The organism is Elusimicrobiota bacterium (assembly GCA_041658405.1).
In the GTDB taxonomy this organism is placed as follows: Bacteria; Elusimicrobiota; UBA5214; order JBBAAG01; family JBBAAG01; genus JBBAAG01.
This window is the reverse complement of the sequence record JBBAAG010000008.1, coordinates 1-57,671: the sequence shown is the minus strand read 5'-3', so window position 1 is coordinate 57,671 and position 57,671 is coordinate 1. Positions and strand designations below refer to the sequence as shown.

General features: G+C 40.8%; 68 protein-coding genes (1 of these 68 running past the window's edge). 4 read left to right on the top strand and 64 right to left on the bottom strand.

Annotated features, from left to right (window positions below; genetic code table 11):
- The 8 genes from WC955_02995 to WC955_02960 form a co-directional block, all read right to left on the bottom strand.
- On the bottom strand, window positions 1-1,118 hold the beginning of the coding sequence (locus tag WC955_02995; protein ID MFA5858014.1) for a heparinase II/III family protein. It extends 1,135 nt beyond the left edge of the window; the window shows 1,118 of its 2,253 coding nt (coding positions 1-1,118); the start codon lies at window positions 1,116-1,118; its stop codon lies beyond the left edge, outside the window.
- 50 nt (window positions 1,119-1,168) lie between these two features.
- Window positions 1,169-2,404, bottom strand: a complete 1,236-nt coding sequence (locus WC955_02990; protein ID MFA5858013.1) for a HAMP domain-containing sensor histidine kinase — start codon at window positions 2,402-2,404, stop codon at window positions 1,169-1,171.
- A gap of 13 nt (window positions 2,405-2,417) precedes the next feature.
- A complete protein-coding gene (locus tag WC955_02985) occupies window positions 2,418-3,710 on the bottom strand; it encodes a homoserine dehydrogenase (protein ID MFA5858012.1) in 1,293 nt (430 codons plus the stop codon).
- A gap of 16 nt (window positions 3,711-3,726) precedes the next feature.
- Complete coding sequence (locus tag WC955_02980; GenBank protein MFA5858011.1) at window positions 3,727-4,515, bottom strand: AAA family ATPase; 789 nt, start codon at window positions 4,513-4,515, stop codon at window positions 3,727-3,729.
- Window positions 4,516-4,788: 273 nt separating this feature from the next.
- Window positions 4,789-5,019 (bottom strand): DUF2188 domain-containing protein, encoded by a 231-nt coding sequence (locus tag WC955_02975; GenBank protein ID MFA5858010.1) that lies wholly within the window; start codon window positions 5,017-5,019, stop codon window positions 4,789-4,791.
- A 330-nt stretch (window positions 5,020-5,349) separates the two neighbouring features.
- Window positions 5,350-6,171 carry a hypothetical protein gene (locus WC955_02970; protein ID MFA5858009.1) on the bottom strand — a complete coding sequence of 274 codons (822 nt, stop codon included), beginning with the start codon at window positions 6,169-6,171 and terminating at the stop codon, window positions 5,350-5,352.
- A gap of 14 nt (window positions 6,172-6,185) precedes the next feature.
- On the bottom strand, window positions 6,186-6,332 hold the full coding sequence (locus tag WC955_02965; protein ID MFA5858008.1) for a DUF5679 domain-containing protein: 147 nt from the start codon (window positions 6,330-6,332) through the stop codon (window positions 6,186-6,188).
- Between the two features lie 42 nt (window positions 6,333-6,374).
- Window positions 6,375-7,307: a hypothetical protein gene (locus WC955_02960; protein ID MFA5858007.1), complete on the bottom strand. Its 933-nt coding sequence runs from the start codon at window positions 7,305-7,307 to the stop codon at window positions 6,375-6,377.
- A gap of 234 nt (window positions 7,308-7,541) precedes the next feature.
- Between WC955_02960 and WC955_02955 the strand changes: the two genes are divergently transcribed.
- Complete coding sequence (locus tag WC955_02955; GenBank protein ID MFA5858006.1) at window positions 7,542-8,225, top strand: TIGR02391 family protein; 684 nt, start codon at window positions 7,542-7,544, stop codon at window positions 8,223-8,225.
- A 206-nt stretch (window positions 8,226-8,431) separates the two neighbouring features.
- On the opposite strand, the gene WC955_02950 is transcribed toward WC955_02955, so the two are convergent.
- From WC955_02950 to WC955_02930, 5 genes are all read right to left on the bottom strand, one after another.
- On the bottom strand, window positions 8,432-9,331 hold the full coding sequence (locus tag WC955_02950; protein MFA5858005.1) for a hypothetical protein: 900 nt from the start codon (window positions 9,329-9,331) through the stop codon (window positions 8,432-8,434).
- A 135-nt stretch (window positions 9,332-9,466) separates the two neighbouring features.
- Entirely contained in the window at window positions 9,467-9,571 is a 105-nt protein-coding gene (locus WC955_02945) for a DUF5679 domain-containing protein (GenBank protein MFA5858004.1), read from the bottom strand.
- Window positions 9,572-9,592: 21 nt separating this feature from the next.
- Complete coding sequence (locus tag WC955_02940; GenBank protein MFA5858003.1) at window positions 9,593-9,913, bottom strand: hypothetical protein; 321 nt, start codon at window positions 9,911-9,913, stop codon at window positions 9,593-9,595.
- Window positions 9,914-10,100: 187 nt separating this feature from the next.
- Window positions 10,101-10,541 carry a hypothetical protein gene (locus WC955_02935; GenBank protein MFA5858002.1) on the bottom strand — a complete coding sequence of 147 codons (441 nt, stop codon included), beginning with the start codon at window positions 10,539-10,541 and terminating at the stop codon, window positions 10,101-10,103.
- A gap of 136 nt (window positions 10,542-10,677) precedes the next feature.
- Entirely contained in the window at window positions 10,678-11,028 is a 351-nt protein-coding gene (locus WC955_02930) for an ORF6N domain-containing protein (protein MFA5858001.1), read from the bottom strand.
- A 266-nt stretch (window positions 11,029-11,294) separates the two neighbouring features.
- Here WC955_02930 and WC955_02925 point away from each other — a divergent pair, with 266 nt between their 5' ends.
- Window positions 11,295-12,116: an MBL fold metallo-hydrolase gene (locus WC955_02925; protein ID MFA5858000.1), complete on the top strand. Its 822-nt coding sequence runs from the start codon at window positions 11,295-11,297 to the stop codon at window positions 12,114-12,116.
- An 11-nt stretch (window positions 12,117-12,127) separates the two neighbouring features.
- Here WC955_02925 and WC955_02920 read toward each other — a convergent pair whose 3' ends face one another.
- The 16 genes from WC955_02920 to rodA all read right to left on the bottom strand — a co-directional run bounded on the left by WC955_02920 (window position 12,128) and on the right by rodA (window position 34,225).
- A complete protein-coding gene (locus WC955_02920) occupies window positions 12,128-13,120 on the bottom strand; it encodes a glycosyltransferase family 2 protein (GenBank protein ID MFA5857999.1) in 993 nt (330 codons plus the stop codon).
- Window positions 13,121-13,126: 6 nt separating this feature from the next.
- Entirely contained in the window at window positions 13,127-14,410 is a 1,284-nt protein-coding gene (locus WC955_02915) for a putative glycoside hydrolase (GenBank protein ID MFA5857998.1), read from the bottom strand.
- Between the two features lie 59 nt (window positions 14,411-14,469).
- Window positions 14,470-15,432 carry a serine hydrolase gene (locus tag WC955_02910; GenBank protein ID MFA5857997.1) on the bottom strand — a complete coding sequence of 321 codons (963 nt, stop codon included), beginning with the start codon at window positions 15,430-15,432 and terminating at the stop codon, window positions 14,470-14,472.
- Window positions 15,429-16,220 (bottom strand): sugar phosphate isomerase/epimerase, encoded by a 792-nt coding sequence (locus tag WC955_02905; GenBank protein MFA5857996.1) that lies wholly within the window; start codon window positions 16,218-16,220, stop codon window positions 15,429-15,431. Before WC955_02905 ends, WC955_02910 begins: the two co-directional genes overlap by 4 nt.
- A 44-nt stretch (window positions 16,221-16,264) precedes the next feature.
- Window positions 16,265-17,434, bottom strand: coding sequence for a DUF362 domain-containing protein (locus WC955_02900; GenBank protein ID MFA5857995.1), 1,170 nt, complete (start codon window positions 17,432-17,434; stop codon window positions 16,265-16,267).
- A gap of 29 nt (window positions 17,435-17,463) precedes the next feature.
- On the bottom strand, window positions 17,464-18,411 hold the full coding sequence (locus WC955_02895) for an aldo/keto reductase (protein ID MFA5857994.1): 948 nt from the start codon (window positions 18,409-18,411) through the stop codon (window positions 17,464-17,466).
- Between the two features lie 30 nt (window positions 18,412-18,441).
- Entirely contained in the window at window positions 18,442-19,239 is a 798-nt protein-coding gene (locus WC955_02890; protein MFA5857993.1) for a sugar phosphate isomerase/epimerase family protein, read from the bottom strand.
- A gap of 6 nt (window positions 19,240-19,245) precedes the next feature.
- A complete protein-coding gene (locus WC955_02885; protein ID MFA5857992.1) occupies window positions 19,246-20,394 on the bottom strand; it encodes a sensor domain-containing diguanylate cyclase in 1,149 nt (382 codons plus the stop codon).
- Window positions 20,391-20,774: a response regulator gene (locus tag WC955_02880; protein ID MFA5857991.1), complete on the bottom strand. Its 384-nt coding sequence runs from the start codon at window positions 20,772-20,774 to the stop codon at window positions 20,391-20,393. Before WC955_02880 ends, WC955_02885 begins: the two co-directional genes overlap by 4 nt.
- A gap of 63 nt (window positions 20,775-20,837) precedes the next feature.
- Window positions 20,838-23,558 carry a DEAD/DEAH box helicase family protein gene (locus WC955_02875; protein ID MFA5857990.1) on the bottom strand — a complete coding sequence of 907 codons (2,721 nt, stop codon included), beginning with the start codon at window positions 23,556-23,558 and terminating at the stop codon, window positions 20,838-20,840.
- 143 nt (window positions 23,559-23,701) lie between these two features.
- Window positions 23,702-25,366, bottom strand: coding sequence for an RNA-binding domain-containing protein (locus tag WC955_02870; GenBank protein MFA5857989.1), 1,665 nt, complete (start codon window positions 25,364-25,366; stop codon window positions 23,702-23,704).
- A gap of 3 nt (window positions 25,367-25,369) precedes the next feature.
- Entirely contained in the window at window positions 25,370-27,859 is a 2,490-nt protein-coding gene (locus WC955_02865) for a site-specific DNA-methyltransferase (protein ID MFA5857988.1), read from the bottom strand.
- On the bottom strand, window positions 27,856-28,371 hold the full coding sequence (locus WC955_02860; GenBank protein ID MFA5857987.1) for a DUF4760 domain-containing protein: 516 nt from the start codon (window positions 28,369-28,371) through the stop codon (window positions 27,856-27,858). The genes WC955_02865 and WC955_02860 overlap by 4 nt, the downstream gene beginning before the upstream one ends.
- A 164-nt stretch (window positions 28,372-28,535) precedes the next feature.
- Entirely contained in the window at window positions 28,536-30,398 is a 1,863-nt protein-coding gene (locus WC955_02855) for a sensor histidine kinase (protein ID MFA5857986.1), read from the bottom strand.
- Window positions 30,399-30,411: 13 nt separating this feature from the next.
- Window positions 30,412-32,892, bottom strand: a complete 2,481-nt coding sequence (locus WC955_02850) for a TIGR03960 family B12-binding radical SAM protein (protein MFA5857985.1) — start codon at window positions 32,890-32,892, stop codon at window positions 30,412-30,414.
- Window positions 32,882-34,225: a rod shape-determining protein RodA gene (gene rodA / locus WC955_02845; GenBank protein ID MFA5857984.1), complete on the bottom strand. Its 1,344-nt coding sequence runs from the start codon at window positions 34,223-34,225 to the stop codon at window positions 32,882-32,884. The genes WC955_02850 and rodA overlap by 11 nt, the downstream gene beginning before the upstream one ends.
- 154 nt (window positions 34,226-34,379) lie before the next feature.
- Between rodA and WC955_02840 the strand changes: the two genes are divergently transcribed.
- Together WC955_02840 and WC955_02835 are read left to right on the top strand one after the other, a co-directional pair.
- Complete coding sequence (locus WC955_02840) at window positions 34,380-35,879, top strand: right-handed parallel beta-helix repeat-containing protein (GenBank protein MFA5857983.1); 1,500 nt, start codon at window positions 34,380-34,382, stop codon at window positions 35,877-35,879.
- Window positions 35,880-35,930: 51 nt separating this feature from the next.
- Window positions 35,931-37,601 carry a DUF2723 domain-containing protein gene (locus WC955_02835; GenBank protein MFA5857982.1) on the top strand — a complete coding sequence of 557 codons (1,671 nt, stop codon included), beginning with the start codon at window positions 35,931-35,933 and terminating at the stop codon, window positions 37,599-37,601.
- Here WC955_02835 and mrdA read toward each other — a convergent pair.
- From mrdA to WC955_02660, 35 genes are all read right to left on the bottom strand, one after another.
- Entirely contained in the window at window positions 37,598-39,367 is a 1,770-nt protein-coding gene (mrdA, locus tag WC955_02830) for a penicillin-binding protein 2 (GenBank protein MFA5857981.1), read from the bottom strand. The genes WC955_02835 and mrdA overlap by 4 nt on opposite strands.
- Before the next feature lie 19 nt (window positions 39,368-39,386).
- Window positions 39,387-39,863 (bottom strand): rod shape-determining protein MreD, encoded by a 477-nt coding sequence (gene mreD / locus WC955_02825; protein ID MFA5857980.1) that lies wholly within the window; start codon window positions 39,861-39,863, stop codon window positions 39,387-39,389.
- A 7-nt stretch (window positions 39,864-39,870) separates the two neighbouring features.
- Window positions 39,871-40,722: a rod shape-determining protein MreC gene (gene mreC, locus WC955_02820; protein ID MFA5857979.1), complete on the bottom strand. Its 852-nt coding sequence runs from the start codon at window positions 40,720-40,722 to the stop codon at window positions 39,871-39,873.
- A gap of 44 nt (window positions 40,723-40,766) precedes the next feature.
- Window positions 40,767-41,795 carry a rod shape-determining protein gene (locus WC955_02815; GenBank protein ID MFA5857978.1) on the bottom strand — a complete coding sequence of 343 codons (1,029 nt, stop codon included), beginning with the start codon at window positions 41,793-41,795 and terminating at the stop codon, window positions 40,767-40,769.
- Window positions 41,796-41,857: 62 nt separating this feature from the next.
- Entirely contained in the window at window positions 41,858-42,211 is a 354-nt protein-coding gene (gene rplQ / locus WC955_02810) for a 50S ribosomal protein L17 (protein MFA5857977.1), read from the bottom strand.
- Window positions 42,212-42,268: 57 nt separating this feature from the next.
- Complete coding sequence (locus WC955_02805; protein MFA5857976.1) at window positions 42,269-43,231, bottom strand: DNA-directed RNA polymerase subunit alpha; 963 nt, start codon at window positions 43,229-43,231, stop codon at window positions 42,269-42,271.
- A 14-nt stretch (window positions 43,232-43,245) separates the two neighbouring features.
- A complete protein-coding gene (gene rpsD / locus WC955_02800) occupies window positions 43,246-43,881 on the bottom strand; it encodes a 30S ribosomal protein S4 (GenBank protein MFA5857975.1) in 636 nt (211 codons plus the stop codon).
- 54 nt (window positions 43,882-43,935) lie between these two features.
- Window positions 43,936-44,421 carry a 30S ribosomal protein S11 gene (gene rpsK / locus WC955_02795; protein MFA5857974.1) on the bottom strand — a complete coding sequence of 162 codons (486 nt, stop codon included), beginning with the start codon at window positions 44,419-44,421 and terminating at the stop codon, window positions 43,936-43,938.
- 49 nt (window positions 44,422-44,470) lie between these two features.
- On the bottom strand, window positions 44,471-44,869 hold the full coding sequence (gene rpsM / locus WC955_02790; GenBank protein MFA5857973.1) for a 30S ribosomal protein S13: 399 nt from the start codon (window positions 44,867-44,869) through the stop codon (window positions 44,471-44,473).
- A 59-nt stretch (window positions 44,870-44,928) separates the two neighbouring features.
- Window positions 44,929-45,042 (bottom strand): 50S ribosomal protein L36, encoded by a 114-nt coding sequence (gene rpmJ / locus WC955_02785; GenBank protein ID MFA5857972.1) that lies wholly within the window; start codon window positions 45,040-45,042, stop codon window positions 44,929-44,931.
- A 15-nt stretch (window positions 45,043-45,057) separates the two neighbouring features.
- Complete coding sequence (infA, locus tag WC955_02780; GenBank protein MFA5857971.1) at window positions 45,058-45,279, bottom strand: translation initiation factor IF-1; 222 nt, start codon at window positions 45,277-45,279, stop codon at window positions 45,058-45,060.
- 33 nt (window positions 45,280-45,312) lie between these two features.
- On the bottom strand, window positions 45,313-46,098 hold the full coding sequence (gene map / locus WC955_02775; GenBank protein ID MFA5857970.1) for a type I methionyl aminopeptidase: 786 nt from the start codon (window positions 46,096-46,098) through the stop codon (window positions 45,313-45,315).
- On the bottom strand, window positions 46,099-46,752 hold the full coding sequence (locus tag WC955_02770; GenBank protein MFA5857969.1) for an adenylate kinase: 654 nt from the start codon (window positions 46,750-46,752) through the stop codon (window positions 46,099-46,101).
- 12 nt (window positions 46,753-46,764) lie between these two features.
- Entirely contained in the window at window positions 46,765-48,093 is a 1,329-nt protein-coding gene (gene secY, locus WC955_02765; GenBank protein MFA5857968.1) for a preprotein translocase subunit SecY, read from the bottom strand.
- 31 nt (window positions 48,094-48,124) lie between these two features.
- Entirely contained in the window at window positions 48,125-48,574 is a 450-nt protein-coding gene (rplO, locus tag WC955_02760; GenBank protein ID MFA5857967.1) for a 50S ribosomal protein L15, read from the bottom strand.
- 5 nt (window positions 48,575-48,579) lie between these two features.
- Window positions 48,580-49,092, bottom strand: coding sequence for a 30S ribosomal protein S5 (gene rpsE / locus WC955_02755; GenBank protein ID MFA5857966.1), 513 nt, complete (start codon window positions 49,090-49,092; stop codon window positions 48,580-48,582).
- A gap of 48 nt (window positions 49,093-49,140) precedes the next feature.
- On the bottom strand, window positions 49,141-49,509 hold the full coding sequence (rplR, locus tag WC955_02750; GenBank protein MFA5857965.1) for a 50S ribosomal protein L18: 369 nt from the start codon (window positions 49,507-49,509) through the stop codon (window positions 49,141-49,143).
- The gene (gene rplF / locus WC955_02745) at window positions 49,509-50,105 is read right to left on the bottom strand and encodes a 50S ribosomal protein L6 (protein ID MFA5857964.1); all 597 of its coding nucleotides are present in this window, start codon (window positions 50,103-50,105) and stop codon (window positions 49,509-49,511) included. Before rplF ends, rplR begins: the two co-directional genes overlap by 1 nt.
- A gap of 6 nt (window positions 50,106-50,111) precedes the next feature.
- On the bottom strand, window positions 50,112-50,513 hold the full coding sequence (rpsH, locus tag WC955_02740) for a 30S ribosomal protein S8 (protein ID MFA5857963.1): 402 nt from the start codon (window positions 50,511-50,513) through the stop codon (window positions 50,112-50,114).
- Window positions 50,514-50,576: 63 nt separating this feature from the next.
- Window positions 50,577-50,762, bottom strand: coding sequence for a type Z 30S ribosomal protein S14 (locus WC955_02735; protein ID MFA5857962.1), 186 nt, complete (start codon window positions 50,760-50,762; stop codon window positions 50,577-50,579).
- A 31-nt stretch (window positions 50,763-50,793) separates the two neighbouring features.
- Window positions 50,794-51,369: a 50S ribosomal protein L5 gene (gene rplE, locus WC955_02730; protein MFA5857961.1), complete on the bottom strand. Its 576-nt coding sequence runs from the start codon at window positions 51,367-51,369 to the stop codon at window positions 50,794-50,796.
- A gap of 45 nt (window positions 51,370-51,414) precedes the next feature.
- Window positions 51,415-51,726: a 50S ribosomal protein L24 gene (gene rplX, locus WC955_02725; protein MFA5857960.1), complete on the bottom strand. Its 312-nt coding sequence runs from the start codon at window positions 51,724-51,726 to the stop codon at window positions 51,415-51,417.
- A gap of 4 nt (window positions 51,727-51,730) precedes the next feature.
- Window positions 51,731-52,099 carry a 50S ribosomal protein L14 gene (gene rplN, locus WC955_02720; GenBank protein ID MFA5857959.1) on the bottom strand — a complete coding sequence of 123 codons (369 nt, stop codon included), beginning with the start codon at window positions 52,097-52,099 and terminating at the stop codon, window positions 51,731-51,733.
- A 53-nt stretch (window positions 52,100-52,152) separates the two neighbouring features.
- A complete protein-coding gene (gene rpsQ, locus WC955_02715) occupies window positions 52,153-52,503 on the bottom strand; it encodes a 30S ribosomal protein S17 (GenBank protein ID MFA5857958.1) in 351 nt (116 codons plus the stop codon).
- On the bottom strand, window positions 52,500-52,712 hold the full coding sequence (gene rpmC / locus WC955_02710) for a 50S ribosomal protein L29 (GenBank protein MFA5857957.1): 213 nt from the start codon (window positions 52,710-52,712) through the stop codon (window positions 52,500-52,502). Before rpmC ends, rpsQ begins: the two co-directional genes overlap by 4 nt.
- Window positions 52,713-52,744: 32 nt before the next feature.
- Window positions 52,745-53,158 (bottom strand): 50S ribosomal protein L16, encoded by a 414-nt coding sequence (rplP, locus tag WC955_02705; GenBank protein ID MFA5857956.1) that lies wholly within the window; start codon window positions 53,156-53,158, stop codon window positions 52,745-52,747.
- 4 nt (window positions 53,159-53,162) lie between these two features.
- On the bottom strand, window positions 53,163-53,909 hold the full coding sequence (gene rpsC / locus WC955_02700) for a 30S ribosomal protein S3 (protein MFA5857955.1): 747 nt from the start codon (window positions 53,907-53,909) through the stop codon (window positions 53,163-53,165).
- Between the two features lie 43 nt (window positions 53,910-53,952).
- Window positions 53,953-54,276, bottom strand: coding sequence for a 50S ribosomal protein L22 (rplV, locus tag WC955_02695; protein ID MFA5857954.1), 324 nt, complete (start codon window positions 54,274-54,276; stop codon window positions 53,953-53,955).
- Window positions 54,277-54,339: 63 nt separating this feature from the next.
- Window positions 54,340-54,627: a 30S ribosomal protein S19 gene (rpsS, locus tag WC955_02690; GenBank protein ID MFA5857953.1), complete on the bottom strand. Its 288-nt coding sequence runs from the start codon at window positions 54,625-54,627 to the stop codon at window positions 54,340-54,342.
- Between the two features lie 36 nt (window positions 54,628-54,663).
- Complete coding sequence (gene rplB / locus WC955_02685; protein MFA5857952.1) at window positions 54,664-55,506, bottom strand: 50S ribosomal protein L2; 843 nt, start codon at window positions 55,504-55,506, stop codon at window positions 54,664-54,666.
- A 6-nt stretch (window positions 55,507-55,512) separates the two neighbouring features.
- Entirely contained in the window at window positions 55,513-55,806 is a 294-nt protein-coding gene (gene rplW / locus WC955_02680; protein MFA5857951.1) for a 50S ribosomal protein L23, read from the bottom strand.
- The gene (gene rplD, locus WC955_02675) at window positions 55,803-56,447 is read right to left on the bottom strand and encodes a 50S ribosomal protein L4 (protein ID MFA5857950.1); all 645 of its coding nucleotides are present in this window, start codon (window positions 56,445-56,447) and stop codon (window positions 55,803-55,805) included. The genes rplW and rplD overlap by 4 nt, the downstream gene beginning before the upstream one ends.
- 17 nt (window positions 56,448-56,464) lie before the next feature.
- Window positions 56,465-57,157: a 50S ribosomal protein L3 gene (gene rplC / locus WC955_02670; protein MFA5857949.1), complete on the bottom strand. Its 693-nt coding sequence runs from the start codon at window positions 57,155-57,157 to the stop codon at window positions 56,465-56,467.
- A gap of 43 nt (window positions 57,158-57,200) precedes the next feature.
- Window positions 57,201-57,515: a 30S ribosomal protein S10 gene (gene rpsJ / locus WC955_02665; protein MFA5857948.1), complete on the bottom strand. Its 315-nt coding sequence runs from the start codon at window positions 57,513-57,515 to the stop codon at window positions 57,201-57,203.
- A 34-nt stretch (window positions 57,516-57,549) separates the two neighbouring features.
- Window positions 57,550-57,671: hypothetical protein (locus tag WC955_02660; GenBank protein ID MFA5857947.1), on the bottom strand; the 122-nt coding region annotated here is incomplete at its 5' end.

Here is a 57,671-nt window from a genome sequence, read left to right as displayed (position 1 = left end):
CAGTCCGACTTCATTGACACCCACCCGATGTTATTAAACTTCCTTGCTAACGATAAATTACCTTCCGGTGTAGTAACCAAACGGTTGGAATGATAAAACTTATCCGGCACACCGCGTGATGCATTGATGTACACATCCTTTTTATCCAGCCCGGTTTTTTTGAGGTACCATCCAGCATACCCGTTGTTGTTAAGGTACTGGTAAATAATTTTCATGGTAATCCCAAAATACACATTATCCCGGGCAGCATCCCCGAAGTTAGACATTGATTTTCCATCCGGGCTTAGGAAGTATAACGGCAATACGGGCAGGATTTCAGATACGTACTTATGTTGAAATAACGTATCGTCATTCACAACATTTTTCAATGCTGCTGCTAAATGTAACAGGTTCTGTATCACGTAGTCAGTATAGGTCAACCCTTCAAAGTTAGATGAAGACATACACTGATCAAGGAACCACAACGCATACTCTTTCGCCATTGCGATATACTTCACCGCATTTGGATCCTCACCCACAAGCGCAAGCCCGCCGATACCTAACGCTACATACTGGAATGCAGTGATGTTATGATACACCTTCTGTAATCCGCGGGTATACAAAGGTTCACAGCCAAGCTTTGCTATTGCCGTGCGGATACGCACGCGTTCATCTTCAGCAAGATAGGCATACAGAATATCATATGCGAACGTTGATGCCATAATAAAATGGCAGTTGGACAAACTCGGAACCCCGGCATACTCGTTCCATGACGACCATGAACATAACGCCAATAACTGTTCTTTAGTTTTATCCGCAAACTTTGTATCACCAGTTAGGTAGTAACTGAATGCCAGGTTTTGAATATTAGACAATATTTCACCCGACATTGCGGTCCAGTAAGGATACTGCCCGGCATAACCCTCAAAAGGCGGTGTGGATATCCTTATTTCGGTAGGGACAAACGGGAATACTTCTTTCCGCGACATAAACGTTATCTGGAACGATGTTTTAGTGAGAAGCTCTTCTGCTAAAACAAACGATGACTGTTGAAACCTGCTGACATCATTCTTGCTAAAATACAATCTTGGATACACATTTTCCGCCAATACGTTAGTTAGTGAAGTAAAAACAAACATCCCTAAGATACCGCCTAAGAATACGGCGCGAATACTATTTTGTCTCAATACTAACCCCCCACAGAGGGTAATGTCAATATAACCTCCACACCCGTACCATCCCCCGCGTTTTTTATAGTTATACTCCCGCCATTATTCTTCATTATTCTATAACATATTGCAAGCCCGAGGCCGGTACCCTCACCCCTCTTTTTTGTTGTGAAGAACGGTTCAAATAACCTCTCCATACTTTCTTGAGGTATTACAGGGCCGGTATTATAAAACTTAACACTCACCCGGTGCCCATGTTGTGTAGTGGAAACAACAATTTTTTTGCCAGTACCGGCGGTATCAAAATTTTTAACTGCATGCCTTGCGTTATTGATAAGGTTCATCATCACCTGTTGTATCTGCCCGGTATCCACTACAATTTTTACGGGGGGAACAGTATAAACTTTTTCTACTTCAATATGTTCAAGTTTCAACTGATCCGCTGCCATATTAAACGCGGAATCAATGATTTCATCTATAGTAACTTCCTTTAGTTCCGGCCGTCCCTGATACATAAACTTTGAGATTGACAGTATCACAGCCTTAGCCTGTGCAGCGTCACGGGTAAGTTTCGAGAGGATAAACTCTTTTTCTTTAATATCCTTTGCGGAGGATAGTACGTCGGTAAATCCCACAATCCGTGTCAACGGCGTATTAAGTTCATGCATAATCCCGGCGACCATCTCGCCGACTAATGACATTTTATCGAGTTTTTCCATTTTCTCAACAATTTTCTCGCGTTCACGCTGTGCGTAAAACAAAAAGGATAGGGATACCACAAAAATGAATGGCACACGTATAAGTACACCCGGTGAGGAGATTAACTCAACATTCCCACGGCTTAACAACAATACGCCGTATACTACCGCCGCAATTAACGCCATAGGTATTGCGTACTTAACATCCTGCCCGCTGCCCGCCATAAAGATTATTATGAAATATATTAAGTAAAGATCAGTTGCGAACCCGTGTGTTAAATATATACTCAACGATACAAGAATAACGTCAACCACAAATATTGCGGTAGTAATAACCTTGCGGTTAACCATTTTCTCGTCTATCATCATCAACCCAAGGTTTGTAGCGATATATACAGATAACAACAAAATTAATGGAAGAATATTGGATTTATTCTTGATAACCGGTGAATAAAACATCATCACCGCAATAACCGCTATGATAAGCCAGCGTAGTATTACCAGCACTTTCCGTGATGCAGCACCTGCGGATAAGTGGGAATTCAACAAGTTTGGCATCGGTAATTAAACATCAATCTTCAATACGGTACACTACAGTTTTTGACCGTACAATAGGAAGGTTGTCAATACACGCCATGGCTTTACGGATATTACCCTCTTTAGTTTTATGCGTGGTAACAAATATCGGTACCGTAGAACCAATCGCGCGCTGGAAACATGACGCTATTGACACATTATTCTCACCTAACGCACCTGATATTTTTGCAAGTACACCCGGCCGGTCAACAGTGGTAAACCTAAGAAAATATTCGCCTTCACTATCTTCAATCGGCAAGAAATTAAGTTTTCGTTCGTTATACATCACATACGGCATTTTTTCAGCGGTTTCATGCACAACATTCCGTGCGAGGTATATTATATCGGACAACACACCGCTGGCTGCGGCATCACCGCCTGCGCCACGGCCGTAAAACATTACATCCCCCGCAGCATCGCCTTTTATGAGTATACCGTTATACTCATTCTCAATCCGTGACATCATATGAGTTTCCTGTATAAAAGTCGGGCGGACCCATGATTCAAGTTTACCATTCGCGAATTTTGTCACCCCGAGAAGTTTTAAGGTTAACCCGAACTCTTCCTTCGCGAATTTAAGGTCAATAACATCAATACCGGTAATACCTTCGCAATAAATCTTATCCGGCGGTACCCAGTTATCATAAGCAAGTGAGGATAGGATTGACAGTTTTTGTTTAGTATCATGCCCTTCAATATCCAGTGTGGGATCAGCTTCTGCAAACCCGGCCTTCTGAGCTTCTTTCAACGCGGAAGCAAAACTTTTTCCGTCCCGCGACATCGCGGAAAGAATATAATTCGTTGTACCATTAAGTATCCCGGTGATTGACTCTATACGGTTAGCTGCGAGCCCTTCATTCAACGCCTGGATCACAGGTACACCCGCTGCAACGCTTGCTTCAAAATAAATCAATGCTTTATACTTTTTTGCGGTAGAAAATATTTCATTCCAGTACGTTGCAATCAACGCTTTATTCGCGGTTGCCACCTGTTTCCCCGCACGCAGGGATTCCATAACAACATCTTTTGCAATGGTATACCCCCCAACAAGTTCTACTACCAAACTTATCTCCGGGTCAGACACTATTTTTTTATAATCATCCGTAAGTATCGCATCCTTCGCGTACTTCTTAATATCTTCCAACTCGTTCACGCGTTTATCACACACAGTTTTTACTACAATCTTATCCCCAACCCGATCCTCAATCAACCCAGGGTTGGTATGCAATATTTTTAGGACAGACATTCCAACAGTCCCGCATCCAACCAACCCAATTTTTACTGGCATAAAAAAATTTATCCTTTCACAAACCTAACGACAACTGTTCTTCTTCCATAGGCACACCCAAAACTTCCCGGGTTAAGTTCTCATACGCCTTACCCCCGCGGGAAGACGGGTCATACTCAAGAATAGTTTTCCCGTAACTCGGCGCTTCCGCCAACCTTACGTTTCTCGGTATTATTGTGGTATATACTTTCGCTTCAAAATACTTTTTCACTTCTTCCCGTACCTGGTTATAGAGATTTGACCTCCCGTCGTACATCGTTAATGCCACACCCTCAACCTCAAGTTTTGGGTTAAGATGCCCTTTTATCAGTTCAATTGTCTGTAACAACTGCGCTAGCCCTTCCAACGCATAAAATTCGCATTGTATGGGTATCAAAATACTATCCGCTGCGGTAAGCGCGTTCAATGTCAATAATCCTAATGACGGCGGGCAGTCGATAATAACGTAATCGTACAATTTTGTTACTGCCTCAATTTTTTTTCGTAACCTTGTCTCCCGGGCAATAACGTTCACCAGTTCAATCTCCGCACCGGTAAGGTCAATATTCGCGGGAAGAACGTCTAACCAATCATGCGCAGTAGGCTTCACCGCATCTTTTATCTCCGTACTTTCGAGGAGTACATCATAAACACTTGCCTTAAGATTAACTTTATCCATACCAACCCCGGAACTAGCATTCCCCTGCGGGTCAATATCTATCAATAACACTTGTCTCCCGAAGTATGACATATACGCTGCTATATTAACAGCAGTTGTGGTTTTCCCCACCCCGCCTTTTTGGTTGGCAACCGCAATGACTTTCATTTAATTGATTTTTTTTATACGTCCTTTTCTATAAGTAATATACTCTTTAATACTAGTATTATAACTTATCAACTACTGTTTTATCAACTTATGTTCCTAATGTGCAATTCAGCATACTACTTTGACCCACCTATATCATCCAATATTGACTCGGCGTGTATTTAAACTATCCAATGCTATAATTATATATACCCATGGTCATAATTCAATGCAAAAGACGGGTCAATTTTGGATGCAAACTCACATAGAGAAGCCCATAGCTGATTATAAAATTCACCCTTTCGGCGGATAAGGGTCTTTACCGTAAGTGTGTTCGGTCTGTATTTTCCCGTCAACTCCTTTGATAACCACCTGGCCCAAAGGTGCGTTCTTGGCAATTTCTTTTGCCCTTCCAACGGCATCGCTTTTGTTTTCAAAATTACCAGCTGCTTTTTCCGCTCCCCTGCTTTTTACATCCCAACTGCCACCCTTTGCAGGATTGACATAAACAACTTTTCTCGACATACCTATTACCTCCTTAAAATACTCCTAAAAATACCCTTCACTTAATAAGACACTTGAAACTGGCAAATAGTTCAGTAAAACCTCCTTAAAAACAAAAAGGAAAAGATTTGCCACCTTTTCCCCCTCTTTTAATATTTAAGCTGTAAAATGTACTTATTTATTTAAATATTCAATACGTTAAAAGTCCTTTCATATGTATTAGACGCTTATTCTCCGAAAAAGTTCCAAGAAAAATACTTATTTCTTCCCGAGGATCCGGAACACCTTTGTTCCGCAGTCCGTTTTTCTTCATGCTATTTTGATCATTGACTGTAATTATATGGTTGTGTCTTAAACTAACTCAGAAACCGAAAAAGAAATATACCCCCTTAATCCAATTTTCCCTTTAAAGTAGTTAAGCAATATTAAATAATTAGTATCGTTTTTTTTAAAAAACCAACAATTAACATTTCCGGAACCATAATATTGTAGTGTATTGTTTAAAGGTTCATTCGCCAGAGGAGATTGATTTGGAGAGCCGTATTTCTTAGTTATATATGAACAAACTGTCTTGTATTTGCTTTTAAGCCACATATTGGACAGTATACCGTCACAGAATAATTGAATTCTAATATTTACTACTTGTTTGTAACTGTTTTGTGTTGTAGGTATTTTTGCAAGTAATCGTAATTGATTATTAAGAAATTCTTTCGAATCAACGGGTAATAAATCTAAACTAAATTCACCAAATGATCTTTGCCCTTCCTGGAATTTAAAGAAATATGTATCTTGCCCTAAAAACGGTAAAAACGGATTGATTAAATCAAAACAATGACTCGATATTCCAGCTTGATCTTTTATTGTTTTATTTCTTTCTTCAGTGATATCTTTTATTGTTGTTTGAAAATGAGATGTAAGCTCGTCAATATTATTAATTTGATAAATGTTTGTTATTGCATACTCAATAAGAGTTGAAAAATCTAAGTAATCACTAGAATTCCTTTTAGTTATCCTTGTACTATCTTTAATATCGTCTAATTTCCTACGCTTTGCTTCATCTAAATAAATTAAAAACGCATCTTTCTCATAATCCGCGGAATCATGTTTTATTATCTGTATTAATTCCTCATCGGATAGTTCTGCGGCTTTATTTCGAACTAATTGTTTATCCATTTATTCTTTTTTAACTATTTCTTCCCGAGGATCCGGAAGACTTTGGTTCCGCAGTCCGGGCATACGCCTTTCATCGCTTTCATACCGTTGTTCATCACGACTTCCGCTCCATCCTTAATTTCAACTTCTTTCTTACATTTCATACATCTGCCTTTGGACATTGGGGGTCTCCTTCTCAATATTATCCTAAACAATTATTATATTTATTGGTCTGTAACAATCACTTTTTTGCTTCGATTTTGATTATAAATATAATATATCCAACTTAGTACCATAGACATAACATTGGTAAGGAGGCTTGATAACAAGAGTACAACAGCAAGTGCCGTGGGACCATCAGAGCTACTTGGGGTTAGATTAATAACAATGTAACCTAAAATAGATATAAGAAAAAAGAAATACATTGTGTAGGAAATTGGAATAATGATTTTCTTTGGGTATTTAAGTAGGTTTAAGAGCATAATCAGAAGAACCGGATTTAGAATTCCTTTGATCACAGAAGCAACATGTTGAGCTTTTAATTTCAAAATTACTTCTTCAAACCACACGAGCAAATAGTTTATTATGAGTAATAATAAACTAAAGAATACTATTTGCAGATAAAACAATATTCGATTTTGTTCTAAACTGGTTAGTTTATCTAAAATTGCTTTTTTTACATCAGTACAGGTTGTATTTAGATAATCAACGCAGTTGCTAACTTCACCATAATTAAAATGTATATAATCACACTGGTCTGTAGGAACTGGCACAAATAGGTTGTTTATATGGTTATTATTCCAGTCTTCAAGCGTGTTATTCAGTCTATTAATATCTTTTTCTAATTGCTCGCCACAGTATTGTATTATTAGAGGACGGTCAATTTGGGAAAAGAAAGCTGTATCAAATTTTTTATAAGTAAAATTCACAGTAACATCTTGATTATTTGTAGGGGGTTTGAATGTTTTCAATTGGGCTTGTAACCAACAAATTTCTATAATTGCCTGTTCTATCCCTGATTTTACAAGTTTTAGTTGACTTATTGCTTGTGATTTTTTATTCAAAAAGGTATTTTTCCGTGCAAGAAAGTAGGTAATCACAGCTCCTATAACAGCGCCTACAACACCACTTAATGTAACAGTCAATAAACTACACAATAGATAATCTCCTCTAAAACTTTTGTACAAACTCCCGGCACGCGTACCTGGGGCTTATGTTATAGATTATACCACTTATTTCTTATGGAACGAACTGAAAAAGGTGCAGGTGGTGTACGGACGGAAAGGGTTTGTCTTGTTTTGTAGGGTTTTCGGGGGGATTTGCCTGATATTCAAAATACTTTATGATATAATTGTATTTTAGAAAGTAATAGTAACCGAAAGGACCTGCTTATGAATTTTATAGAATTGAAAAAATGTTATGGTAGATTAAAAGGAATAAAAGAGCTTTGTTTTACCCAAGAATTTATAAGAATTGAGGTGGTTGATGATTATAATAATACCGTGAACAAACTTGCCGAAATACTTGAAGAAGATTTAGCATCCTATAAACTAAATAACGTATCGGCCCTTCATAGTGATCCACTTGAAACGTTAAGCAACTATTTAACAAACAAACTTTTACAATTAATAAATTATTTAGAATATAGTTATGCTGTGAATGAACAGATAGTAGAAGTTGGTAGTATTTATAATTCAATTAAAGACGAAGAATTAAAATCCAGGTGTTCAGACATCCTATCCGCACCGGCAAATTTTGACCGAGTAATAAATCAGGCAACTCTTATACTAGAAGATAGAATTAGAAGCAAATCAAAGTTGGATAAATGTTTCGTTGGAGTAAATCTTATAAACAAAGCCCTACACACAGATTTATCAAAAACAATTATTATTGTTTCTAATAATCAAGACGAACACGCAGGAATATGTCATATTTGTCGAGGAATTATGATGTCTTATAGAAATCCAACACATCATTATATTACAGACCAATTTACAAGAGAAGATGCGTTGAAATTATGTGTATATATTGACACATTGCTTGATATTATAGAAAAGTCAAAAGTAAATAAATAATATTAAATTCACTGTGGCAAAGTATTTTGGAATACGGCTATCTTGTGTTATTCTGTCGGGTTTTTGGGGGATCGTCGCTAAAACGACCTCGTTATTTGCGCTATAATCGATTTGTTTCTACCAGGTAAGGGTTTTGTATCCCCTTGTTAGTGTGAAAATTTGCCTAATGTTGGGTAAGCCGAATAATTATTTCGGCCAAGCTTTATTTATAATGGTGTCCACCATTTATTAAATTCATTGATGAGTTTGCTACCATCCAACTGTTTTTTTACACCTATAGAATTTTCATTAGAAGTATCACTATTTAAACCTTCTAAAATTAATTCATAACCTCTTACATATTTATTATGGAAATTATTTTTCAAATCAGCATTTAAATAATCAAGAAAGCTATCATCAATTTTTTTACTCAAACTTATACCTTCATTAAGCTTAGCGCGTAATTGAACTTCTTGTTCTTTGGGCATATCAAAAGGTCTACAAGAATTATCGGGTGGCTTGGTTAAATCCATTGCGTCGTTAAAAAGTTGCTTTACCTGTGCAAAAGTTATCCTATCATCTACAAACTGCTCTGGCAAATTAGAAGTAGTGTTTGTTTTATTGCTGGCATTTTTAGCACCAACATACCCGTGCAATCCAAACACCTTCAATGCCCAGCCATAGGGTGGTAAAATGAGCGAGGGGAAAAAAGCGAAGGCCAAAAAGGCTATAATAGCAATAAACGAATAGAGTATTGTTCCTTTTTCAATTCCATGTGACTCTTTAGGAGACTTACTGCTCTGCTCCTCCTTATAAGCCAGCCAACTAATCAATGAGATGCACCACATAAATCCTGTAATCCAATACAACCAATCCCATGTTACTTCGGGTTTTTGAGTAAATTTGAACGTCATTGCGACACAAAAAGCTGACCAGAAGCACCAAAAGTAAATCTGATAAGCACCTGCAATACCCAAAAGAGGAAGCGTGACTATCTTTGGCGGATTCTCTGATTTCGCAAACAGTGCCATTGGTGCTATGCATGCCATAACACCAATGGATAAGATAAATAAAGCTAGTAAACCGGCAAATAAAAGAATGACATTGAAAATGATGAAATTAATCATTCTGTCCTCTCATGACTAACATGTATTATTCGAAATCCTTCATTTATCCTCTAAATAAAATTTTCACTAATATTCTTGCTTTTCATTAAATTATATAAAAATATATCTCATTGGTTCGAAAAAAATCAATAGTATTTATTTCTTCCCAATGATTCTAAAAACTTTTGTTCCGCAGTCCGGGCATACGCCTTTCAACGCTTTCATACCGTTTTTCATGACTACCTCTACGCCGTCTTTAATCTCTACTTCTTTTTCAAAATATTATTTATCAAATTCTGCACCACGTGTAGAGACAAGATATGCCAATTTGCAGTATGGTAATCGCACAATTACTTTATCTTCCAATTTTTTGCTTACTGCTGCTAATCCAATAGCCCTACCTAAAAGATTAATTGAGCCCGTTTCTCTTAAAAGAATCCCGTCTACCAAGGAAATAAATGGTATGTTTGTATCATATCGCCAATACCATATTGTTGCTCCATCGGGTATGGCTCCAATAGGCTGAACCACGAAAAAACCTGTAGTAAAATAAGTTGCAGAACATAGTATTAAAACAATCAATACTATACATAGTTTTTTCATAATGTCCCCTTTATCATAATTCTACAAAAATAATTGCCACCCTAAACAGTCCTCTTCTCGAATGAAAACTATAATAAATACCATTTTTATTATTATTATTTATAAAATAGGCTTTTTATTCGTATTCAAGAGAAACTGACAACATAAGTATTTTAGAACGCTTGTATTTGCTCACGGGAATATTATACTACTTTTTATACACTGCAACCAAACCAGTAATTGCTCCAAGTAATCCTATTATTGTTCCCACGATAAAAGCTACCCACTGAAAAATTATTTCCTTACTTTCCTTTTGTTCTTTTCTAATCGAATCACGTAAATATGTTATACCCTTATTTGTTAAATAATAGCGCCCCTGCTGACCATCTTGTTCCCACATTTCGTTTTCTTTCCAATCTGGAATAGGTAAAGATAGTTTACTCGCAAGATCTCTAAGATATCGGGTTTTTAGAAGAGCAATATCTTCTTGTAAACAATTATCTTCATAACCTAAGTCAGCCAATTTGTTCTGGTATTCATTGGTATCATTATTTGGATTTTTATTGGATAATTCATTAAATGATCGATTAAGTTTATCTTTCTGCTTATTCAGCTTAAATAATAAATATCTATAAGTAAAATAGTTCATAAGCACAAATCCCTTTCTTAGTATGTGAAATTGCATTGAATATTGACCCAACCTGTATTTGAACCAGCCGACGCTATAGTAATACATGCCCCTGGGTCAAATTCGATTCAAAACTGGGTCAATTTTGGATGTAAACTCACATCTTAATACTCACTTTAACCGCAGTATCACTGTTTAAAACAGCGGAAAGCATAGAAACACCTTGTTCAGTAAATGCAAACGGTAAATATTTCCTATGTTGACCACGCTTATTGTTTAAGGTCGCATTTTGCGACCTTAAACTTAAAGCTGCAAATTGTGGCCTCAAATTGTTGTATTCTTCTTCAGTAAGCTGAAACATAAACTCTTTTGGGAATCTATTAATATTCCTTTTTACTTGCTCATTTAACCGTTTAACATTAACGCCATAGAGCTTTGCTAAATCATCGTCAAACATTACTTGAACACCGCGGAGAGTAAAATTTCTAACCAAATTATTCGCATTCATCATCCTACCCCACATTTCGTAGATTCACTAATATCAGATAAGAATATTCTACTAAATGTTTACGGTAAGTCAAAACCAGGAATTGTTCACGACGGAATAAAAAGTGGAGGTAAGGGGAATCGAACCTTCAAAGGTGATTCATAGACACCCTCATTGTTTTCACTCAAACCTCCCCAATATTTTTATGATATAATATATTTTATAATTGTTTTATCAATTTAAACGTACATTTTTGTGTGACATGAAAGGAAGAGGGACACAACTTTATGCACCTAAAATTCTGGGGCGTCCGCGGGTCAATACCCACACCGGGAGCAGATACTGCGCGGTACGGCGGAAACACTACGTGTTTAAACTTACATATAAACGATGAACATCTAATAATTGATTCCGGTACAGGCATCCGTAAACTTGGCATCCTTCTCCAGAAACAGGAAGTCAAACATATCGTCCTGCTGATCACACACTCGCACTGGGATCATGTCCAGGGATTTCCCTTTTTTGCACCGGCATACGACCCTAATGTTGTAATAGATATTTATAGCTGCAAAGTTTCGCATAAACGGTTAAAAGATATTTTGACAAACCAGATGGAATTCCGGTACTTCCCGATCGACTTCCGTGACCTTAAAGCAAAAATTAATTTTATTGATGCTTGCCCGGAAACAATTGGCAGCGGGAAAGCATCAATGTCAGCGATCACGGCAACCCATCCCGGCGGATGCCAGGGGTTTAAGTTCGAACATAACGGCAAAAAACTTGTTTTCCTTACGGACAACGAACTTATCCCGGACAAATTACCAAAAAAGTATGACAATATTACCAGTTTTTGTAACGGCGTTGACGTCCTTATCCACGATTCAAACTTCACCACCGCTGAACTAAAAAATAAGCATGGCTGGGGGCACTCATCGTTTGAACAAGCATACCAGCTGGCAGTAGATGCTAAGGTAAAGAGTTTATATTTCTTCCACCATGACCCGGAACGCACTGACGCTGAACTCGATAAAATATTGGCGGGTTACCAGGCAAAAAAATCTGGGGTACTGTGTTACGCCGCAACTGAAGGCAATACAATCGAGTTATAATATTTTGCGGGTTACATCTTAACTTCAACAGTTTTCCCGAAGTCAAACTGAAGATTAGCATCATTATTTGAGATAATGGTGTCTATCATATACGAATTCTTATTCTCAGATGAATAATACATCCTCACTACAAGTTCCGCAAGCAGGCCGAACGCAATAAACTGTGTCCCGATTATCCCGAGAAACATCGCAAGCCATAATAACGGTTGTTTATAAGCGTATATGTTATACATAAACTTATTCACTAACACTACTGCCCCGCAGATACAACCTGATATACACAGGAATAACCCCCATCCGCCAAGGATATAGGATGGTTTTGACGAGTATCCAAGCATAAACTTTGTGGTTAACAGGTCAAGCAAAACTTTGAACGTACGGGTAAGGCCGTACTTTGACTTACCATACTCCCGGGAACGATGGTTGACCACTACTTCAGTAATCTTTGCGCCATACGCCGAGAGGTATGCTGGCAATAACCTGTGCATTTCGCCATAAATTTTTATATTAACCAAAAACTTTTTGCGGTAAGCTTTAAGGGTACACCCGAAATCGTGGAGTTTAACACCGGTAACCATACGGATAATAATATTAGCGATCACCGAGGGTAACTTACGCGTAAGAAACGGGTCATAACGTTTTTTCCTCCAGCCTGACACAAGATCATACCCGTACTCAAGTTTTTCAAGGAGTAACGGTATATCTCGAGGATCGTTCTGGAGGTCAGCGTCGAGTGTCACAACTATTTCATACTTAGCAAACCCAACCCCTGCAGAAAGCGCCGCTGACTGCCCGAAATTACGCGTGAACTTAATAACCTTAACCCGGTGATTCACTGCTGCAATTTTCTTTAGTGAATCATAACTGCTATCCGTAGACCCGTCATCGATATAAATAATTTCGTATTCCTGTTTTATAGAATTAAGAACATTAACAATTTCGTCGTTAAGCGTTACTACAGACTGTACTTCATTGTAAACCGGTACAACTACTGAAATAGCCATTACTTCTTATTTCGCTTTCTCTTCATCTAACACAGGCGGTATATCCGTACTCTTCATTACCTGCGCGGAAGACGGTTGTGTTACTACTTTTTTTGTTACCTTCCGCTTGAATTCCGGATACGCCAAACCCCGGGTGTTCAACATCTTACGGAATGTAGTACTGCTGCACTGTACAGGATCCGCGTTCTTTGCACAAAACGCTTCCTGTGTGTATTTACAGTTAGGATCCCAGAGAAGCCAGGACTTAACCCCTGCGTCGTAGGTTGCCTGTATCTGCGAACGTATCTCAAACGCGCCATACTTATAGCCCATCGAAAAATCCTGGAGGTACGGCCTCATTTTTTCTGTGGGTATTCTTGCAATCCCGTCGCTAACACTGCGGTATACAGTCTTATAGGGTTCAGCGTTAGGATACGGCAGCCCGTACTCGCCCTTAGCGTAGTGCGACGGATAACACATCGGGGATACATAATCCACTTCATTTGTCATTAGGACAATTTTTTGGCCGATACCCATGTCATGCTGGACACTCGGGGTAAGGCCAAAAACGTCGATTGACACTTTAGCCCCCAATGGAGCAAGCTGCTCCCGGGAATATTTAAGAAAGTTTACCAACGCATACGCTGATGAAGACGAGTTATGCTGAGCATAAGAATACCTGCAAAGTTTAGTAGGCCCATCTGACGGGAACCGAATATAATCCCACTGTATTTCATTAAACCCGAGCTCAACCGCGCGTTTTGCGATTTCAATATTATAATCCCACACAACTTTTTGGTACGGATCAGACCACGACACACCCCGGCGGTCAGTCCAAACCTCCCCAGCCGGAGTTTTTACCGCATACTTCGGGTTACTTTTGGAATAATACTTATCTTTGAACACCACAATCCTGGCGATAGTATAAACCCCTTTACTTCTTAGATACTTAAGATACTCCTGGATATCCGGTGCAGTTTCCTGATACGCCCCGATTTTATCAGCTGTTGCAACACCCGGAATATATACTTTACCCTCATGCTCTTTAATACCGATAACTATGGTGTTAATTTCTGTCCCTTCGATATACTTTTCAACTAAAGCCCGGGTTTTCTCAGTCCCCGCTGCCCATGCGGATAAATGTATTCCCCGTATCTCAGTTGGTAACGGCGGAAGCTGGGGCTCAACTTTTTTCGCGGTTACATTCTGTGTAACACCCTTAGAATCCTGCGAAGTTGATACCTGGCATCCAGCGAGCAATAACGCTGTAATTGCGGTAATAATAGCACCATTTTTTGTTAATAACGACATCTTAACTTCCTTCTTCCACATACTTGCTGTACTTAAATCTTACCATAATAATTTTTCAATCAATTATCGCTTGACGTATAAAACGGCAGTTCGTACCCGTTATCATAATAATTAAACGCCACCCGTGCAAGTGTACCGATAAACCGTTTTGCGGTTTTATAATTATTAACTTTATTAAGTAACACAACAATAACAAAATCGCCACGGGGATGAAATATTATCCCGACATCATGGCATACCCCGCGGATAAGGCCGGTCTTATGCGCTACCGTCCATCCTTTTGGAAGCCCGCTGTTTAGCCGGTCATTAATATGCTGTTGTTTCATTAAGTCTATCATATACTCGCACGACAAAGCGCTGCTACATTGTTTACGATAAATTTTTTCCAGGATGATAACCATATCATTAGCCGTAGTATAATTTTCAATCCCGCGATTCCTCGCACGGAGGTCCATAATCCCGCGGACCATATTCGTATTATTCAACCCCAGTGACTTAAAATATTTTTCGAGATACTCAAACCCCAGTGTGCGGGTAAGCATTTGCGTAGCAGTATTATCACTCTGGGTAATCATCGCATGAAGAAGATAACTTACCGTATACTTACTCCCCACCCCGCTGTACTTTAACCGTCCTGACCCTCCAACGCGGTCAGAACGCTGTAACGTAATCAAACTCCCAATCTCCAACTGCCGGTCTTCAACTTTTTGGAGTACCGCCGCCATAATAGGTATTTTAACAATACTCGCACTGGGAATCAGGATATCAGCGTTATACTTGGCAGTATACCCTGTCTTAAGGTCTTTTAAAACAAACCCCACCTGCCCGTCAAAACGTTCGATCTTGCGTTCAAACTCATCCGCTAATGACTGCCAGCTATCCAGCGATAATACCGGTTCCTGTTCAGTTTCGGCAGCATTATTCGCGAAATTAACCGTGTGGATAGCAACCCCTGCAACCGTAGCGATTGCGAGAAAGGTTAACAATATTTTTTTTGGTACACTCGTGAGATCCGTTGTCACACTTTCAACTCTTTCTCCATCCTGCGCATAAACGCAACCGCGCGGGTAAGAGTTTCCACAGGGTTATCCCGCAATTCACGTTCGATAGTGTAATACCCGTTATACCCGTTTTCGTTGAGTAAAGCAATATACTTCGGGAAATCAACATTCCCCTCCCCGAGTTCCACTTCTTTCATCTTACCTTCAGGTGTCCGCACAGCATCCTTTGCGTGGGTATGCACAATATAATCCTTAAGAACTTCCACACCCTTAAAATGATCAAATCCTTTACCGGTAAGATTCGCAGGGTCATAGTTTATCTTTAACCCATTACCCCCGATTTTCTCAAATAGTTTACGCATAAGCGTAGTATCCTCCGGGCCGGTTTCCGCTGCGAAGTAACACCCGTGGTTCTCCGCATACGCACCAAGTTCCTTACATGCGGTAAACATTGACTTATACTGCGGCGTAGTTTCATCTTCCGTTAATAAACCGATATGCGTAGTAATAATATTTGTTTTAAGATCCACCGCAAGGTCAACCATTTGTTTTGACCTCATGATAAGCCACTCAATTTTCTCCGTATTTGTATAACCCCCGAGATCACCGCACAGCGCAGAGATTTCAAGGTTAAGGTTTTGCATGTAATGCAAAAAATCTTCCCGTGCGGTTTTAGTATTCAACTTCTCAGGGTCAAGCTCACCGCCGACATTCCGTAACTGCACGCCATCCGCGCCTAACTTCTTTGCGGTTTCCAGTGACTGTTTAAGCTCCATCCTCAATGAACTTGTGATAATACCTAATTTCATAATTACACCCTCTAACTCCTTTAATCTACTGAATCAACCTTATTTTACTTCTTTTTATTACTGTTAATTTTACCAAACGATTTTATTTTCAACAATACACGCGCAAATAATGTGTACTCCAAATCCACGGCTTTATACTTACACAACTCATGGCAGCACATACATGAAACACAAGTATTGAGGTTTATCTTAAGCTTCTTCCGGTTTTTTGTGATCGCATTTTTTGGACACCTCTTATAGCAGGTCATGCAGAGCACGCATTTTTTTGTATTAATCTTCATATGCATGCGGAACATACGCATTAACATTTTTTGTAACCACTTCGGCAGGTATGTCAGCAAAATACTCTGCACACTTTTTGTTGAAGGAAGAACAAACCCCGGGATCTTAGCGCTCTCCATAGTTTCCCCGACAATTTCAGGAGATATATTTACGCCTAACGACATATACGCTTTTTTCATGGGGTTAAGTTCATCCGGTACGCCCATAATCCGTGCAGTGACCTCATCAATCTCAAAAACACTACTCCCCGCGAGGATTAACCCGCATTCCCGCAGAATCCCGGCGGACGGACCATCGCCTTCCATCCCTATAATACCGTCAACAATAGTCAATACCGGCGGAATTTTGATTACGAGTTCAGATAATAATACACAAAACTCATCCGGGCTTGGGAGAAATCTATGATAATCCGACTTACGAACCCCGGGGATTACGCCATACATATTTTTTACCGCACAGGTAAACGTTGTCAACGCATGAGTTTTAAGTTTTGGCAATGAAATAACTTTATCAAACTCAAACACTGTGTTTGATACGTATAACTCCGGTAACCCGTTACTAAGCTTGAACTCACGCACACCGGAAGTTTCAAGTTTAACAAGTTCAACACCTTCCTCCTGCGCGAGTTTCAGCATCCCGGTATCACCCCATACTTTATCAACACTATCCGAAGTCCCGCCGTAACTATCCCCGAGTGATACCACACCGCCCGCTGTTTTTACGAGGCGGATAACCGCGCGGATAAATTCAGGGTGGGTAGTAATACCTTTCTCTGGAACCGCAGCCATCAGGAGGTTGGGTTTAAGTAAAACTTTCTCCCCGGATTTAACAAACGCATCGATCCCACCAACGAGGCCAACACTATGTTTTACCGCATCAAACAAAACGTTCTGGGAATATGTACTGCACTTAACGATTGATACTTTAGACATACAACATTACTCTCAATACTTATTTTTTCTTACACCACACGGATTGCAAGTTCGGGACACACCCCGCCGCAGTACCCGCATATGAGACACTTTTCTTTCTCAACCACAGCTTTTTTATCGACCAGGGTAATCGCGAAATTCGGGCATGTTTCCACACACTTCCCGCAGCCTTTACAAAACCCGAGAACGATAACATGTTTCCCTGTTGTCCTGATCTTATCCTTTTCAGTACTGGGTATTTTGCCGGTAGTGATATACTCAGCATTCACTGCCACTTCCTGTTCAGTAACCATCCCGATTGCCATTGAATCAACAATCTCATTTTTTACAATATAATCAATTGATTCCGAATAATTATCCAGAAGGTTACCCCCGGCAAAAACTTTCATTGCATAAACGCCTTTACCATTACCCCTGGCAATTTTTATGGAGTTAACCATATCCTCTGCGGTACCGCTAATGATCCCGAGGCCTTTATAGTTTATAAGCGGATGTATAACTTCGATATCCGGATGCACTGCCGCCTGGTTAATACTAACCACAGAATGCGATGATAAACCGATATGCTTAATTTTCCCCGCAGTTTTATACTCTTTTAATACCGCAAGTGTTTCTTTAAACCGTACAAAAGGATCTTCTGCACGCGCACTATGCAGAAGTACAATATCTAGATAGTCAAGTTCCATATCATTCAACGCTTTCTCAACCCCATCCTTAACTTCCCCTGCGGCAGTAAGGCCGAACTTTGTGGCAATAATCAGTTTATTATCCCACCCGCGTTTCGCTTCACGTATATACTCGTATGTGCGGTAAGTATGCGCGGTATCCACAAAATTAACCCCGAGCTCAAACGCTTTACGCAAAACTTTAGCACCCTCAGGGATTGAAATATTACTCTCCAACGGGCCCATAGGCAGCGTACCAAAACATAACGTGCTTACCCTTAACCCAGTGTTCCCTAAAACTGCCATCTTCATATTATTCTCACTCCCCTTTTGTTAATAAATTTACCACCAAAGGTTATACATTGCTTTGGTTACACTCACAAGTTCGGTTAACGGGTCAAGTTTATCCGACGGGATATAGTCAAGTGTTACGTACCCGGTATACCCATTTTTTTGTAATTGATCAAACACGTGTTTAATATTTAAATGCCCATACCCCGGGGATTGGTAGTTTGAGTCTGACAGATATATTTGTGAAAGCATACTACCCAAGGTGGTAAACGGATCACTAAAATTTGGTTCCTCAATATTCATGTGGAACACATGTGTTGCTATACGTAAGCCCGGATGATCGACACGGTTAACATAATACACCGCTTCGTTCACATTACGCACTAGATGAGTTTCATAACGGTTCATTGGCTGTAACAACACGCGGGTACCTTGTTTCCACGCGTACTCCGCAAGCGTGGATAACAACAGTGTCAGCATCTCTTCTTCCACCTGCAACTGCCCTTTGAGAGGATGAAGATCCGGCAACCGTGCAGCACCGTAGATCGGTACCACCACAACACCAGCAGCATTAAGTTTTCCCGCGTAATCCAATAATTTTTTGATATCACCCACCGCGAGGTTACGTTGTTCAGGATTGTCATCTAGCAAACACCCGCGGTAACCTGTCCGGATAGCAGAGATTCTTACGGGTGAAATTTTCATTACCTCCACGAGGGTATCATACTTCCTAGCAAGATCGTTACCGTCAAGATCAATAGCATCAATTTTATTGGTATCAAGAACCTCAAACTTTTTTTCGTAACTATCCCCCGGGATAAGGTGTTCACAAACTGATAGTTTTAACATATAAATTTACTTTTTTGTATCCCCTATTTTATCGTATACAGTATAACGATTCCGCCCCTGTTGTTTTGAATAATACAACGCAGCATCCGCACGGCGGATAAGTTCGTCTTTATCAATTACATCCTTTTGCGATGGAATAAGGCTTGATATCCCCAGCGATATTTGCGCCTTAACTTTATCAGACCCGGCCTCCACAACATTATCCTCAACAGTTTTCCTTAACCGTTCAGCAACGTATACAGCATCATCAATATCTGTCTCCGTGAGGACAACTGCGAACTCCTCCCCGCCATACCGCGCAGCGATATCCGAACTCCGCAGCGTTGCAGTAATAGCTTTTGAAACACTTACCAATACAAGATCCCCAACCTGGTGGCCGTAGGTATCGTTTAAGACTTTAAATTTATCGATATCCAGCATAATCAGAGTCAACGGCATATTGTACCGTTTTGCGCGGTCAACCTCCTGGGATAACCGCATCTGGAAGTACCGGTGGATATACAGTTTTGTAAGCCCATCGGTGATTGCGAGGTTATACAATTGCGCGTTAGTAATTGCCACAGCGGCCTGGCTTGCGAGGATAGACAACAACTTCGCGTCATTACGGATAAACGGTTCACCCGTGATCTTGGAATCAAGGTTTATTACACCAATAACCTTACCTTTAAATATCAGCGGTAAAGCTAACAATGATTCAACCGGGCGCGGGTTCGTTGTACCGTCGATATATTCTTTGTATAACACCCTATCCCTGCTTGTATCATCGATAAGCATTGTTTTCCCGGTGGACGCCGCGATCCCGGCAATACCTTCCCCTAGTTTTGGGCGTACATACTCAATCGCCCGGGAGGATAACCCAAGGCTTGCTTTTATCTCAAGCACACCCGTTGCTTCGTCTAATAACATTAATGACGCTTTATTAACCTTCCCCGCACGTGCAAATGCGTCAATTATCTTCGGGAGCAACCGTTCGATATCAAGTACCGACGTTATCTCCACCCCGAGTTCATTGATAAGTTTTAGATCCTCATCCTTTTGCTTAACCGCATGTTCTAGCGAGTTAACATGTTTCCGCACCTTGATATACCCTGAAATGGTTAATACAAGTAACGGAACTGTAACAAAAAACATGAAAAAGGTTAGTACTTCAATCACAACTTTTTATTTTTCTCCCCGCACAACTTCTCTATCTTCGCAACTAACCGGTCAATCTGGAACGGTTTTGTAACATAATTATCCGCACCTAATGAGAACGTAGTTTCAATATCCTTAATCAAATTTTTGCTGGTAAGCATTATAATCCCAACTTTTTGGAGGTCCGGCATACTTTTAACTACCTTCAACACTTCACAGCCATCAGCTTTCGGCATCATAATATCAAGGATCAAAACATCAGGTTTTATTTCAATCGCTTTTTTTATAGCTTGAGCGCCATCCCGCGCGATAGTAACATCATAACCATATCCTTCCAATGCAATCTTCAAAAGATCAGAAATGTTTTGGTCATCATCCGCTACTAAAACTTTTTTTGCCATACTATCTTTTTGCCTTTATCACAGTTATTTCATTTTCAATTCTATTTAATCCTATATATTCCGTCAACCTTGCATTTGGTTTATAATATCAAACAATTCTTTCGGATCCTCTAAAACAGCGAATCGCCATGTCCCAAAATCGCCATGCAAATTTACAGCTTTTATCCACTCTTTTGCCGATTGCCATTTTGCTTTGTCTTTATCAACAATTTGCCCCTTAACTTCAAGAATCAAATATTGATTATTCTCAAATTTCAAAACAAAATCCGGGAAATATGTTTTTGTTTGTCCTTCCCACAAATAGTAAATTTCAAAACCGATATGTTTATCATTCTTAAACCAAGAGGTCAGTTTAGGAATTCTGTTACGTTCAAACTCAAACCCTACTTTTTCCCAACCGCTGTCAATTACAATATGGCTAATTTGACTTTTTTGAATGGGTTGCGTTGGCTTACTGGTATACCAGATGAAAGAAGTTGCGGTACTTCGTATCGGCCTTACTGGATCTAAAACTATCATTGGATCTTCTTTACTTGAGCTTCTGATAAACGCAGCAATATGATTTACAATTCTCTGAGCGTTTAACGATATTAATATATTCCTGAGTTTTTCGGTACCGTAGAACAATGGCAGTTTTACGTCAAGCCTATCAGATTCTATGAATTTATCAAATATTTGAATAACTTGGCCTATATGGCTGCCCGCGTCGCCAGGCCAGGTTTTTCCAAATTGTTCGTTCAACCTCGCTGCAGCTTGAAATTTAATTGTTTGCATTCTTGACTGAGTGGAAAGCCGGTCTAAATCTATTTCAGACAACTGATCATACTTTGGTTTTCCATCAATTACCGGCGCGACTTCTACAATCGTTGGAGTATCATCCGGTGATAAAGTAAGTTTTTCTAGTTTATCCCACTCTAAATCTAAGTAATAACTTAACTTGTGTTCTACACGTAAAACATGCGGCCATTTTATTTCCATTTCCTTACGTTCTGCAATCGGCCCAATCTTAGTCTTTGGTTTCTCTTGCCGCGGAACGCCGCTTTCCTGCTCCGCCGGCAAAAATGTAAATGGTACGCCAAATACGGTTACATACTCAGGATCATAAAACTTTGTCTCCTCATTAATTTCGTATGAAATACGGCGTAACCCGCGGCCGATCACTTGTTCGCACAAAAGCTGACTGGTAAACGCGCGTAAACCGAGTATGTGAGTAACAGTCCGCGCATCCCATCCTTCGGATAACATGTTAACACCTATAACACACCGCACCTTCTCTCCAGGACGGCCTTTTTTCCCAACAGTATTAAACTTTTCGCGTTGTTCTTCAACCAGTTGCCTACCTGTCTTGCCGACTATTTCTTCATTAGCTTCAAGTTTATCCAAAGCTTCCTGATCTATCCTGAGCAAACAATTACGGTCCCCAAGTTCTTCAACTGCAGAATACCCATTTTCCAACGAATATTCTATACGCGCAGCTGTTTCAGTCCTATTACAAATAATTATCATTACGGGCGGTGTTTCACGAGGCGGATTTTGTTGTTCCCAACTTTCTTTTTCTTTCGACCAATCCGCTCCGAGAATATTAACTGCGTTTTTTACCAAGTCCGGCAACCCTTCATGCGGTTCCGCGCGACGGTTGAGATCCTCCCTTACCGAAGGATAGATATGAAAAAGTTTTGATTTTATATCAGGCCCCATAGTTGAATCATCCCGTACCGCTACTTTTGGAGTTTTTACCAAACCGCTTTCAATAGCATCATTCAACCCGAAATCGCTTACAATCCAGGTAAACAATTGTTCTGTTTGATTATTTTTTCCAGTAGGCTTAAAAGGTGTGGCGGTTAAATCATAAGCTTTCAATACGCCCTTAAACTTATTTATTCTATCAATACCTTCTACCCAGATTGTAGCTTTCTCTTTTTCTTCTTTATCCTCTTCATCTTCCGACGGGCGATGACAATGATGCGCTTCATCATTTATGACTAAAATGTTTTTATCGGTAAAGTCCGGAATTACTCTCCGGCAAAACGCTTCGTCGCTCTCCGGCCCTTTTTTAACAACTTTAGGGCCAGAATTTTCATCTATCGGCGCTAACGTATGCCAGTTGGTCACCACAATTTTTGCCTGTAATAATTCCTGCCACATTGATGAATCGATAATATTGAAAGATTGATAAAAATTATAATTGTCTTGCGGATACAATACTTGCAGCCTGTCTTTTACAGTTAACCCCGGCGCGATTACTAAAATGTTTTTTGAAAACCTGGGATCTTTGGGATACGCAAGTTTATTCAATGCTTGCCATGTGATTAACATTGCCATCACTACAGTTTTACCGGTACCTGTAGCAAGTTTTAAACACTGCCGTTCCCATAAACTCCCATCATTGACAATCTCTATCCCCTGTTTCTCTGCAGGGCTTGCTTCTGTGAGCCAAATTGCGGTTTCTATAGCTTCAAGCTGACACCAAAAAAAAGGTTGTTCTCTATTTGTGCTGTCATTCCAGTAGTCCAACAACTTTTTCGTTATCCCCGTAACATTAGGATATCCTTCTTCTCTCCACTTTTGTATTCTGGGACGAAGTTTGTTGACCAGTTCAATTTTGACAAACTCGCCTGGATCGTCGAAATTAGTTGCTGAACGCAAAGACGCGCGCCAGTAGCCCGACTGACGGCGGCCGGCTTTTAACTCAAACTCCTGACTTTCCCTAATATACAGCCAGTGTTTCTTTGGTTCTTCGAACGGGCTATTGATTATTAACCGGTCAATCGTTTTGTTACTCATTTATTCCTCAAATATTACTAGTTTTATTACTAAAACTTGACTATCTACAAATATCTATTTTAAAAATATTTGTTATTTATCAAGTGAAATATACAATCTTATTACTAACTTATTACTAAAACACTGTCTTTTTATTACTAAATTCACAATAAAACCCACTTAGGACACTTATTCGTACCGCTATTCTTTATTGAACGATTCTTTTTTGACATCTCATACATAAGATTACGTATTCTGTTTCTTTTTTGCTTTTCATTCAAAACATCAGATAATTTATCCAATAATAAATTATCAATATCTTTTCTTGTAGCACTGCTAAATTTTTCTATAAACGCTATTATCATCTTCTTGTAATGTTCTTTATCAAACGCACGATTTTTGATATAGCCTGCTTTATCCCCTGCGGTCGATGCAAGCTGTGAGGTCAAGTATATATTAGGAGATCTTCCTTCTACCAACTTTTGTGTTCTAAGATAACGTATGGCATCAGTACTCACCTTTTCTTTTTTCTGGACTCGGTCAATTAGCATTATGGTACTAAGATTCAAGTCTGTACGCTTCATCAAAAGCTTAGTATAGTTTTCATCCATTATTTTACCATATATTTTTACAGTCACTTCGTCGGCTCGATTTAATATGTACGTTGGTAACGGGAAATACCGTTCGCGTTGTTTTAGGAACATTTTCTTTATTCCCCCGCCGACTGTATCTATCATATTCAAATCTGCCATCGCTGTGGCAAGCAAATGGTTGCGATAAAACTTTTGTGGTGCGTCTTGCTCAATTACATTTTCTATGCTGCCCGGTAAAAAACTACCTGAATTAGTAAAAATGAGTTGCTCCGGTAATTCTACAACTACTATTCTTGACCGCAGTTCATAATTTTGATGTGCTATACAATTATGCAGAGCTTCACGTATTACATACGTTTCATACTGCATAGTTTCCATTGGAAACAGGGTTTGATTCGGTATATAGCGGTATTTCAGATTCCGTATTTTTGTTAATACCTCGTCTGTATTAAGTATAAATGGTGGACCGAAATGCTCATAATCTTTCTCAATATTATTGTCATCCTTAAGTATCCAACTTATTCTTGCTATACCGGGAGAAATATGATTTTCTGCTTCTGGTTTACCTAATAGAATAATTGCCGCCCGTGTCAACTTGTCATTAATAGACAATCGCGTTTTATTCAAAAACGTTTCATCGCTCCACTTATCAACTTCCTGAGCCAGTCTCATATGTGTTTTCTTGTATTCTTCTCTAGCTTTTAATAATGCTTTTGATTCCAAATCTGATAATGATGCAGATGAACAAATTTGCTCCGACCAATCGTGCTTGTTTTGAATGCGTATACCATCGAGTTCGCTCAAACTCAATGGAGCCAATGACTCTCCTTCACGTCCATAATAATGCCCGCACCACGCTATTGGTATTCCTCGCGGAGCAGGCGGGATCTTGAACATCACTACCCGTCCTTCTGTTAATGGTAACTCATAAATATCAGCAAATGATATTCGTCCTGTAGTTTTATCGGCAACTTCTTTTTTCAGGGCATCAAGAGTATATTTTCCTGAACGCCGGTAATTTGTACCACAAACTTTTCGTGTTTTATCAACAACTCCAAAAACTAACCAACCGCATTGCTGATGATTCAAATTGGCTTCATTACATATTGCTGAAAAGTATTTACCCAGTTTGTCAAAATCATAATCTGTTTTTGCTTCCTTAAACTCGACCCATTCTTTCTCTTTTGAAAACTTCAGCAATTCATTGAATAGTTTTATTAATGCATCAATATCCATTGGTCACCCCAGTTTTTTCACGACAAACGATTCTATCCCGCGAAGGTCCACGATTTTCACTGCGATTTTGTTATTCTCACCCGCAGTGAACGGTAAAGACTCAACTCCGGTAAACTTTTCAAGCAACTCTTCGTTCACTTCACCGTTCAACGCTTTTGCCAGCCGGGTCCATCCGCGTTTTGCGTCGGCTTCCGGGAAAAACACTTGCGCCGGATATAAGCTCCGGTCGTCATAATCTGTGTCGAGAAACCACATCGCAATATGCTTGTTATCTTTCGACTCAATCTCTCCGGAGAGCGGGTTGTAGTAATCAAACCCGTTCACCCGGACTTTATATTTCTTGTCTTTGAGTTTAATGACTTCTATATCAGGTTGGCCGATGAGCCAGTAACTTTGGTTTGACGACCGGTTTTTTCTTAAATCTTTTGTTAACAAATCCACGCTCATCTGCGTTTTGAGTACCGCAATACCCGAAGATGCCATTTCGTCGATATCCTTCGCAGCTTCCGGATCAAAATGGAATGCTGAAAAGATAATAATGTCTGGCTTTTCTTTTAGCCCGTGCGCTTCACGAAAAGCATTTTCCACCTGCCGTTGTTCCAACGGGCCGTAGTCCGGGCCAAAACTTAGATACACTTTCTTTGTAACACTGTTACCTTCAACAACCTCGCCCACTGCATGGATATACGTTGTTCCTATCATTGGTTCTACACGGGAAAACTTTATTATTTTATTGCCTACCGTACGTATGCCAGTGGAACGCAGTTCGTCAAGATAGTCATTATACTTTGCGGTTTCGCCGGTACGCGCATACTGTTCGTTCGTTAATTCCGCTTTTGGCATTTTTCCGTCGATAGGTTTTACGTTCGGCGTCTTCAAACATGGGACAGCTTCAACAGTAAACGGGCCGGTCACCCGAACTTTACCACTAACTATATATGGTTGGTCATACAACGTCTCTTGCTTTGCCGGTTCATCATTTGCGATTGAGCTTAAAGTAACATGTGGAACGGTTTTGTACCGAAAGCCACTTTTTACTCCTTCTTTTGGATACGCGAGTTCATAGTAATCGTACTTCGTGGTCATTAATCTTTGTTTGGCAAGGGTAATAGCCACACGAGAGGTGTCGCAGGTTATCCAACGACGTCCCCATTGCTCGGCAACAAACGCGGTTGTTCCGGAACCGCAGGTGGGGTCGAATACAAGATCGCCGGGGTCGGTCGTCAAAAGTATACAACGTTGTATAACTTTTTCATTTGTTTGAACGACATAGACCATATTTGATGCTCCGCCTAAATCGTTCCACACATTTGTAAAATTCTTTACAGGAAAATCACTAAGCTTTCTTAGATATTGCAAACTTGTTCCTTTTAATAATCTTCCTTGTTGATTAAGCTTGTTTAGTCCTTCAAAAGATGTTTTCCAATGATTTTTGTTCCCAGGAAAATACTTCTTGCCTTCAAATTCAATTTCAATTGTTGTTGTAGGTCTGAAACCATCTGATGTAATTGGATCACCACGCACCACTAATTCTGAATTAAAATCGTCTGGTATATTGTTGACCAATTTCCCATGTAATAAATATTTAAAACCATCGGAGTGCAAATCTTCTATAGTTCTATTCTCGAATAACTTACGCAATTTAACTTTCTTTTTGTCTTTGGAATACCAAACCAAATAATCATTTATTGGATCAACTGTACCACTTTCTTTACTCCCTGTTTTTGTAAAAACAATTGTTACTACAAAATTATTCTGTCCAAAGATCTCATCCATCAAATTTCTAACGCGATGCACATTTTCATCACTGATTTGTACAAAACACGACCCGCTTTCATGCAACATTTCTTTGGCAAGAAACAACCGTTCCCGCAAGTATGTCAGATAGCTGTGTATCCCAAGTTCCCACGTATCGCGGAACGCCTGTATCATCTCTGGTTCTGCGGGAATATCCCCGTCATTCCCATCCCGGACATCGTGTTTGTTAACAAACGGCTGGAAGTTTGAGTTATATTTGACTCCATACGGTGGATCAAAAAATACCATTTGCACTTTCCCCGCCATTCCTTCCTTTTTCAACAAGCTATTCATCACGAGCAACGAATCCCCGGCAATCAAGCGGTTCGACCAATCCTGTTCGTGCTTATAAAAATCAATCGCGCGGTTAAGCGGCGGGTTGTTCCCCGGAGATTCAAACAATGAAGGTTGAGCATACTCTTTTTCTTTCGGTTTAAGAAATGCCTGAATAATTCTTTGCGAATCAATCCGTTCGTGTATATGAAGGCTAACATTTTGTACTTCAAAACTTGAATTTTCCTTTTTCCCAGCCCAACTGAGGTACGGGTCGATATGCGGGTCATGTTCGTACCGCGTCCGACCAGTGAGCTTATCCGTCTCGGAAGATACCAACCCTACCGGCGGATTGTTTACCCGTTTCTTATCTTCGTGATAATACGATACTACGTCCAACTTTTTCTGTTTCTTCGCTTTCATTTTTGTCGCCCATCCTTTTTCTCGCCACGTTTGATTTTATTGTACAGATATTCAAAGTTCTCATATATTTTATTATTTGTAGCCCTTTTACGTTCAATTTCCACTATTTTTTTGAGTACATCATATCGCCGTACAATAATCTCGCTAAAATAGTCTTTAACCAGTTTCCCATTAAGATATCCATTTTTATACAAAATCCCTAACGATTCCCAGTAATTACACTCATCATAAAACATCTGTTTGTGTTCAGCGGTAACATAATCATGAGTCGGGATTGAATTTATTGATTCGTAATACCATTGCTTTTCCGTGATTTCAACAGTCAAAGTATGATTCTCATAAAACTTATTGTACTCTTTCACTTTTTCAACAAAAAGATTTACTTTTTGTGATTTTTTGTTAAAACAATATGTAGCAACACTACCCGCAACTGCACCGATAATTGCGGAGATAAAAGGTATCCAAATATTCATAGTTGGTGCAAAAATATTTTGATACTTAAATTCACACATAAGCTTTTCCTTAATTTACAGAATATTATACAAAATACTTACTAAACATCTCTATTAGTTACGAATGATAGCATTATTTAGCGAGGGATAGCGGATGCAAGCGGAATTTAATTCCGACGCAACGTCGGAATTCTGGAGCGCGCACCGCTATCCCTCGCATTTAATCACTTCTGAACTTCGATATCCTTTTGATTATCCTTAGTCAACGGTATGGAGAACATAAACTCACTACCTTTTTTTTCTACGGACTCCACCCAGATCCGTCCCCCATGCGCTTCAACCGCCATCTTACAGAAGGTAAGCCCGAGCCCAACCCCGCCCGCGAGTTTCAGTTCTTTACGTTTAACCTGTGTGAACTTATCAAAGATACGATCCTTCCACCCTGCGGGGATACCTTCCCCGGTATCATGCACACCCATCCAGATTTCATTATTTTCCTTAACATACCTCGCGGTAAAGATTATCTCATCCCCAACTTTTGTATACTTATACGCGTTGATTAAAAGATTACGCACAACACGCGTGATTAACTTCCGGCTGCCATAGACAAGCGGCAAATTTTCTTCTACTGACGCGTAAAACGCTTTTTCTTCCTGCTTAGCCAGCAATTCATTCTCATCAAATACCGTACGCAACGCATCTGCTAATACAAACTCTTCCTTCTCAATCTCAAGCTTACCCTCATCCATTTTCCCAACGTCAAGCAAGTCCTCCACGAGTTCAAGCATTACACGTGAACTACGCCCGGAGATGTTTAATACTTTCCTCTGCCCTTCAGATAACTCGCCACCCATTGTACCGTCAAGCAACATCTCAATCCCGCTGAGGATACTGGTTAACGGATTCTTAAGGTCATGCACAATCATGTGGTTGAGGTCACTCCGCAGTTTCTCAGAGTTTTCCAGTGATTCCGCCATTTGGTTAAACGAATCCGCTAACGCATTAATCTCGTCACCTGTATTAATAACAATCCTGTGTTCGAGATTACCCTTAGCCAAAACTTCTGTCCCTTTCTGTAGTTCAACCAGCGGCGTAGTTATTTGTTTGATAAACACACGGATTATCAGAAGCATAACAATAATCGCGATAAACGTTACCACGCATACCCGCAGGATCATATCATTAGTTGTGCGGTTAACATCATCCGCATCAACTTCGGAGACTAACAACCACTTAATCCCGGCAACATTATCTACGGTTGCCAAAACCTTTTTATTATCCTCATTAACAAACGTACCGTATAGCGTACTTTTTATGCCGGTACCCACAACTCTTTGCACTAACTGCGTGACATAGGGCACCGCAAGGCCGGAATTCACGACTTTGGGATTAGGATGAATAAACACTTTTCCCTGCTGTGTAACAAAAAACACTTTACGTTTTTCGGTACTAAACAAATCCTCTACGAGTTTTGATAAATACCGCATCTCAACAATAGCGACAATAACGCCAACCCTGTTTTTCATGGGTACTGACAGTATCACATACCATTCCCGTGTATCCGGCATAAACATTTCATAAACCACGCTTAGCCCGGTCTTCAATGGCTGGAGATACACACGGTTTTCAAATAATTTGTTTAAATCAACTTGTGTTGCTCTGGGGTTAACCACCTGCGCTTGTTCCACACCAAAACTTGAATACATCACTAACCCGGTGATAACACTATTCTCTCCGGTAAACGTAACCGTTTTCCTCAAAACTTCCAATGGCTTAGTTTTCGGGTTTTGTAATCTCTGATCCCGCGCGGTTAAGAGTACCAACTCCTTTACGCGCCCTAACCGGCTGATCATACGGTCATTCACGAGTTTAACGCTTACCTTCTGGACATCATACACTGCTTTTCTTAACGCTGCACGGCTGATGGTGATAGTAACCGCCGCAAGGATTACAGCAAATACCGTGGTAGCTAACACAAATAATGACGCGAGCTTTGCCCCAAGCCCATTCCTGCGCCCGCGGTTAACCACACGCTGTTGTGGTGGCACAACTTTTTCTTCCGTTACATTAACCTTACTATCTTCCATCAATCCTTCTTATTTAGGGTTCAATCTTAGCTCCGCCGGGTAACATATTCCACAGATTTTCCCTTACAAGATTAGCTTCTATCCCCGCTATACTGGCATACGACAATATTTCCTTAAATACCGCGCCGGTACCTATGAAACCCTGCCCTACACCGGTATAAAGCTGTACTACGCTGTTAGACTCCTCAATTTTTTCAATACCAAACTTACGGTTATTATCATTCAGTGCGTTGTACTCCTGCCTATGTTTTTCTACTATCCCCTCAACCACTGTTCTGCTACATGATGTTGTATAAAGCCCGTAGTTAACAAAACTTTCTAATGACGGTAAAACAAACGGTATGTCCTTAACATCAATAACCGCGTATCCGGATGGCGAACAATTAATTAAATTTTCACGTACCCGCAGTATATCCATCCCTGAAGTCAGGTATAAATCAAAATACTCGGCATTACTCCCGCATCCGAGAGTTAACGGCGTACCAAACGAGATTTTTGCATGCGGTTTATATCCCAGGGTATATGCTACGGGTAAACCCGCGCGTTTTACCGCCCGGCGGATAGCTTCTATTTGTTCGAGATGAGACAAATACTTTGCGCAGCCATAACGCTTAAGCCGTACCCTCACGCGTTTTATAGGGTCAGGTTTTTCAATAAAAACAACTTCATTTCGTAACCCCTGCCGTTGTTCCTGAACCACTGATTCAGGAGTAACTTTTTCTTCTTCTACTTCAACAGCCTGATTGTCAATCGCACGGAGATACCCTTTTTTCAGCTGCTCAACAACATTAACATCTCCTACGTGCTGCCACGGTAACCGTTCGTCAGTACTATGCTCACGTAAATATTTATCTTTACTAATCCCGGCAGTACTAAACGCCGCCTCCCACGCGGGGTACTGATCAATATTTTCCGGGAAGTACATCTCAGTATTATTCAACACCTTCCACGCATGATAGATAACCGCTGATAACTTTCTATCCCCCCTGGCGAGTACACATTCAAGTTCAGCAAGTTCAACAAAATTACCGGAAACTTTTGCGCGTAAACACTTCTTTAAATACTGCCGTTTCTCCAGGAGTTCATCCTTCCCCTGCTGCCGTGCGTATTGCAATACCGCCCATGGCTTTGGTGAGAACGGCGAGAGTGTAACACTAAAATTCATACGTGAATACTTCCGGGATAAATTGTTTACCAAAGACACCACATTATCAATATCTTCCATAGTCTCTGTTGGTAAACCATACATAAAATATAGTTTCACCTTTTTCCAGCCGTAAGAATACAAAGTTGCAATCGCGCGGTCTAGTTTGTCAGGTTTAAACAACTTATTAACCACACGCCCCATCCGCGGTGTAGCAACTTCCGGCGCAAACGTTATTGTTGTCGGCGGGTATTTCACCAATTCCTCCGCTAAAGCTGCGGTGAATGTATCATATCGCAATGAGGGCAAGCCAAGTTCTACGCGTTCCATCTCAGGTTTTGCGTGTAAACCCGCTAAAACATTTTTTATCTTAGAATAATCCCCGGAGGATAATGACATCAATGATACTTCGTTGTACCCCGTATTTTTTAAACCCTCACTTGCAATCTCCAACACTTTTTCTTCTGAACGCTCACGGTAATCCCCGTAGATATATCGTGCCTGACAAAACGCGCAGTTCCACCGGCATCCGCGGGCAAGTTCAACGCTATACCTGTTATGCACAGTTTCTGTGAACGGTACAATAGGTTTCGCAGGATATGCTGCAGTATCAAGGCTTGAAACTCTGCGCGGGGTAATTACCGCGGGAACAGCAGTGTTTACCGGCACTACATCCTCCACTACACCTTCCGTTGAATATTTAACATCGTATAATGCTGGGACATACACCCCGCCAATCCCCGCGAGTTTAGAAAACATTGCGGTTCTGTCAAACAGACCATTCCCGGCAACGCTATTTTTTATGGATTTAACGCAGTCAATAATATCATTAACCGCATCTTCCCCGTCGCCAATACAGTATGCATCAACAAAATCAGCTGTGGGTTCAGGATTTGTTGTGGCACACGGCCCGCCGGCAATGATCAACGGGCTGTTACTCTCACGTTTATTTGAATACACCTCAATCCCGCCAAGCTCAAGGATTTCCAGTACTTTCGGGTATGTCAATTCGTATTGTAAAGTAAATCCTATAATATCAAACTTTGAAAGTTCAGTATTTGTTTCTAACGACGCTAGCTTCAACCCCTGTGATTTCAGGAGTTGAACATAATCCCCCGCAGGAAGATATACGCGCTCCGCGTAGACATCTTCCCTTGAGTTCAAGATGTTATAGAGTATCATTAACCCAAGATTCGACGCTCCAACTTCGTAAACATCGGGATAACACAAGCATACACGCACACGGTTTTCTAAATCCCGGGGGATAGGTTTACTGTTAAACTCATGATTAATATACCTCGAAGGCCGTTGTGTTTGGTAAAGAAAAGCCGGATATTTATCAGTACCCATACTGCCTCAACTGTATGGATATCAACAACCCTAACGCCATATATGCTCCGACAAGCGCGGAACCGCCGTAACTAATAAACGGTAAGTATACACCGATAACCGGCATAATACCCATAGTCATCCCGAGGTTGGCAAAAAAATAGAATGAAAACATGCATAATAATCCCATAGATACGTATTGCCCATACCTATCCCGCGCATCACGAATAATAAGCACAATACGAAAGAGTAATATACTGATCAGTACTACAACCATAATACTTCCAAGAAAACCAAGTTCCTCGCCCATAACCGAAAATATGAAATCAGTTCGTTGCGCGGGAACAAACCCTAACCGCCCCTGAGTACTGTTGAACAATCCTTTACCTATAACCCTGCCGGAACCAATTGCGATTTTTGACTGTATAATATTATACCCTGCACCTAACGGGTCAAGTGCCGGATTGATAAACGATATCAACCTTAACCGTTGATAATCCTTTAAAGCTACTCTAACAAAAAATGACGCTCCCACTGAAAGTAAGATCAAAAGATAAATAAACACAAACCGTTGCCACGAAAAACGTACACTTAAAAAATCAAGTAATTGTTTTATTAGCACAAGTAATGCGAATATCAGTACAAGCATTAACACCGCAGGCCAGAACTGGTGAAGTGACGCGTAGACAAACTTCAGTATCCAGCTTTTTGCCACTAACGATTTCTGCAACATAAGCCAGCAGTCGAATAATGGTATGACCATACTGGTAGAAACAAAAAAAAGTACAGTAAAAATCTTGCCAGTTGGAACACCCGCAAAAAACAACATTCCCAGATAAATCGGGAAAAATACAACTGACGATGAAAAGTCTGGCTGTAGTAATAACAAAAAGGTCAGTACTCCCATTAAAAACCCTGTAACCAACACAGTGGCCCACTCCTGAATTTCTTCAGTTTTTCTGCGGTCAAGATAAGATGCCAGTATTAGTATAAACAACAACTTAACGAGTTCTACCGGCTGAAAATAAAAAGTACCAAAACTTAACCAACCACGGGTACCGTTGAATGTACGCCCGAAGAAAAGTACGAATACAAGTAATCCTATACTGATAATATACATTAACACGCCGTATGAACGAAAAATTGAGTACGGCAAAAGCGCTAGTACGAAGAATACAGCAATTCCTATCCCCAGCGCAGAGAGTTGTTTTATAAGATATACATCGGCGTTTGAATCAAACAACGTTGCGGAACGTATCAACACTATCCCCAACACCGTGAGTATCACCGCGCTGATAATAAGTATTATATCAATCTTGTTAAAAAGACTCTTAAACCCAAACTCATTGCTCATATATTTATTTATCGTCGTTATTTTATAGTATACAAAATAAACCCCGTGTTTTTTCATACCAACGATAAACGTAATTATGTATAATATTTTTGTCGTATTGTATTAACACGAATTTTGGGTGATTGCGCGAATATGATTATTGGAGGAATACTGGATGAAATTCGACTTGAGAAATGTTATTGTTAACACACTTTTTGCGGTTACACTATTTGTTTATTACCCATCACCTATTACAGCAGTACCGTTTTTGTTGAACTATACAGGAACATTATCAGACAATACTATACCTGTTAGTGACGGGCTATATACTCTGAAATTTGCGTTATACAAAAGCTCAACAGCAGTAACGGCTTTATGGTCTGAGACACAGAATATTTTACTCAACAACGGAATATTTTCTGCGGTATTAGGTTCTATAGAACCCTTCCCAAAAACAATAAATAATTATGACAACCTGTACTTAGGGATAAAACTTGAATCTGACCCTGAATTTATCCCGCGGCACAGGGTAGTGAGTAATATGTTTGCAATAAAATCAGAATATGCTGCCACAAGTTCCAGCGCAATTTATGCGGTTAGTTCCGGCAGCGCGGGATACACACAATCTTCAGCCTACGCAATGATATCTTCGCAAACAGTTAACAGTGAATACCTGCACGGATACCCGTACACACATTTCTTAACAACTACGACTTTAATCCCGAGGAGTACGGACAGTACTTTTAACACTATAACTACAGGCAGTATTAACAACATCATCATGATTGACGGAACTACATACCCGCGTAGTTCAGCCGGGATAATACAAGCATTGAACTCACTCCCCTCAACCGGCGGTACAATACTTTTATCTCCCGGAACATATCCTGTTTCAGAAAGTATAACAATAACAAAATCCAACCTAACCCTTACCGGGTGCGGTAATGCTGTAATACTAAAACCTTCCAATAACTTAAACGCACCGGTTATACAAACCTCTAACACAAACGGGGCAGTACAAAGAATTATTATCTCAAACATTTCAGTTGATGGTAACAGAACTGAACAATCAACTGAATGCCACGGGGTGTATATCAAAGACGCTGTTGAGATCACCCTCCGTGATTGCGTAATAACCAACTGTTTTGGCTATGGCATTTTTATTGAATCTTCTGAACACTGCAAAGTAACAAATGTGTTTTGTAATAACAACTCTTGGGCGGGTATATGCTTATTACGGTCAAACAACAATATTTTAGCACATAACAACTGCCGCCAAAACGGTATAGGTATCTATACTATGCACTGCCAGCACACCGTGATATCATCAAACAATCTGTCATTAAACACGCAGTACGGTATAAGTATCTACGGCGGCGGGTATTGCGGAATCACAAATAATTCACTTCTTAATGATTCACAGGAAAGTGATAATTATTATACAGAACTCTTCCTCTGGGGCGATGGCGAAGGATCTGATGCATGCTACTGCGTGGTCAGCGGTAATACGGTAAGTTGTACCGCCAATACCCGCGCGAAGTATGGTATTGCCGAAAGTACAACGGCTAATAACCACAATATTTTTACTAACAATATAATCACCGGCGCGAGGTCAGGACAGTTACAGAAAATAGGAGTCAACAGTATTGATAACAACAACGTAAAACTCGATTAATTTCATCCGTGCTTTGGTATCCGCACACAATTATTATCAAGGAGATAAATTGTGGGACATACTATTTGGGATACCATACTCTACGCTGTATTGACAACACTGTTTTTGTTGTATATTCACTCGGCATATCCGTTAACCGCCCCGCGTGACTCCGCTGAGTACGCCAGTACGGTACCAACACTCAGCATCCCTCACCAACCCGGGTATCCGTTGTACACAATCACCGCAAATATATTTCAGTTACTACACCTTGCAACCCCATCCTTCTGCGTGACAGTATTTTCATCAATATGCACGGTACTAACTTGTTTTTTATTATATAGAACAATGTTAATACTGAATATCCTCCCGATACTAAGAATCCTTGCGGTAATTCTTTACGGGTTTAACCCACTGATTTACCTGCAATCAACTATCGCAGGGCCGTTTATGCTTAACGCATTGTTTTTATCAGTGTTTATATATTTAACAATCAATACATTAGTTCGTAATAATGCGTATATAGCCTCTTATTTATTTGGCTTATCCCTGTGTAACCATCAAACAATACTGTTAATATTACCTTTAGTGTATTATCTCCTCAAAAAGAAGAAAGTCCATACGGGTTCAACACTATTCTTTTTCCTTTGCGGTTTAACCCCCTATCTTTTCCTTATAGTGCGTTCAGCAGCACAGCCAGTAGTGGATACCGGTGATACAGAAAGTTTATCTAACCTATTTTCTGCTCTCTTTAGAACAGATTTTGGTACGTTGCGGTTACATCATGAAAGTTATGGCAATACTTCATCAATAGCTGCCCGTTTTCACACAACGCTGTGTCATATACGTGACTGGACACAAAAAACCGGGTGGTTAACAATTATATTCTCTATACCCGGAATGATTAAGTTTTCACGACGGATACCCAGCCTATGGAAATACATATTTGCAAGTATCCTTTTTTCCGGGCCGGGGTTAATTATTTTGGCAAGTATGCCGATAACTTCTGAATCCACAGAAATCATGCAACGGTTTTACGTTCTACCGTTTACTCTGATGATAATACCGGCTATTACAGGAATGGATTGGATACTACGCGCTAAAAATACGCTGGTACAGAGTCTCACAATTCTATTTTTTGCCATACTATGCTTTAACTGTTTTGTTCATATCCAACACTGCTTCCAGTTTTATAATAACAGGCATAACTATGTTACGCCTGACTTTATGCATAACATCTTCATCACCATAGAACCAAACAACCTTCTTTTTCTTGATGCGGATAACCCAATATTTCTTTCAAGATATTGCCAGCTGATAACAAAAAAACGTGTTGATACTACGGTGATTGAAAACATACCGTTCCCGTGGTATATAGAACTTATGAAGAAACGGTATCCTACCCTTTGTTTCTCCGCTGTTAAACTAAACAGCTTAACACCCAGCGTATTTTTTGAAAATATTGTAGATGATAATATCGGGAATTATCAATTTTATACTAATACTTCTTTAGGAAGCAAGTATGATAATTATCTTACGCCATCAGGTCTTTTGTTAAGATTACAACCCAGCGGCAGGTTAATGATGTACACATCCGGAGTGTATTCATCAGTTATAATGTCTAACCTCTATGTTTACCGTTCCCCGCCGGGAATAGGATGGTATACACAATATTTTGACCGTGAGATTATCGGGGATTACGTTATTGCCTGGGAAAATGTACAACTATCAACTAAATATTAATGTGCCTCAACCTTAACTTCACTTTTTTTTCTGTTAACCAGCATCTCCTGAATAATTGCCTGTGCAACCGGCGCGGCAACACTACCCCCGTGCCCGCCATGTTCCATAAAAACCGACAATGCAATCTCCGGATTTTCAGCCGGCGCGTATGCTACAAACCATGCGTGGTCATTCCCCTGCGGGTTCTGCGCGGTACCTGTTTTCCCTGCAACTGTAACACCGGGAACCGCTGCTCCAGCGCCGGTACCGTAAGACACTACGCGTTGAAGTGTTGCATCCATGATTTTCCAGGTGTTCGGGTCCATATCATTACTCACAATCTTTCTTGGAGACGACTTCCATAACACCTGCCCGTTTTGGTCCTGTATTTTATTCACCACACGCGGTTGAAATAAGCTCCCGCGGGTAGCAGTTGTTGCAGCCAGGCACGCTAATCCAATAGGCGTGGTAAGAACATACCCCTGCCCGATTGCTACATTCACCGTATCACCGTCATACCAATCATCCCGATACCTGCGTTTTTTCCAGTTACGTCCCGGGATAAACCCCGTAGCTTCCCCAGGCAGGTCAATCTCAGTATATTTATCAAGCCCGTATTTATGCCCATACTTCTCGATTGAATCAATCCCCACTCTTAATCCAAGCTGATAAAAATATACGTCACACGATTCCGCAAGGCCGCGTGTAAAATCAACCCATCCATGGCCTTCAGGTTTCCAGCATTTAAACACTTTGCCTTCACGCCCGAGAATAAACCTACCCTGGCATAGTACAGCTTTCTGCGGGTCAACCTTATGCTCATCCAATGCAGCGCTGGCAGTAACAATTTTGAATACCGAACCCGGCGGATACCGTCCCTGTAACGCACGGTTGAACAACGGCAATCCTACACTTGACAGTAATGCATCACGTTTAAAAGTGTCAGTCGAAATACTTACAAACATATTAGGATCATAACCAGGAGAGGATAACATAGCAAGTACTTCGCCATTTCTCGGGTCAAGAACCACGCAGGCGCCTCGTGTTTTCTCAAACGCTTTTTCTATTATATTCTGAAGTTTTAGATCAAGAAATAAATGTACATCATTCCCGGGTATACATGAAATCTTGCGGATAACTCTTAACTGGTTACCTTTAGCATCAATCTCAATCTGTACACCTCCGTCTTCCCCGCGTATGTATGGTTCATATATACGCTCCACCCCGCTTTTCCCGATAAAACTACCCACACGATACCCGGCATACTGCGGGCTAGCAAATTCCGACCGGTTAATCTCGCCAAGGTATCCAATCATATGACAGGCTGTAGATCCATAGGGATATAACCGTTTGAACTCCATCCCTAAGTTAATTCCCGGTAACCTATACTTGTTTTCTTCCAACCAAAACATTTGCTGACGTGAGATACCGTCAATAATTCTAATAACCGCGGGCTTGGACTTACTATATATTTTTAACTTACTTCTTGATATTTTGATTTTTAATATTTCTTCCAGGGTATCCAGAGTATCATCAATTCCCTGTTTTGTCATACCTTCCGGAGAAAAATATACAACGTAAGTTGAAACATTATCCGCTACGCAGAGATGAGAACGGTCATAAATATTACCCCGTGGTGCGGTTTCAAAATATACCCGGGTACGGTTTTGTTCCGATATTTTCAGGAGTTTATTTCCCTGCACTACCTGCAGATCGAAAAGCTTGAAGGTAAGGATAAATATTAATAACGCAACAAAATATGAAATCGCGCTTAATCTTTTCTCCATCAGTACAAAATATATTTCTTTACAATTTCCATAGTTTATACCACGAGTTAAGCAACATAAACAGTGGTACCGCAACAATACCGTTAATAATAATTACCACCAATCCCACCCAATGGAATACTACCTGCCCAAACCATGGTAACGTGTTTTGCAACACAAAAAATATGATGAAGTATAACGCCGAAATTGCCATTGTGATAACTGCCTGGGCAAACGAGCTTTCCTGATTTACAAATAATGTTATGCGGTTACTGATAAACCCTAGAAGCGTTAATACAAACGCCTGTGTCCCAAACCGTCCTGTGGAAAAACTATCACTCAGAATTCCCAAAAAAAACCCGCCGGTTACGCTGCTGCGTGAACTACGAAACAACGCAAAGTAAATTGTTAATAGCAAGAAAAAATCTGGCGAGTATTCCGCGAATATTTGCCGTGAAAACAGCTGCGTTGTTAAACACAAAATGCCAGTGATAAAATAAAAAAATATGCCAATCATCAAATAATTACCGTAGGTTGAGTATAATCACATTATGCAGTGAAGACAGTTTTGCATATGGACGTACAAATGCGTTGGTTAACGAATTTTTTTCTTTTCTCTCAATCCTCACAACTTCACCTACGGGAATTCCCGGAGGAAAGCTACTACTACTCCTAGAAGTGACCATTGTATCGCCGGGCTGAACCTGAGAATCAGTATTAAGATACCGCAGGTATAACAAATGATTATTTGCCCCGGCAATAACACCGTCGTCACTGGTACGGGGGCAACTTGTAACCACAGCAGACAGCGTATCACTGATTAACAATATCCTGCTTTTTTTTCCCATTACCTCAATCACCTGACCGACAAGGTTTTTATTAGTATCCAAAACAGGCGCACCGACACTCAAGCCAGCATCCTTCCCACGGTCTACATAAATACTCTGGAACCATGTTTGCGGGTCACGCATTATCACCCGTGCGGCAGTAAAACTGAACCCGTTTACATCAGACAGGTTCAACATTTTCCTTAAACTAGCATTATCGCGTTCAAGCTCGCGTAACTGCTGTTCTCTTAGTTGATAGGTATCAACCAGTTTGTGCAGGTAACGGTTCTCCTGTTTCGCAAAGAACACATCGATTACCCCATCCCCAACCGATATTATACTTATATACATCTGTGTCAACGCCGAAGGTACCGGAGATACTACTGAATACACAAAATACTTAAACTTCTCAACTGACTGGCGGGGAGAGATTATTATCAGGAATAGCGAGATAACCAAAAAAATCAGGCATAACCAACCCGAATATTTAGTATGTTCCTGTTCATTAAAACGAGCATTGTTTGTAGTATACGTCAATGGTTTATCCATTTTTCTTGTCAATACCGAAAAAACGTGGTATTTATCTACTCTATTTATTCAATCAAACTACGTTTTTTCTTTAATGCATCAAGAGTTTCAAGAAATTTACCGGTACCTAAAACTACGCAGATTAACGGATCAGGAGCAAGATTTACCGGTAGTTCAGTCTCCTGGCTTATAAGTTCAGGAAAACCGCGCATCAACGATCCACCGCCGGTCATTACAATCCCGCGGTCAACAAGATCCGCAGCAAGTTCCGCTGGAGTTTCTTCAAGTGTTTGTTTAACAATTTCCACAACATTACGTGCAGGTTCGCTTAATGCCTGGCGTATTTCTTCGGATGTCACCACCACGGTCTTTGGCAATCCTGTTACCTGGTCACGTCCCTTGACTTCCATAGTTTGTTCCTGTTTCATCGGAAACACGGAACCAACCTTTATCTTAACTTCTTCTGCTGTGGGTTCACCGATAAATAGATTATATTTTTTCCGGAAATACTGTACAATAGCATCATCCATCTGATCACCCGCAACGGGTATTGTTTTTGATACCACCATACCGCCAAGCGAAATCACTGCAACCTCTGTCGTACCCCCGCCGATATCGATAACCATATTTCCCGCGGGTTCGCCAATCGGTATATCCGCACCGATCGCCGCTGCCATTGATTCTTCGATTATATGCACTTCCCGCGCACCGGCTTGTTTTGCAGAATCAATCACCGCGCGGCGTTCAACTTCCGTGACATTACTAGGTACGCCAACTACGATTCTTGGATGTAATATTGTCCGGCGATTATGCACCTTTTTTATAAAATACCGTATCATCTTTTCGGTAACTTCAAAATTAGCGATAACACCTTTGCGTAAAGGGCGTAACGCTGTAATATTAGAAGGTGTTTTCCCTAACATACGTTTAGCTTCTACGCCAATAGCTAATACTTCATGAGTAACATTATGAATTGCCACTACTGACGGTTCGTTTAAGACAATCCCCTGTCCTTTTACATAAACCAGGGTAGACGCTGTTCCCAAATCCATACCCATGTCGTTTGAAAACATGCTGTACAAAAAGTTAAACATGTTAGTCCTTTTACCAATTCCTTCCTCAGATAATTTAGATTACTACTTTACCCGACGATAATTCAGTTCATCAGTTTCAGCAAAGCCATCTCTGCACCATCGGACATCCGCGCAACCAAACGGTATCGTTTTGTATACCCGCTTGTGCGGTTAGCATAACGTGGTACAAGTACATCAAACAACTTTTTTTGTACATCCTTGTTTGTAACAACCCCCGCGACATAGCGTTTAGCTGCAAGATCATTTTTCTTCGCACGAGTAATCAAACGTTCAGTAAACGACGCTACTTCTTTACTTTTAGCAACTGTGGTCTTAACTTTTTCATGTAACAACAAACTAGTTGCCATGTTACGCAACAACGCCTTACGGTGTGAACTTGTACGCCCGAGTTTCCTAAAGTTTAATGTTTTCCTCATTTTATTATCCTACACTCCTGTCATTGACATTGTATACTGTTGTTTATCAACAACAGATTATACTTCCATACTAAGAGACAAACCCATTTCTTTTAGTTTGTCAATAATTTCTTCCAACGACTTTTTTCCGAAATTACGGTATACTAATAACTCCTCTTCCTTTTTTCTTACCAGATCGCGAATAGTATGTAATTTCGCTTTTTTCAAGCACTTATTTGCGCGGACTGAAAGTTCCATAATCTCAACGGGTTCATCCAACAACTTCTGTAGTTTATCCTGTTCCTGTGAGGGTTCTTTTTCTTCCGTTTTCTCTACCTGTTTATCAAGCTCCGCAGGAATGAATATACTGATACTGTCCTTTAATATCTTAGCGGCATACGCCAATGCATCGCCTGGTTTTACCGTACCATCAGTCCAGATTTCTATGATAAGCTTATCATAATCCGTGATCTGTCCTATACGTGTATCCTCAACTTCATAATTAACTTTCCGTACAGGCGTAAATATTGCATCCACCAAAATTGTCCCAACCGGTAAATCAGCCCTGTTTTGTTTCTCAACCGGTAAATATCCGCGCCCGCGTGCTACTTCAATTTCAACTTCCAACTTATGAGCCGGTGACAATGTTGCAATATGCTGTTCAGGATTCACGATTTCAACACTGTTGTTTAACTCAATATCCTTAGCCTTAATCTCCCCGGGCTTGTTTATCATAAGTTTAACGTTTTCCGGACCGTCAGAAAACACTTTGAACCTGATTTTTTTAAGGTTCATCATTACTTCCAGCACATCTTCCTTTACTCCGGGTAATGTACCGTATTCATGATCCGCTCCCTTAATTTTTACAGATGTTGCGGCAGCGCCTTCAATACTTGATAGCAATATTCTGCGCAACGAATTACCGAGCGTATGCCCGTATCCGCGTTCAAACGGTTCTATAATAAACTTGCCGTAAGTTTCCGACAATGAATTTTGTTCAGTCACTATCTGCTGTGGAAAAACTATTTCCTTGGGTTTCATCCCTAAACTCCTTTTTATCTAGAATAAAATTCTATGATCAATTGTTCAGCAACAGGATACGAGATCTGCTCACGCGTGGGTATGCTGACCATTTTCCCTACCAAATTTACCGCGTCCAAACTTAACCATGTCGGAACACTGTAATCTTTTGATGTTTCATCGACAAAACGTTTTACTTGTGGCGTACTCTTAATTTTGTCCGACACAGTAATTTCGTCATTAAGTTTAACAATATACGACGGTTTATTGACTCTATGTTTATTAACTTTCACATGCCCGTGAACAATATACTGCCTCGCCTGAGAACGCGATGTACTGATCCCCAACCGGTACAACACATTATCCAATCGTGTTTCCATAATTATCAATAAGTTCGTACCAGTCAACCCTTTTTTCTTTGCCGCTTCGCGGAACATCTTACGGAACTGGCTTTCAAGTATCCCTGACATTGCACGTGCTTTTTGTTTTTCATTCAACCGCACGGCATAGTTTGACATTTTTCCTCTGCGCTTACCCCCATGCTGTCCCGGTTGTTTTTGCCTTTCCTTTTTATCGTAGGTACAATGCGCCGTGCATTTAGCGCCTTTTAAAAACAACTTCTCGCCGAACCGGCGACATATTCTGCATCTTGCTGTAGTTAAACGTGCCAATTAACAACACCTCCTGTAATTCAAAATTAATTGTTTAAACATTGTTATTATATACTACACGCGCCGCGGTTTACGCGCACGGCATCCGTTATGCGGTAACGGTGTTATATCACGTATTGATAATATAGTCAATCCTGACGCTTGTAATGACCGTACCGCCGCTTCACGCCCAGACCCAGGCCCGCGAACAAGAACCACTACCCTTGACACTCCTAGGTCAACAGCCTTCCGCGCAAGATTTTCCGCAGCGATTTGCGCTCCAAACGGTGTACCTTTCTTTGTTCCCTTAAACCCGCTGCTGCCCGAGGATGACCATAACAACGTATTCCCGCGTTCATCTGCTATAGTAATAATCGTATTATTAAACGACGATGTTATGAACACCTTTGCGGTACCGCCGGTAAAACTTTTACGTTTCTTAACCGGTTTAGCGGCGACCGTTTCTTGGGACGCGGCTTTCCCTGTATTTTCAGCTGCGGCCGCTGCCGGAGCCGTTTTTTTAGGTTCCTGCTTCTTAGGTTCCTGCTGTTGTGCTGCCATCTTTTCTACATTCTCCTTGTTATAATATCCAATAAAACCACATTACACCCTATGCTGCGGCTGCTGGTGTCTTAGCTTTTACCACAGCTGTTGCTCCGACGGTCCTACGTTTACCGCGTTTTGTACGCGCATTAGTACGTGTCCGTTGCCCGCGACACGGTAAATTCCTTCGGTGCCGCGAACCGCGATAACAACCTATATCAATTAACCTTCTGATATTTTCTGACACTTCCCGTCTGAGATCACCCTCTATTTTATAATTCTGGCTGATATAATTGCTTATGCTGCTGACCTCTGTGTCTGTAAGATCTTTTACCCGTTTGCTCGGATCTATCTTAACCGCTTCTAATATCATTCCCGACATTACTCTGCCGATACCGTAAAGATATGTTAATGCGATATCTACACGTTTACTGTTCGGCAGTTCCACCCCTGCGATACGTGCCATGTTTCAGCTGACTCCTTTCCCTTTTTTACTATAATAATTTGTTTTTAGCCGCTACACTATCATCCCTGCCGCTGTTTATGCCGCGGATCTGAACATATTATCCGCAAAACCTTTTTTCTGCGAATAACTTTACATTTCTGGCATAACGGTTTTACTGACGATCGTACTTTCATTTTTTTAGTACCCCTTTATCTCATCCGGAAAACTATCCGTCCACGTGACAGATCATACGGCGATAATTCCACACGCACCTTATCTCCGGGTAATATTTTTATATAGTTCATTCTCATTTTCCCGCACAAATGCGCTAATACCACATGACCATTATCGAGTTCCACTTTAAACATGGTATTCGGTAATGATTCAAGTATTTTACCTTCGAGTTCTATCTTCTCTTCTTTCTTAGCCATTACATTTCTCTCCAAAAGTACTTTTACTTATATTCAACCTCTTGTTACAACTTCAGCGGCGGACGGTGTTATTACCACCATATCCTCAAAATGTACCGCCTTTTTCCCGTCTACTGTAACCACAGTCCATCCGTCACTTAATGTTTTAACCGCCCACCCGCCGAGATTAAGCATTGTTTCCAACGCCAAAACCATACCGGGAACGAGTTCCGGCCCTGTACCGGGAAAACCAACATTTGGAATCTGCGGATCCTCATGCATCCTGTGCCCGACCCCATGACCTGCATAGTCACGAACAACGGAAAAACCATGTTTTTCCGCACACTTTTGTATCGCCGCGGAAATGTCCCCAACATGATTACCCGCAATCGATGCGCTTATAGCCGCATCCAACGCTTTCCGCCCGGCATCCATAAGATTTGCTACTTTAGCATCAACCTGTCCAACCCCAACTGTAAACGCCATATCACCGCAAAACCCGCGGTAAAACAAACCAACGTCAACTGACACAACGTCCCCGGCACGAAAAACCTTATTTTCCGTCGGTATTCCATGCACGACTTCGCTGTTTATGGACACACAGACAGTTGCGGGGTAACCGCGGTAACCCAAAAATGCCGGAGTACATTCGTCATCCCTAATCATCTTAGCGGCAAGGTCATCAACACGCTTTGCGTTGTTACCATCAACCACTTCACTTTTTAACGCCGCACAAACTGCAGCAATCTTTTTACCGGTAATACGTATTATCTCAATGTCTTCACTGTCATAGACATTAATCATTTTCCGGGTATTACCCAATGACCTGTGTTTCTGCATTTACTTAATCTTATTTAAGAACTTTTGTACATCGGAGAAGACAACATTTTCTTCCTCCGCAGCGTTTATTTCAAATAACAAATTATTAGATTTATAAAACTCTATCAACGGTGCGGTATCTTTATCATACACTTCCAACCGTTTACGTATAGTATCAGTATTATCATCCGGTCGCTGTGTTACAGCTTCACCGCAATTGTCACATAAACCATCCTTTTTTGGAGGAGCAGACATCAAATTATAATTTGCCCCGCACTTTTTACAACCACGCCTTGCGCTTAAGCGTTTAACAACTTTTTCGTTGTTAACACTAAAACACACAACGCCAGTTAGATGGTCACCCTTTTTTTTCATCCATTGCTCAAACTGTTGAGCCTGTACCAAAGTTCTGGGAAAACCGTCTAGTATATAACCTTTTTTTATATCTCCGGAAGACAAGTGGTCAACCACTAATTCTACTACTGTCTCATCCGGTACTAATAAACCTTGCTTCATTATCGCAGAAACTTTCTCACCTAATGCCGTTTTATTTGCAACAGCCGCACGAAAAATGTCACCGGTTGATATATGTTTTAAGCCAAATTCCGCAGCTACGCGTTTTGCTTGAGTACCTTTACCCGCCCCTGGCGGCCCTAAAAAAATCAGTTTATACATATATCCCTTAAATTACTTAATATTAAACCAACGTCCTCTGATCCGCCCTTTTTTCATAAACCCTTCGTAATGCCGCATTATAAGATGCGATTCTAACTGCCCTAAAGTATCCAATGCAACGCCTACCACGATAAGCACGGATGTTCCGCCAAAGAAAAACGGCGCTTTCAATACATTCCTAAGTACATCAGGCAGTATTGCGATGAACGCAACAAACAACGCACCACCGAGAACTAACCTGTTAAGTATCCGTTCAATATACTTCGCTGTTGCATCCCCCGGCCGTATCCCCGGTATAAAACCACCCCATTTTTTCATATCATCCGCAAGCTTTACAGGATCAAGTATTATAGATGTATAGAAGTAACAGAAAAAGATTATTAATGCCGCGTAGAATAATTCATAAACAAATGATCCGCGGCCCCACCAGTCCATAATAACCTTTCCCCAAACAGTATTCGGGAAAAACTGTGCAACAGTCAACGGTGCCGATAATAACGATATTGCAAAAATCACGGCGATAACACCAGCTTGATCCACCCGGATAGGCAGATACGTGTTTTGTCCGCCATAAACTTTATTTCCTACCATACGCTTAGCGTATTGAACAGGTATCCTTCTCTGCGCGGTTTCCACCCATACAACAAATCCTACAATCGCAACAACTAAAACTACTAATATCAACATCTGTAAAAACGAAATTTCCTGTACAGCAACAAGCCGTGTCAAATTTCTGATAGCCGGTAACAATTGATCAACTATTCCTATACAGATGATCAATGAAATACCATTACCTATACCATACTCCGTGATCTGTTCCCCGAGCCACATAACAAACAGTGTCCCTGTAACCAGTGTCAGTATAGTTATCAACTGAAATCCGAGTGACGGGTCAATGACTACACTTCTCCCATCAGGCGAGCGCATGTTCATCATCATTACGCTCAACCCGAAAGCTTGTATTATCGCCATTACTACTGTACCATACCTTGTGATTTGCGAAATTTTTTGCCTTCCGGCATCGCCTTCCTTTGACAACTTTTCAAGATACGGGATAATTGTTTGCAGCAACGACATAATAATTGACGCGTTGATATACGGCATCACGCCTAACGAAAATATAGCAAACCGGCTAAGCGCTCCGCCGGAGAACATATCCAAAAACCCAAACAAAGTCTGGCTTTGCGTTTTAAAAAATGCTTGTAACGCAACTGTGTCAACACCAGGCACGGGTATTGCCACGCCAACACGGAATGCAGCGAGAATGCCTAGTGTATACAACACCCTGCGCCTAAGTTCGGGCAACTTAAAAATATCTACGAAACTGTTTATCATCGACATTGCAATTTATCCCCTGCAAAAATATTTGTTTTCACTTCACAACATCTGCCGTGCCGCCAGTAGCAGCAATTTTTTCCTGCGCAGTTTTTGAGAAAGCGTGTGCTTTGATAACAACTTTTTCCTTAATTTCGCCGTTTCCCAACACTTTGATCGCGGAATTGAGCTTAGCCAATCCTTTGGAATACATAATTTCTGGAGTTACCTCTGCGACACCCGCGCATTTCTTTACGATATCGCTAAGATTTACTATTGACAAAACACCAGCTTCAAACTTTAAATGACTAAACCCTCTTTTCGGTATTCTGCGAATAAGCGGCATCTGCCCGCCTTCAAATCCCGGACGGGGCCCGCCACCGGAACGGCACCGTTGCCCGCGCATCCCGCGTCCTGATGTTTTACCATGCCCGCTGCCATACCCGCGACCAAACCTTTTTGTCCTATGCGTTGCACCTTTCGGTGTTACAAGTTTACTTAAATCCATAACGCTTAAATCCCTTTTTCTTCCTGTTTACCTAAAGTTTGCGCAACAATTTGAGGCGTACGTAACATCTTAAGCCCCTGGATTGTCGCGTAAACTGTATTAATCGGATTTGTACTACCCAACGATTTACTTAATATATCCTTTATTCCAACAGCTTCGAGTACCGCACGGACACCACCCCCAGCAATAACGCCAGTCCCCGGTCCTGCGGGACGCAGAAGTATTCGGCATGCGCCAAACTTGCTTAATACTTCATGCGGGATCGTTGTGTTACTGAGGTTAACTTTAACCAAATTCTTTTTTGCATGTGTTGTTGCTTTCTGTATAGACAACTGCACTTCAGCTGCTTTACCCAACCCGCATCCAACACTACCGTGTTTGTCGCCAACAACTACTAACGCGCTGAACGACATACGTTTTCCACCTTTTACAACTTTGGTTACACGGTTAACTGCGACAACCGTTTCTGCCAAAGAATCATCCTGACCGCTGTTGTTACTTTTCTTATAATCTACCAAGCTATTCCTCCTCAAAAACCTTAATTTATGATTATATTTTTACTTTACCTAAAACTGCAACCCGTTTTTTCTTACGGCTTCTGCCAACTCTTTTACTCTACCATGATATGGCCTGCCACCGCGGTCAAACACAACTTTTGCGATTGATTTTTGTTTTGCTTTATCCGCGATAAGTTGTCCTACCATACCAGCAGCTTCTTTATTCCCTGAACTTTTCATCTTACCCTTTAATTCAGGCGATAAAGTTGATGCCGCTGCTAAAGTGATACCTTGTGTATCATCAACAATCTGCGCATATATATGCTTCAATGTTGCCGATACCGTCAACCTCGGACGTTCCGATGTACCCGAAATTTTATTCCGTACCCGCGCCTTGCGAAAACCAAACCTTTTTTTTGCTACTGAAAATTCGCTCATTACTTCTTACCTCCACCCGTTGCCGCTGCTGTACCGGTCACCGCCTTACCAACCTTACGGCGTATGTATTCTCCGACATACCGTATACCCGTTCCCTGATAAGGTTCCGGCGGGCGAATTTTACGTATACGCGCTGCGGTTTCGCCTACCAGATACTTGTCAATACCGGTAATAGTGATAATATTTTTTTCTATCAACAATTTTACGCCAGCAGGAACTTCGAACTTCACAGGATGCGATGAAAAGATACCAACAAGTTCAAGTTCCTTATCTGACTTCATAGTTGCACGATAACCTACTCCCTGTAACTCCAACGCTTTCTTAAACTCCTGCGTCGTACCAATTATCATATTATTAATCAACGCGCGGGTAAGGCCGTGTAACGCCCTGACTTTAGCGTCGTTATGCGTTGTTTCAACCAAAACTTCAGTCTCTTTTACGCTTACCTTTATTTTATCGTTGAACGCAAACTTAAGTTCGCCCTTCGGCCCTTTGACCTTAACTTCGCTGCCGGTAATGCTTACCTGTACCCCCGCGGGGATAATAATAGGTTTCTTACCTACGCGACTGAGTTTTAATACCTGTTTTTTTTCCATAATAAATTACCAAATAAATCCTATAATTTCTCCGCCAACACCCAACCTCCGGCAATCCTTATCCGTAAATATTCCGCGTGAGGTGGTAACAATAGCAGTCCCCAATCCTCTGTATACCCATGGCATACCTTTTTTTGTCCTGTATATTCTTAGACCCGGCTTAGATACGCGTTTAAGGTTTTGTATAACCCCATACCCTTCCGGTGTATACTTCATGAACACGCGGAGGATACCCTGTTTTCTATCCTCTATTACCTTAAAATTAGCGATATAGCCTTCATTTTTAAATAACTGCGCAATCTCCGTCTTATACTTTGATGACGGAATATCCACTTTCTCCGCCTTATTTCTGTTTGCGTTGGATATCATAGCAAACATATCGGCAATAGGATCTGTTGAACAACTCACTTTTATTCCTCCATTTTTGTTACTAAAATCTTAATTATTTATCAAGTAACCGTTTAATTTCTGTTACCAGCTTGACCGCATGATACCCGGCAATTCACCACGGTGTGCCAATATCCTGAAACAAATACGGCATAACCCAAAATCACGAATATACCCTCTTGGCCGTCCACATAACCTGCAACGGTTATGATACCTAACCGCATACTTTTTGGGCTTCAAGTTTTTCGCGTACTGCGCTGTCGTTGACATTAGCTTTTTACTCCTTGCTTATATACAAAACTTATTTTTCAATTTTCTCAACTTTTTTCTTAATCTTCTTAAACGGTATCCCTAAAAATTCAAGCAATAACCTTGCCGGCTCATCTTCGTTTGCTGTTGTGCAAATTGTGATATTCAATCCTCTTGCTTTATCCGATTTTGTAAGATCAACTTCAGGGAAAATATGGTGTTCCTTAATCCCGACGTTATAATTCCCTTTACCGTCAAACCCAGTTGTAGGCAACCCGTTAAAATCTCGGATTCGCGGCGTTGCCGCTGTGATAAACCGGTCAAGAAATTCGTACATCATACTTCCCCGCAAAGTAACCTTCAACCCTATCGGCACGCCAGCACGGAGTTTAAAGTTAGATATCGACTTTTTCGCGCGGGTAACCTGTGGCTTCTGCCCTGTCATTGCCATAAAATCCGCGGTCATCGCATCAATAACCTTAATATTTTCCTTTGCTTCGGATAACCCGATGTTTAACACAACTTTTTCTAAACGCGGCACCTGAAGCGCGTTATCATATTTCATTTGTTCCTTTATTCTTGAAACAATTTCTTTTTCATACAATTCTTTTAACCGTGGAACAACCATTTCACTTTTTCCTTCCGTATATTTATTATTTTAAAATACTATATCTCACATAATCATTTCATTGCATTTACGACAAATACGCACTTTTTTTCCGTCAGACATTTTGTCAATCTTAGGCCGTGACGGTTGTTCGCATTTCGGGCATACAAGCATTACGTTGCTGATATGCACCGGCGCTTCTTTTTCGCGGATACCTCCGGGATCGTTCTGGCTCCTGCGAAGATGACGTTTTACCATATTAATTTTTGCAATGATAATACGATTTTCTTCAGGAATAACTTTCAATACTTCCCCGACCTTACCGCGATCTTCACCTGAAACAATTTTTACCTTATCTTTTTTCTTAATAATAATCATTTTTTTATACCACTTCCGGTGCTAAAGATATTATCTTTAAATAATTTTTATCCCTTAACTCACGCGCCACTGGCCCAAAAACGCGTGTTGCTTTGGGTTCACCTGTTTCATCAATAATTACTCCGGCATTGTCATCAAAACGAATATAACTACCATCGGGACGACGGTGTTCTTTTACTGTACGCACTACAACCATTCTCACAACTTCGCCTTTTTTGATTTTATCAGTTGGCAACGCGTCACGCACTGAAGCTATAATTATATCACCGATAAACGCATACCTTCGCCCGGTACCCCCTAAGATACGCAAGCAACGTACCAACTTAGCGCCAGAGTTATCCGCTACTTTAAGAATTGCACGTTCTTGAATCATTTGTTCGCCACCTACATTCTAAAATTTTTACACACAACTTTTTTTATATAACACTATTCTTTATTTGTCGCAGGCTTTTCCGCAGTTACAACAACTTCGCCTTTAAGTTTTTGTTCGGTCAATAACGTTACCTGTTCTTCTTCTGCGGCAATTTTATCCAGTTTTTCAGACTTTTTAACAATATTCAACAATAACCACCGTTTATTTTTTGACCGCGGCCTGCATTCCTGTATCTCCACAACATCACCTTCATGCGAAGCGTTTTGTTCGTCATGCACAAAAAAACTTTTACTTTTTCTAACAAACTTTTCTAGAACCGGATGCCGTGACTGTGTTCTCACAACAACCGTACGGGTTTTATTATTTTTATCGCTCTTCACTGTACCCACTAATACTTTTTTCATTTCTTCACTCCACTTCCCTGTTTAGTATTTATTAACGTCATAATTCTTGCGATATCACGACGAAGATTACGTATTTCCAGCGGATTCTTTAATCCGGTAGTGCGTTTACTAAACCTCAATTGCGCAAGTTTACTCTTCATTTCAGTCAACCGTGCCTGGAGTTCGTTCAACCCGACTTCCTTAATTTCTGTCCATTGCTTTTTTTTCATAAAATACTAAAACCTTCTACTTTTTTGTTTTATCACAAATCCCGTGCCACTATTTTTGTAGGTATAGGCAACTTATACTGTATCAATCTCAACGCTTCCTTAGCATCAGCTGCGCTTACCCCGCCTAGCTCAACAATAATCCGCCCCGCTTTAGTTACCGCTACCCAATGATCCGGATCGCCCTTACCTTTACCCATACGCGATTCCGCCGGATGCTTCGTTACCGGCCTATCTGGAAATATGCGGAACCATATACGCCCGCCTTTTTTTAGAAACCGCGCAAGTGTTAAACGCATTGCTTCCATTTGTCGTTGCGTAATCCATACAGACTCCAATGCACGTAATCCATACTCGCCAAAAGATATTTCCAATGCACCTTTTGAATAACCCTTCATTTTACCCCGCTGGGCTTTGCGATACTTAACTCTTTTTGGCATTAACGGCATATTCTTATTCCTCTCCGCCTACTATAATTTCCGCTTTATCCGCATTAAGCTCAACCTTCTCCAATTGTTCAATCTGCTCTTTGCTGACCGGCCTTGCGTCATCAAGCAGTTCACGGTCAGTCTTTTTATAAAATTCCTTACGGAAAACCCATACTTTAATTCCGGTAACGCCGTAAGTATTATACGCCCGCGCTTTTGCAAAATCGATTAATGCACGGAATGTCTGTAATGGCACCCGTCCATCTTTTGCCCATTCAGTCCGGGCAATTTCATTACCGCCTAACCGTCCACCAACCATTATCTTAATACCCAGCGCACCGTTCTGCATTGCCCGTTCAATAGCCATCTTCATTGCACGTTTTTGAGAGATACGCCTCTCTATCTGCATCGCAATACCGTCCGCTACTAACTGCGCGTCAATCTCCGGCTGCTTAATTTCAAGGACATATATCCCAACTTTTTTTCCGAACTTATTTTCTAAGTCCGTACGCAATGTTTCAATCTCTGTTCCACGCCTGCCAATGACTAATCCCGGACGAGCAGTAAAAATATTTATTTTCAACATTTTACCCGGCCGTTCTATACCAATACGCGAAACAGATGCGTATTTAAGTTTTTCTTTCAATAACTCACGTATCTTATAATCTTCTTCGATCAAATCCGGAATGTCACGCTTAGGTGCATACCATTTTGATTCCCATTGTTCAATATAACCTAACCTTACAGCTTTTGGCGGAACTTTATGCCCCATTACTTAATTACTCTCCTCCTGTATTTTTTACAAATAACTTCTTTTAATCACCAACAACAATCGTTAAATGCGAAATCCTGTGACGAAACGTTACCGCACGGCCTTGTGCAGCGGCTTTAATACGTTTCATATGTGTCGCTTCCGTGACCCACGCTTTCTTTACTTTCAAGTGCGTAACGTCCACATTCTTCCCTGCATTTGACACTGCAGAGAACAATGTCTTCTCTACAACCTTCTTTGCTGATTTTGTCATAAACGATAATTTATTCATAGCATCATTAACCGACTTCCCGCGAATAGTGTTAAGCACCTGTGCTACCTTCCGCGGACTTATACGTTGATTACGCGCAATAGCTTTTGCTTCCATTTTAATTCACCAATTACTTTCAAATAAAATATATACCGTAATTTCCAAAACACGCCTTTTTACTTATGTGAGTTCCGTTGCTTCCTTAGTATGCGCTTCACCGTGACCGGAAAACCGACGGGTCGGTGAAAACTCACCAAGCCTGTGCCCGACCATCTGTTCTGTTATCAAAATCGGTAAATGCTTCTTACCGTTATGTATCGCGATTGTATACCCGACAAATTCCGGTATTATCATGCATGCCCGCGCCCATGTTTTGACAACCTTTTTTTCTCCGGTCTGTTGCATTTTCTGTATTTTCAGCATTAGGGTCTGGTCAACATACGGCCCTTTTTTCGACGATCTACTCATGTTCCCTCTTTCCTCCGTACTATCTTGATTTTATAATTAACCCAATACCTTGGCATCTTGTCTGCGTCGAATAATAAATTGATCCCACACTTTTTTCTTTCTTGTGCGATACCCTTTTGCCGGTTGGCCCCAGGGTGACTGCGGATGATTTCCGCCTTTTGAATGCCCTCGCCCGCCGCCATGCGGATGATCAACAGAATTCATTTTTGTACCGCGAACTGTCGGGCGGATACCGATGTGACGGCTGCGTCCGGCTTTACCAAGCACAACATTCTCATGTTCAATATTTCCCACCTGCCCGATTGTTGCCATACATCTTAACAATACCATCCGCGTTTCACCGGACGGCATCCTCAAATGTGCATACTCACCTTCTTTTGCCATAACCTGTGCTGTCGCTCCTGCAGAACGCACCATGACCCCGCCTTTACCGGGAAGGATTTCAATATTATGCACCATAGTACCTTCAGGGATTTTATCTAATGGTAAAGCATTACCTACACGAATATCAATGTTTTCCCCTGACATAATAATATCCCCTACTTTTAATCCAATAGGGTGAAGAATATACTTGTACGTACCGTCTTCATATTTCACTAATGCAATAAGTGCCGAACGGATAGGATCGTATTCTATAGCATTAACGACTGCCGGCATATTAAGTTTATCCCGACGAAAATCAATAATCCTATACCTTTGCTTATGCCCGCCGCCCTGATGGCGCACCATAAGCTGGCCAGTATTATTCCTTCCCCCCTGTTTTCTTAACGCTACCGTAAGTTTCCGCATAGGCTTTTTCTTCGTGATAACATCCCTGTTATCAAGTGTCGTAATAAACCTGCGAGACGGCGTGTACGGCCTATAAGTTTTAATACCCATAATTATTTACACCTTTTCTTCAAGATCTATCCGCTGACCCTCAGCAACGGTAACAATAGCTTTCTTCCAGTCAGGACGCCGCCCTTCTGGCGCGCCCATACGCAACCGTTGCTTTTTTCCACCGGTAATCATTGTTACTACTTTTTTAACTTTAACTTTAAACAATGTTTCCACCGCTTGCTTTACCTGTCCTTTTGTTGACTTCACTTTTACCTGGAACAAGTATTGATTATTTTTCTCTTTTAACGCCGTACCCTTTTCGGTAACAATAGGCCGGATAATTATTTCATACGGGTTCATTTACTCTCTTCTCCCTTAACATTAATATCTTTAAATTTCTCAATTACAACATCCAGCGCTTTTTGGGTTAACAATATTTTCCTGCTTGACAAAATATGGTATGCATTCAAGTCAGCTGCAGTGAAAAGTGTTACACCATCAATATTATTAAACACCCGCACAATGTTTTTATCCATTTTATCAACAACTATAAACAATTTATCACCTGATAAACCAATTTTTTTTAATAACTGCGCGGCCTTTTTTGTCTTTGCTTCAGTTATAATTATATCTTGTATAACAAACATATCCTTTGTTTTAGACATTAATGCGGAAAGTAATGCCATCTTCTTTTTCTTTTTTGGTATATCGACGTAATAAGACCTCGGTTTTGGCCCAAAAACAATACCGCCGTGTCTCCACAAAGGCGACCTTATACTACCCGCACGCGCACGACCTGCTTCTTTTTGCCGCCACGGTTTCTTTCCGCCACCTGATACTTCATCCCGCCGTTTGGTAGAAGCTGTCCCCTGCCTTTGACGTGCAAGGTACGATTTTACAACTTCATAAAGCAACTTTTTGTTTGCCTTACCTTCAAACACCGGAGGTAACGACGCTGTCCCTACATTTTCTCCTACTGCACTAAATAACGGTATTCCCATAAGACATTCTTACCCAATTACCCTTTTTTCTTCTTAGCTTTATCATCTTTTTTCACAACTACCACAACTTTTTCTTTCTTTACGCTTTTTTCTATCAATACCAACCCGCGGTTTGCTCCCGGGACTGCTCCGCGAAGTAACAACAAATTTTTTTCGGCATCAACTTTTTCAACGCGCAAGTTCTGTATTGTACACCAATCATAGCCATAATGTCCTGGCATACGTTTACCTCTGATAACACGCTGCGGCTCCTGTCCACCACTGGTACCAGGCGCACGCTGGCGATCAGATTGTCCGTGTGTAGACGGACCGCCGGCAAAGTTATAGCGTTTAACCACACCAGAAAACCCATGCCCTTTTGTTCTAGAACGAACATCAACATGGTCACCAACAACAAAAGTATCCGCCTTAATCTCCTGCCCGACCTGCCATTTATCAATATCGTTAACCCTAAACTCTTTCAAATACTTTACAGGTATACTGTTTGGCGTTGCATTAGCTTTCACAAAATATCCGGTCTTGGGTTTATTAACTTTTCTTGGTCTATCACCAAATCCCAACTGCAACGCATTATACCCATCGGTAGCAACCGTTTTCTTACGTATTACGTAACATGGCCCCGCAGCAATTACTGTTACAGGAACAGCTTTACCGCTACTATCATATATTTGCGTCATCCCAACTTTTGTTCCTAACAATTTCTTTAACACGTTAATTCACCTTTACCCTATTCATCATTTCCTTACTATAATATTATGCTTTAATTTCAACATCCACGCCAGCCGGTAAATCAAGCTTCATCAATTCTTCAACAGTTTTGGGAGTCGGTTCAAGAATGTCAATTAATCTTTTATGAATTCTCATCTCAAACTGTTCTCTTGATTTCTTGTCTGTATGAGGCGAGCGCAATACCGTATATTTGCGTTTATCCGTCGGTAACAATACCGGCCCGGAAATAGTCGCACCTGTACGTTTCGCGGTCTCCACAATTTTTGTTAACGAATCATCAAGAACTTTGTGATCGTACGCGCGTAACCTAATTCTAATTTTTTGTGTCGTTGCTACCATAATTATTTATCCACCCTGCTCCATTATATAAACTTTACTTCAAAATATCTGTGACAACACCGGCGCCGACTGTATGCCCGCCTTCACGGATAGCAAACTTAACGCCTTTTTCCATTGCTATCGGGGTGATCAGCTCTACTGTCATCGCTACGTTAT

What these genes read in the sequence shown, in the direction of transcription:
- WC955_02990 (MFA5858013.1), bottom strand. Translation starts at nt 2,404, where the DNA reads ATGCCAAACTTGTTGAATTCCCACTTATCCGCAGGTGCTGCATCACGG.
- WC955_02985 (MFA5858012.1), bottom strand. Translation starts at nt 3,710, where the DNA reads ATGCCAGTAAAAATTGGGTTGGTTGGATGCGGGACTGTTGGAATGTCT.
- WC955_02980 (MFA5858011.1), bottom strand. Translation starts at nt 4,515, where the DNA reads ATGAAAGTCATTGCGGTTGCCAACCAAAAAGGCGGGGTGGGGAAAACC.
- WC955_02975 (MFA5858010.1), bottom strand. Translation starts at nt 5,019, where the DNA reads ATGTCGAGAAAAGTTGTTTATGTCAATCCTGCAAAGGGTGGCAGTTGG.
- WC955_02970 (MFA5858009.1), bottom strand. Translation starts at nt 6,171, where the DNA reads ATGGATAAACAATTAGTTCGAAATAAAGCCGCAGAACTATCCGATGAG.
- WC955_02965 (MFA5858008.1), bottom strand. Translation starts at nt 6,332, where the DNA reads ATGTCCAAAGGCAGATGTATGAAATGTAAGAAAGAAGTTGAAATTAAG.
- WC955_02955 (MFA5858006.1), top strand. Translation starts at nt 7,542, where the DNA reads ATGAATTTTATAGAATTGAAAAAATGTTATGGTAGATTAAAAGGAATA.
- WC955_02950 (MFA5858005.1), bottom strand. Translation starts at nt 9,331, where the DNA reads ATGATTAATTTCATCATTTTCAATGTCATTCTTTTATTTGCCGGTTTA.
- WC955_02940 (MFA5858003.1), bottom strand. Translation starts at nt 9,913, where the DNA reads ATGAAAAAACTATGTATAGTATTGATTGTTTTAATACTATGTTCTGCA.
- WC955_02935 (MFA5858002.1), bottom strand. Translation starts at nt 10,541, where the DNA reads ATGAACTATTTTACTTATAGATATTTATTATTTAAGCTGAATAAGCAG.
- WC955_02930 (MFA5858001.1), bottom strand. Translation starts at nt 11,028, where the DNA reads ATGAATGCGAATAATTTGGTTAGAAATTTTACTCTCCGCGGTGTTCAA.
- WC955_02925 (MFA5858000.1), top strand. Translation starts at nt 11,295, where the DNA reads ATGCACCTAAAATTCTGGGGCGTCCGCGGGTCAATACCCACACCGGGA.
- WC955_02920 (MFA5857999.1), bottom strand. Translation starts at nt 13,120, where the DNA reads ATGGCTATTTCAGTAGTTGTACCGGTTTACAATGAAGTACAGTCTGTA.
- WC955_02915 (MFA5857998.1), bottom strand. Translation starts at nt 14,410, where the DNA reads ATGTCGTTATTAACAAAAAATGGTGCTATTATTACCGCAATTACAGCG.
- WC955_02905 (MFA5857996.1), bottom strand. Translation starts at nt 16,220, where the DNA reads ATGAAATTAGGTATTATCACAAGTTCATTGAGGATGGAGCTTAAACAG.
- WC955_02900 (MFA5857995.1), bottom strand. Translation starts at nt 17,434, where the DNA reads ATGTCTAAAGTATCAATCGTTAAGTGCAGTACATATTCCCAGAACGTT.
- WC955_02895 (MFA5857994.1), bottom strand. Translation starts at nt 18,411, where the DNA reads ATGAAGATGGCAGTTTTAGGGAACACTGGGTTAAGGGTAAGCACGTTA.
- WC955_02890 (MFA5857993.1), bottom strand. Translation starts at nt 19,239, where the DNA reads ATGTTAAAACTATCAGTTTGTGAACACCTTATCCCGGGGGATAGTTAC.
- WC955_02880 (MFA5857991.1), bottom strand. Translation starts at nt 20,774, where the DNA reads ATGGCAAAAAAAGTTTTAGTAGCGGATGATGACCAAAACATTTCTGAT.
- WC955_02875 (MFA5857990.1), bottom strand. Translation starts at nt 23,558, where the DNA reads ATGAGTAACAAAACGATTGACCGGTTAATAATCAATAGCCCGTTCGAA.
- WC955_02870 (MFA5857989.1), bottom strand. Translation starts at nt 25,366, where the DNA reads ATGGATATTGATGCATTAATAAAACTATTCAATGAATTGCTGAAGTTT.
- WC955_02865 (MFA5857988.1), bottom strand. Translation starts at nt 27,859, where the DNA reads ATGAAAGCGAAGAAACAGAAAAAGTTGGACGTAGTATCGTATTATCAC.
- WC955_02860 (MFA5857987.1), bottom strand. Translation starts at nt 28,371, where the DNA reads ATGTGTGAATTTAAGTATCAAAATATTTTTGCACCAACTATGAATATT.
- WC955_02855 (MFA5857986.1), bottom strand. Translation starts at nt 30,398, where the DNA reads ATGGAAGATAGTAAGGTTAATGTAACGGAAGAAAAAGTTGTGCCACCA.
- WC955_02850 (MFA5857985.1), bottom strand. Translation starts at nt 32,892, where the DNA reads ATGGGTACTGATAAATATCCGGCTTTTCTTTACCAAACACAACGGCCT.
- rodA (MFA5857984.1), bottom strand. Translation starts at nt 34,225, where the DNA reads ATGAGCAATGAGTTTGGGTTTAAGAGTCTTTTTAACAAGATTGATATA.
- WC955_02840 (MFA5857983.1), top strand. Translation starts at nt 34,380, where the DNA reads ATGAAATTCGACTTGAGAAATGTTATTGTTAACACACTTTTTGCGGTT.
- mrdA (MFA5857981.1), bottom strand. Translation starts at nt 39,367, where the DNA reads ATGGAGAAAAGATTAAGCGCGATTTCATATTTTGTTGCGTTATTAATA.
- mreD (MFA5857980.1), bottom strand. Translation starts at nt 39,863, where the DNA reads ATGATTGGCATATTTTTTTATTTTATCACTGGCATTTTGTGTTTAACA.
- mreC (MFA5857979.1), bottom strand. Translation starts at nt 40,722, where the DNA reads ATGGATAAACCATTGACGTATACTACAAACAATGCTCGTTTTAATGAA.
- WC955_02815 (MFA5857978.1), bottom strand. Translation starts at nt 41,795, where the DNA reads ATGTTTAACTTTTTGTACAGCATGTTTTCAAACGACATGGGTATGGAT.
- rplQ (MFA5857977.1), bottom strand. Translation starts at nt 42,211, where the DNA reads ATGAGGAAAACATTAAACTTTAGGAAACTCGGGCGTACAAGTTCACAC.
- WC955_02805 (MFA5857976.1), bottom strand. Translation starts at nt 43,231, where the DNA reads ATGAAACCCAAGGAAATAGTTTTTCCACAGCAGATAGTGACTGAACAA.
- rpsK (MFA5857974.1), bottom strand. Translation starts at nt 44,421, where the DNA reads ATGGCAGCACAACAGCAGGAACCTAAGAAGCAGGAACCTAAAAAAACG.
- rpsM (MFA5857973.1), bottom strand. Translation starts at nt 44,869, where the DNA reads ATGGCACGTATCGCAGGGGTGGAACTGCCGAACAGTAAACGTGTAGAT.
- rpmJ (MFA5857972.1), bottom strand. Translation starts at nt 45,042, where the DNA reads ATGAAAGTACGATCGTCAGTAAAACCGTTATGCCAGAAATGTAAAGTT.
- infA (MFA5857971.1), bottom strand. Translation starts at nt 45,279, where the DNA reads ATGGCTAAGAAAGAAGAGAAGATAGAACTCGAAGGTAAAATACTTGAA.
- map (MFA5857970.1), bottom strand. Translation starts at nt 46,098, where the DNA reads ATGCAGAAACACAGGTCATTGGGTAATACCCGGAAAATGATTAATGTC.
- WC955_02770 (MFA5857969.1), bottom strand. Translation starts at nt 46,752, where the DNA reads ATGTATAAACTGATTTTTTTAGGGCCGCCAGGGGCGGGTAAAGGTACT.
- secY (MFA5857968.1), bottom strand. Translation starts at nt 48,093, where the DNA reads ATGTCGATGATAAACAGTTTCGTAGATATTTTTAAGTTGCCCGAACTT.
- rplO (MFA5857967.1), bottom strand. Translation starts at nt 48,574, where the DNA reads ATGGATTTAAGTAAACTTGTAACACCGAAAGGTGCAACGCATAGGACA.
- rplR (MFA5857965.1), bottom strand. Translation starts at nt 49,509, where the DNA reads ATGAGCGAATTTTCAGTAGCAAAAAAAAGGTTTGGTTTTCGCAAGGCG.
- rplF (MFA5857964.1), bottom strand. Translation starts at nt 50,105, where the DNA reads ATGGAAAAAAAACAGGTATTAAAACTCAGTCGCGTAGGTAAGAAACCT.
- WC955_02735 (MFA5857962.1), bottom strand. Translation starts at nt 50,762, where the DNA reads ATGTCAACGACAGCGCAGTACGCGAAAAACTTGAAGCCCAAAAAGTAT.
- rplE (MFA5857961.1), bottom strand. Translation starts at nt 51,369, where the DNA reads ATGGTTGTTCCACGGTTAAAAGAATTGTATGAAAAAGAAATTGTTTCA.
- rplX (MFA5857960.1), bottom strand. Translation starts at nt 51,726, where the DNA reads ATGATTATTATTAAGAAAAAAGATAAGGTAAAAATTGTTTCAGGTGAA.
- rplN (MFA5857959.1), bottom strand. Translation starts at nt 52,099, where the DNA reads ATGATTCAAGAACGTGCAATTCTTAAAGTAGCGGATAACTCTGGCGCT.
- rpsQ (MFA5857958.1), bottom strand. Translation starts at nt 52,503, where the DNA reads ATGAAAAAAGTATTAGTGGGTACAGTGAAGAGCGATAAAAATAATAAA.
- rpmC (MFA5857957.1), bottom strand. Translation starts at nt 52,712, where the DNA reads ATGAAAAAAAAGCAATGGACAGAAATTAAGGAAGTCGGGTTGAACGAA.
- rplP (MFA5857956.1), bottom strand. Translation starts at nt 53,158, where the DNA reads ATGCCGTTAATGCCAAAAAGAGTTAAGTATCGCAAAGCCCAGCGGGGT.
- rpsC (MFA5857955.1), bottom strand. Translation starts at nt 53,909, where the DNA reads ATGGGGCATAAAGTTCCGCCAAAAGCTGTAAGGTTAGGTTATATTGAA.
- rplV (MFA5857954.1), bottom strand. Translation starts at nt 54,276, where the DNA reads ATGGAAGCAAAAGCTATTGCGCGTAATCAACGTATAAGTCCGCGGAAG.
- rpsS (MFA5857953.1), bottom strand. Translation starts at nt 54,627, where the DNA reads ATGAGTAGATCGTCGAAAAAAGGGCCGTATGTTGACCAGACCCTAATG.
- rplB (MFA5857952.1), bottom strand. Translation starts at nt 55,506, where the DNA reads ATGGGTATTAAAACTTATAGGCCGTACACGCCGTCTCGCAGGTTTATT.
- rplW (MFA5857951.1), bottom strand. Translation starts at nt 55,806, where the DNA reads ATGAACCCGTATGAAATAATTATCCGGCCTATTGTTACCGAAAAGGGT.
- rplD (MFA5857950.1), bottom strand. Translation starts at nt 56,447, where the DNA reads ATGGGAATACCGTTATTTAGTGCAGTAGGAGAAAATGTAGGGACAGCG.
- rpsJ (MFA5857948.1), bottom strand. Translation starts at nt 57,515, where the DNA reads ATGGTAGCAACGACACAAAAAATTAGAATTAGGTTACGCGCGTACGAT.